The organism is Planococcus sp. A6 (genome assembly GCF_028823615.1).
GTDB lineage: Bacteria > Bacillota > Bacilli > Bacillales_A > Planococcaceae > Planococcus.
Map to the genome: position 1 here is coordinate 1 of NZ_JAPEHT010000004.1, position 51751 is coordinate 51751.

Consider the following 51751-nt stretch of genomic DNA (forward strand, 5'->3'; position numbering starts at 1 on the left):
TTACGGCATGGATGTGCCCGGGCGGCAAGAACTAGCCATCCAAGCAGGACAGAACTGCGCAGGATTCCGCGATGCCTTCGAATTTATCACAAGAGCCGAAACGCGCGGAAAATACTTCGTAGATCCAGACTATCCCGTTGCCAGGTTCGATCCTTACACGAAAAGTTCCTATGCATTCATCTTTTCGCGGAGCTCGGGTGAAGAAGTGGAAGTCAGCTTGAAAAAAGATTTCTTTCCTGCTGCTTTTTATGAACTGGCGAAGAAAAACCGGGACTGCCTGATGACGCAGGAAGAAGTACAAGCTTTCGAAACGCTCAAGAAAGACTTATGCTTGCGCGCGTTAGAGCTTCCTTTAGATGAAGTCGTGGAAGTGCGCTGAAGAATTGAGTTCGCTATAAAACGAGGATGGCAAATGAAAATCTCAATAAGCCCACACAAAAAGAGGAAATGCTGAGACATTCAGCGTTTCCTCTTTTTCGTTTCAGGATAGAAACTGTCCGTTTACACGTATGCCTTTCATCCTGCCTGTAGCTGTTTTTCGTAAATCCAATATTTTCCTTTGTGTAAAAGGGTAGAGCTTGTCCAAAAATTGCTAGGTAGTATTTTTCAAATATACCAAATAGTCTGTAATTTTATTGCTTGTCCAAATTTACTTCGGTATACTAAATTTTATCAAAGTCGAGGAGGAAAAAATTTGAAGAAAAAATATATTGTACCTGTCATTTTATCATCGGCTCTCGTCGCAAGTTCGTTCACAGCCAGCACCACATTGGCAAATGGCCAACAAGGAAATGGTGCGCCAGATAAAACGTGGAATGAAAATGCCAATGTCCCTGTATTCGTCAAAGAGAAAATTGCCGAGAAGCGGGCTTCAAGCAATGCGTCAAATGCGCTTGATTACCTAGCGGAAAACGAGAACAAGACCGGACTGAAAAATCCCAAGAAAAACTTAAAGCAAAAAGCGATTGAAAAGGATGCGCTCGGCATGACACATGTCCGCTTTAACCAGGCAGTTAACGGCGTCCCAGTGGAAGGTGCGGAAGTGGTTGTTCATTACAACGAACAGGACGAATTGGTATCCGTTAACGGCGGCCATTTCCCTGAAACGTCCGCCAGCAGTGTTGACACGACGCCGACTGTGAGCGTCGTCAATGCCGTTCAAACAGCGAAAGGTGCAGTTGACGCTCCAGAAGAGCTCGAGTATGCGCCTGAATCGGAAGTTGTCGTCTATCCATTTGACGGTGAAAACCATCTAGCTTATAAGGTAAACGTCAACTTCCTCGGGGACGAGCCCGGCAACTGGTTTGTCTTTGTCGATGCGAAAAGCGGTGGGGTAATTGACCAGTATAATGCGATCATGCATGCTGAAGACATCCATCAGTCTGTCGGAACCGGCGTACTCGGCGAGCAGCGCAAAATTCACACAACGAAGAGTAAAGAAGCCAAAGAAGGCACGACTTTCAGCTTGTCGGATGAGTCGCATGACGGCTTGGAAGGCATCTATACTTTCGATGCAAACGACGGGGAAATTGTCACGAACCATAGCGCCTCGTGGAAAGATGAATACTTGCGCCCAGCTGTAGACGCGCATTATAACTCAGAGCAAGTCTATGAATATTTTCATGATGAACACGACCGCAACTCGCTAGACGACAACGGCATGGCGATTATTTCCTATGTGCATTACGGGGAAAGTTATAACAACGCATTCTGGAATGGCCGCCATATGACTTACGGCGATGGCGATGGCTCGTTCATGGTGCCATTGTCAGCCGGCTTGGACGTCGCAGCGCATGAAATGACGCACGGCGTGATCTCCAATTCGGCGAATCTCCAGTACCGTTTTGAATCCGGCGCGTTGAATGAATCCTTTGCGGATATTTTCGGTGCTTTGGTTGATGAGGACGATTGGGAAGTCGGGGAAGACATCATGGGCCCTGATGCTAAAGCGGACGGCAGGGCCTCGTTGCGCAGCTTAAGCGACCCAAGCAAATATCCAGTTAATGCGGCTTACGTTGCGTACGGCGACGGTGAAGGAAACTACCCTTCCCATATGGATGAGTTCTATGACTTGCCGAGAAGTTTAGATAACGGCGGCGTCCATATCAATTCATCCATTACCAACCACGCAGCTTACTTGATCGGCGAAGAGATCGGCAAGGAAAAACTTGGCCAGATATTCTACCGCGCATTGACGGTCTACTTGACGCCAACTTCCAACTTCAGTGAAGCCCGCAAACTCATTGTCCAGTCAGCGGCTGACATCTACGGAGAAGGTAGCGCAGAAGAAAAAGCGACGGCTAAAGGATTTGACGATGTAGGTATCTACGAATAAGCATTTTAAAAATCGCTAGCCGTTTGTCTACCTGGACAGGCGGCTAGTGCTTTTTAGTTTAGAGTGGAAGATGGACTCGAGCGATTGATTGTGTACGAAATACCGGATTTAGTTAAGGATGAGTGCGATCGGTAACGGGACTCTGTTGGATTGAAGAAAAATAAATTCAGGCTTGGAACTTTGGGCGGAACCCGTATTTAAAAAATAGCGTCTTCATATTGTCAGTCTAATACGTTTGAAGGAGCAATTATGGAGATCATCGAAATATTAAAAGCATTGGTGCTAGGGATAGTGGAAGGCCTAACCGAATTTGCGCCCATCTCATCAACAGGGCATATGATCATCTTTGATGATTTATGGCTCAACACAGAAGGCTTTTTAGGCGGGCCGTCAGCCAACACCTTCAAAATCGTCATTCAGCTCGGGTCTATACTCGCGGTCGTCTTCATTATATAAAATCGAGCAAGACACACCCACGACATTCAATATCCTGCACGTTTTGATCGGTATTGTGCCAGCAGGGGTTTTCGGCTTGCTGTTTGAAGACTTTATAGATGAGCATTTATTCAGCATTGAAACCGTGCTGATCGGATTGGTCATCGGGGCATTCTTCATGATCATCGCCGATAAATTCGGCCCCAAAAACCCGTCGATCAATTCATTAGATGAAATCAGTTACCTTAAAGCCTTAACTGTGGGCACCGTTCAATGCTTCTCCTTATGGCCAGGCTTTTCTCGCTCAGGCTCGACCATTTCAGGCGGCGTATTGCTGGGGCTAGACCATAGAACCGCAGCTGATTTCACTTTCATCATGGCCGTCCCGATCATGCTCGGAGCATCAATCGTCTCGCTCGTCAAAAATTGGGAAGCCATTTCATTTGATCATCTCAGCTTCTATGCCGCAGGGTTTGTTACGGCATTTATCTTTGCGTTGATTTCCATCAAGTTTTTCTTGAAATTGATTTCACACATCAAGCTGGTGCCCTTTGCCATTTATCGTCTCTTGCTAGCCAGCGTTTTGGCATTTATTGTATTTCTTTGACCATTAATGCAAGGGCAGTCGAATAAAACGATGTCGATGAATATAGATAGAACCAGTAAAGAAAAAGAATTTCTTGTGAGATTCTTTTTCTTTTTTTGCTGGAGTATACCGCTACATATTTAAGTGAAAATTAAGGCCTCAGGCAAACCTGCTTTTTCACACGACAACTCATAGGACTACTGCAGGTATTTTTTATTTCGATTTAAAGTCGAAGTTGTAATTAAATAGAAAAACCGAACCTATGAATGAATTTAAATTGAAAATCTTAGGATATACTAATTATTAGTAGACACTTGTAAGTTGAAAGGATGGGGAAAATGGGAAATTTCATCTGCCGCACATGTGGAGTTCAAACTGAAAGCCTTGAGTCAGCACCGGATAGTTGTTCAGTCTGTACAGAAGAACGGCAATACGTCAGCGTTAAAGGGCAAAGTTGGACGACATTGGAAGAGATGATTCACTCCACTGCTTATCAGAATGAGATTACGCTAGAAGAACAAGGGCTCTCAAGTATAACGACTGTGCCAAGTTTTGGAATTGGGCAAACTGCGTATTTGGTTCAAGGGGAAAACTTCAATATCTTGTGGGACTGTATAAGCTATCTTGATACCGCGACAATCGAAACGGTTAAGGAGTTAGGGGGAATCGATGCCATCGCCTTGTCCCATCCGCATTATTATTCGACTCAAGTGGAATGGGCTGAAACTTTTGATGCGGTAATCTATATTCACGAAGATGACAAGCAATGGGTGACGAGACCAAGCGACCTCATTATCTTTTGGTCAGGCGAAACGCTCGAAGTTGCAGAAGGGTTCACGCTGCACCGGATCGGTGGCCATTTCAAAGGTGCAGCTATCCTGGAATGGAAAGATGGAAGTGCCGGCAAAGGCGTGTTATTGACAGGCGATATCGTCCGCGTCGTCGCAGACCGCCAGTGGGTCAGTTTTATGTATAGCTACCCGAACTTCATTCCGTTGCCTGTGCGCACTGTCGAAAGAATGGCGGTCCAGTTAAATGAAATCCGCTTCGACCGAGTGTATGATGCCTTTCACCGGATCGTAGTGAACGAGGCGCGGGAAGCCGTACAAAACTCGGCTAGAAGATATATTGATGCGTTGAATGGTGTGCTTTTTGACACATAATAATGGAAAAGCAATTTTATATTCCATTATCGAGAACAAATCTGTAGAATGAAAGCGAACTGGAAAATTGTAGCTAGGGTTCCGCTATCTAGGTAGGTCAGTGACCGAGGGCTGCATCTTTTACTCTACGTAAAAGGCACCTATTGACATAAAAGGTCCGAGGGGAAAGGTTCAACGTATTTGTTATGCGTTGAATTCTTTCTTCTCGGACCTTTTTATTATGAGAAGGAGGTTTATGGAATGAAAAAGATTGATGATTTAAAAGCGGGGGTCGCGGTGGTGATCCTAAATGAACAAAATCAGGTTTTGTTGCAAAAAAGAGCAGATGTACGATTATGGGGCATTCCTTCGGGCCATGTGGAAATAGGCGAAACCGTTGCTGAGGCAGCTATACGCGAAGTAAAAGAGGAAACTAATTTAGAGGTGAAAATCACCAAGCTTATCGGCGTATACTCTGACCCTGATTCTCAGGTGTTTGCTTATCCTAGTGGCAGAACCGTGCATTTTATCACGGCTTGCTTTCTTGCTGAAATCACAGGTGGGACCTTGCAATGCAATTCCGCTGAGTCGATAGATGTTAAGTTCTTTGATGTACACCGTCTGCCAGATGATTTATTAAAGATGCACCCTGAATGGTTAAACGATGCACTAGCTAAATGCGAGACAGCGTTTATCCGTTAGCTCATTTATTATCGTGACAGCAAAAAAGGTACATTTAAATGAGCAAGCCTTGCCTTAAAGAGGATATAAAGACTAGGAGGTAGAAGTATTTAAAAATTAATGCGGAGCAATGGAAATAGTGTAGCGTATAGATAACCAAACCTAATGAACTTCATAGTGATATTAAAGAGAGGTGGATGGTTATGCAATACAACCTGAGGGAGATCAGGAGTAATATCGATAACGAATTGTCGATTAAGTCGAGCAACGCAGTGATTTTGATGTGTGCCATTTTTATCGCGTCCATCGGTTTAAACTTGAACTCCATTCCAGTTGTGATTGGTGCAATGCTCATTTCACCGTTGATGAATCCAATACTTGGCCTCGGCCTTTCTTTGGGAATATCTGATATGAAGTTGTTTTACAAGGCTTTGCGTCTTTTAGGAGTTCAATTGGGAATCAGTATATTGACCTCCTTTCTCTATTTTTCATTTTCCCCGATCACGCAAGCCAGTGATGAAATTATCGCAAGAACTTTCCCGACTATTTGGGATGTGTTGATCGCGTTTGCTGGAGGAACAGCGGGTTGGATAGGTCTGCGCAAGAAAGTCGCGAACAATATTGTGCCAGGGGTCGCTATTGCAACAGCACTGATGCCGCCAGTTTGTACGATAGGTTATTCTTTATCAGCTCAAAATTTGTCATATTTTCTAGGGGCAGGTTACCTCTTCCTAATAAATTGCAGTTTCATTTTGATTGCGACCTTTATCGGCGTGAAAGTGTTGCTTCGCAGCGATAAAAGCTTGCAGCTGACTAAGAAGAAACGCATCAATACCTATATCGCCATTTTGACAATACTGGTTACAGTACCGAGCATTTTCAGTGCTTATGTGTTAATCAGACAAAACATGACCACCCTCAATATTGAGCGTTTCATTGATGAAGAGTTCAAGGAAACAGTCGTTATTAATCATGTCTACAATGACGATCGTCAGCTTTTAGTTGTGACAACTTTGGGTAACCGGTTCAACGAGGCTGAAAGGGAAGAATTGAATGATAACTTATCGAATTACGGATTTGACGATTTAGAACTGACTCTTATCCAAGTACCCGATTTGAATGAATTGGATAAACAACGTTTGGAAGAGCTATTCCAGAATCAAACATTGTGGCAACAATGACCCGAGACGCTTATTGATTTCTCATTTACTAGCTAAATGTCAATAATATTGGTGAATTAGTCACTATTTTTAATGTTTATCGATATCATTGTGACTAGTTAAGAAAAAAATTCTAATAAATATTTACTTTCCAAATACTAGTGGTATTCTATTAATAGCTAAAATAGTAAACGAATTCCTCTAACAAGTTCAATTTTAGTTGCAGTCTATTTAGGGAGCGAAGGCCGGGTGTCTCGAGAAAGCGTGAATTTGATTTTATCCGTTGTTGTCATCATTTTAGTTGTAGGGCTTGGCATGTACCTTCAGAAAGTGGGTGCTCCTATGTATGGCATTCCGGGTCTTCTAGAGTCTGTCATCAAGAACTGAAGCATTAAGCTGCAAACTCATTTCATTAGATTTTCTTAACTGATGAAATGAGTTTTTTTATTGCAGCTTACCCATACCATTATTCCGAACCGATTGATGTGGTTTCTGGGATTTAATACAATACACATCATCATGTTATCGAAGTAGCGGAACTGTTGTGGAAGCCATATTGGAGGAGAGGAAAGCGTAAATGACGAAACCATTCGTACCTGTTATATCGATAATGATGAGCATCTTCCTATGCAGTGGCTGTTCTAGCGCTCCGGACGGATTAGAAGAAGTAGAGGGGACTGGTCTGACCTATAGCGAAAATTTCAATGCTTATGACGGGTTGAATGAGAGAGAACATGTGGAGTTTTATAAACCTGCAGAAGCACAACCATTGTCTCCATCGATTTTAGGTGAACATCACCTGCTCAAAAAGGGGATCGATTCTGATTTACTGCCTTTCGAAGTAGATGGAGAAAATGCGTATGTGGTCACTTCCGAAGACCGAACCGGGAAAGTGATTCATCAAGTTCAGTTGAGCTATCTTGGGAAATCTGAAGAGGGCATTATAGATGAGTTTTTCATCGTCTCGGTAACTGAAATGGAAAAAAATCCGGTCGAGAATTATGAAGTTGCAGAAGCAACTGATTCGGTCGGAAATCGATTTGATAAACAAGAGCTGAGCGGGGATGATTTCATTTTCCAGCAAGTGCTGACCACAAATAGTGCTTTATTGTATCGGTATTATGAATATGATGAAGCGGAAGAAAAATTAAATGTGGTCGGTACCGCCGCTAACGAATTTTATTCCTATCACGATGGATTCGTTTACCACGTGGGTTATTTAATTGATCGACAAAAGAATACTGAGAAGGTACAAAACAATATGCTCAACTTGACGCGTAATATTATTCTAGGAAAAGATACATCCAAAGAAGGAAGATGACGACGACTAGAAGAGAGGAAAAACCATGATTAAAAATAAAGCGGCATTCGTGGGTTCGTTTATTATATTCGCTATTTGCATGTACTTATTTTTTCCGTTTTCAAATACAGCGATAAAAGAGGCTCAATTTGTCTTTATGTCGTTTCCCATTCAAGATCAAGAAGGATATAATTTGTTGGGAATCATTGGGTCTATCATGTTTATTGGCGCTATCATTTTGTTGTTCAATAGCCTGGAAAAATATCGATTTCGGATAGTGTTCGCAGTCGTCATTGTCTATATGTTTTTACCGAATCTATTGATTGCGGCATACCAGGAAACTCTAGCAAATGGCATTTCAGCTATCTCTTATGACGGAAATGGCCAGTGCGACTTTGTCACGATGGATGATTCCATGGACGCCGAATGCAATCTAGTATTACATAATCGCAGTGATGAGGCTGTGACAGTGGAATTGGAATTTATCGATTCGTTGTTTATGGAAGAAGAAGACATGCGGATGGAGTCGCTTATGAACTTGGCGGGTCCTTATACAGTTACACTAGCAGCCAATAGCAAAAAGCACATTCATTTAAAAGAGTTAATCGACTTATCAGGTGTTCCCGCTCATATCGACTCTGGAACCTCATTTGGTATAAATCTAAAAATTAAAGCCAGGAATAAAACGAGGATTTTATAGAACTTACATAAAGAAACGATAGGATCTATCGAGAGGAGTTATGTATGGAACATAACGAAAAGGTTTCAATAAAACAATTACAGAAGAAATTGATCCCCGTTGTAAACCAAGCAAACGAGGCTTTTCCCATTATCGGCAACATTCTCCCGAGCTTTTCGGATGGAAAATGGTCATACAAAGAACGATTATACGACAACCCATCGGAAACGCGTTTTCCTGATGACCAGCTCAATTGGGAAGAATATATCGTCAGTGAGAAGAAAGTGGTGTTCCTGGCAATGCAGGGGGAGAAATGCGTCGGGCAAATTCGCTTGGTGAAAGACTGGAACCGCTTTGCATATATCGAGAATATCGCTGTCCGTAAAAGTTTCCGAAAAAAGGGTGTCAGTCAGCTCCTGTTAGAAGCTGCACAAAAATGGGCAAAGGGACAATCATTGATTGGGCTATCTCTTGAAGCACAGAACGATAACGTAATCGCATGTCGGTTCTATGCAAATCAAGGATTTGTATTGGGTGGTGCTGATACCTTAAAGCAAAAAGCGAATCCCAATATCGATATTACTTTGTACTGGTACAAGGTATTTTAACTTTAGGAAGCATTATGGAGAAAAGTGTCCTGGCTAACATTTTGAGCTCATAAAATCCAGTGTTTAAGTGAAATGCTTCAACGAAGTTAACAGTACGGCTTATTCATAAAAAGGGGAGAAGCTGCGCTAATATAAATGCGCGTCTTCTCCCTCTTCATTTCCGTAAAAGTCTGTTTTCACGAGTGCCCGGGTTTAGCCGTATACCCAATATATAAAAAGACGAATCCAGTAATACATGTAGCGGCTCCAAATAGCAATCCAGCAGCAGCCGAACCCATTCCAGCGCCTGTTAAAGAACCTACAATACGAGCAAAGAGAAAGAAGACGACCAAAGGAAGGACAAAAGCGGTAAGAAACCCGGCATTGATCCACTTCTCCCTGTTCTTTCCGGCGAATTTACGGACGGCCAAACTTAATAAAGCAATATAGGCAGCGAGTATGAGATACATTCGATTCCTCCTAATCAGCAGTGTTGAAAATCAATTCACAGTTTTAATGAGTAACACATGGATTATATCACTTCCATAAATTGGGTGAAAGAAGAAGTGGAATATTAAACTAGTCTTTTTGCTATAATCAACCCTTTTAAAAAAACGTTTGGTAAAATATAGATATAAAAGCTGTTTACGTAGGAGTGAAAAAATGACTTTTCTTAAAAATGCTCTATTGATCGTTCTATCACTGCTGTTGTCCCAAGTTTTGATGTATTACATCATCGATGAAGTAATTGTCATGTTCGCTGTGTCCCCAGTGCCATATATACTCGGTAGATTCCTGTTGGCTTTCTTCATTTTTATGAGTTTTAAGTTTTTATTGAAAGAATATGAAGTCGAACCGATCTATATAGATTTGGCGTTGGTCCTTTACTTAATCTTATTGTTCTCTGCGACTCTTTATAGAGGAGATGGAAAAACAAGCGATTATAACCTGATGCCGTTTGACTTTTTAAACTATATTTCTGAGGTCAATCTCTCAACCTTTATCGCGGCTTTGCTGATTAATATGATGCTCTTTGTGCCTGGAGGGGCTTATTTATACATAAAGAGAATCAAATTTGCTTATTCGTGGCAGATTCTTCTCTCTAGCAGTCTGGTGATAGAACTGCTGCAGTTTTTCACTAAGCGCGGATCGTTTGATATTGATGATTTACTATTAAATACGGCAGGTGGTTGTTTAGGCTTTTTGTTGGCAAAAGTTGTCCATATACGAATCACACAAGAAAAACAAACAACAGCTACAAAGCTGTCTCATTGAAACAAATACAAGTCCGAAGTCAAATCAAAGAAGGGTCAATTATCCACGGATAATTGACCCTTCTTTATTGTTTCTGCAGTCACTGTCTCACAAGAAGTGAGGAGAACCAAGCTCTGCATGCTCAGCTTGTCTTTCTGATCGCATTTTAAAAGCTTGCTCGAGGAATTTGGGCTGGTTCGCATAAAGCTGAATGACATCTTTAATTTCTTCGGCCATATAAACTTGGTTTCGATTTTCGGCCAAGTCCGGGTAGCCGGATCCGCGCTGCAGGTAATCGGAGCTGGCAACTTTATACCACCGCTCATCCTGTATTGATTCACCATCAATCAGGATGTCTTGAACACGTTTGCCATCATGGATGATCGTAGCTCCTGAAATGTGCAGCCGGCCGACAAATTTCCCACGGAATCCAGGTCCACGACCATCCGCCAGGCACGCTTGTGCATCCAAGGATTGCGTGAAGGCTTTTTTTAGCTGCTTGCCTTGTACTTCAAAAGAAGTCGGATTCAGTGGAGATGGGCAAACTTCAATTAGTTTTTGACGGGAAATATTGTGAAACAGGCCTGCGTTGGTGATGCCGCTATTGATCAAACCGATATCGCATTGCATCATGTCACGCAAACCATCCGCGATCAAATTGGTTAATGGGTTTTCTTCAATCACGTCATGCCAAAGTGGCTCCGGTAAATCGTAAAGGGACTTTCCTAAAGAAGCGAGCGCTTTCGCTTTATTATCTTTTAAAATGTCCATTACTACAGAATCTGGCGCAGCGTCTTTTGTTGAGTTCGTGGCCGAATGAAGAAGCTCAACCTTGCCGTTCGCCACTTCAAGCTCGATCACACCGATATGTTCAGCGTAATTTCCTGCGCTGTTCATGATCGTCTCGTTGACCAGGTTGGCTTCTGAATACAGCTGGTGATCGTGTGCCGAAATCACGACATCAATTTCAGGAATCGTTCGAGCCAGTTCTTCATCGGCAGCTGTGCCAACATGGCTCAACAAGATGCAAATATCATACGAACCGGTGCGGCTTAAGATTTCTTGTTGTGTCATGGTGACATAATTCGAAACACTGATTCCAAGCCCGTCATTGAAAACATCCATGTCGGGGGAAGCGCCTGTAACTAATATACGCAAGCTGTTTTTATGTAAAATCGTACTTTTAACAACGCCTTGAATTTCACTTCCATCTTTTTTTCTGAGATTGTTGCTAATGAAAGGGAGCGGGCTGGTTGTAGCCATATGCTCCAAGGTCTCTATGCCATTGAACATCTCGTTATTCCCAATCGTCAAAGCGTCATAGCCGGTCGACTGAAGCAATTCAAGCGCAGCCACGCCGCGCGTTCCTTGCAATTCAATGCTTTTGAAATCGGCGAAATCGCCACCATCAAGGAGGAGCGTATTTTCGTCTTTCAATTCCTTGATCATGCTTGCCGCTCGCGCAAAGTTTTCATAACTACTGTGAACATCGTTGGTATGGATGATTTTCAGTTTCATAAGAACCTCCTGTTAGTTATTTCCTTTTAAAGTAAGACCAATAGTCTACCACTAAGGTTTCAAAAAATCCTTATCAATTTTCTGACTACTTGAAACGTTATGATATCTACCCACTGTTGTAATGGTAATTATTACTCTTGAAACAAAAGGACAGAAGAGATCACTGACTCTTCTGTCCTTTTCTCTGCAATATAATTCAGCCCTTCATCAAATACTCGGCCGCACCCACAAGTTGGAATAGTCGACATAGCCGAAATGGCTGATCTTAATATTCATTAAATCTGCGGAAAAGGGAACATGGCGCTTCTCGTAATAAAGCGGAATCATGATCGAAGACTCCAATAATAGCTTCTCGACCTGTAAGTTTAAAGAAGTCCATTGTGCGAAAGGAGTCTGCGCATACTGGTCAAGGCAATCGAGTACTTCTTTGTGTTTCGATATCGCCCCAGCTAAAGGCGAGTAGCTGTTCTTCAGAAAGTAAAAGAATGAGAAGTTTTGGTTCATTTCAAGTACTTCTCCATGGATAAATAAGTCTCCTTGCTGATCTGTCCCATGATCCGATAGCTTTTCTGCAAAAGACATCCAATGTACTTTTACGGGAACTCCTTCTTGTTCAAGAGCCTCTTTTAACCATAGTGCAGATTGTTCAGAGTGCTTGACCGCTTTCAAGACCAAGGCTTGATTAAAGTGGGGGCGTTCCATTTCTGGTACGGTAAAACATTGGTCGTATCCAACTAAGCAACTCTTGCCATTCGGTAATGCACGCTTATGATAATCACTTATCGTACGCCGGTGTTTCGCGATGACATAATGAATATAACCCCGCACTTCTTGCCGCTGGATATCAGTAGAACGGAACGCATTCATCACGACGACGCCAAATCCAGTATCACTTTCCACTTGAAACGTGGCTGCTTCTTTCGTATGGCTTGATGAACGATAAGTGATTTCAAAATCTCTCGGAACCTGGACAAAATCAACGACATCGAGCAAGGGCCTTTTTTGAAAATATTCATCGAAGGCTTTTAAAGACGTTTTGTCTTCTGAATTTTCCGCTTCATAAAATGCGCCGGTTCCCCAAATTCTGCCGTTGCTTTCTTTATAAATACTCGAATTCATCATGCCGAGCAATTGAAGACAGTAGCTGCAGCCCTCAGGAAAGAACAGGTCCACAACTAACGGAGCGGCTGATTTCACTTCAGCCACCGGTTCCCACAAGGAATTAAAATACACATGGTTTCGTAATCGATTGAGACAAGTTACCACATCATCGGCAGTTAAAGTAGAACCGTCATGGAACTTGACGCCTTTATGCAAATAAAGCCGAAGATGAAATTCGCCGACATCCCAAGCGTGGGCAAGTTCGGGTTTGATTACGCCGTTTTCATCCACCGCCACCAGACGGTTAAATACATTGGCCACCATATTGGCGCTTTGCATATCGATCGCTTTCAGCGGATGCAAGGTCAGCAATTTATGGCGCCTTGGAACGATCAACTTATCGATTTCATCGGCGCTTTGAAAATAACCAAATCTCAGGCGGAATTGATTGAGCAGCCTCAATTTACTGTCATTGGACCAATCGTACAGTAAGTATTTGCTGCTTTCCTCAACAGCTTCTTGATTGATGATAGTCATCACCTGGTCTTCGTAAATCGCTTCGACATCTTTTAACCACACCAGATTGGATAAATTCCCTCTGCCGCGTCCCGCTGTATACTCGAGCCATCCTTGATCAGCCCATTTTTTGATGTAGCGAGTGGTCTGTTTCGTGCTGAGGTCGAGGGCTTTCGCTATTTCTTCGTGCTTTACATTTCCTGAAGATCCGCTGTTCCATAAGGTTAATAACTGCTTCTCCATCGCTTTCTCCTTTAAAAGTGGACGTGTTCTCTTGAAATTGTCCATTTTTTCAATATTTTGTCTGGTTTAATATACAGAATATGGAGGGGGAATTCAATATGAAATGGCAAGAATATCCACGGAACATCAAAGTGCGTCTCATTACTTCTTTTTTCAATCGGGCGGTATCCTCTGCAGTTATGCCGTTCATGGCGCTGTTTTTTGCAGAAGAAATAGGGAAAGTGGCGGCGGGGATGTTCTTGATATTTACGGTCGTCATGCTATATTTCCGATCGCTTGCCAAGAAAGAAAGTACTGATGGTAACCTCTTCGTTTAGTGCTGTGTTTTTTGGCGTGATGGCAACCAGTTTAGTGCCGGAATCGAATTGGATTTGGTTGTTCGCTTCAGCTTATATCGCTTATATCATCACCAGCAGCCTGGGAAGGCCGGCCATCCATGCGATTATTATCGACTCGACCACTCCGGAAAATCGCAAAGCAGTCTATGCAATCGATTATTGGTTAGTCAATTTATCGCTAGCTGTTGGAGCGGCTTTGGGCGGGTTATTGTACATGAACCATCAAATCGAATTATTTCTATTATTATCTATAACATCGGCATGCCTTCCCGTAGCGTATGCAATTTGGCTCGAAGACCTGCAAGTCAGTCGCTTAGAAAAGCAGCATAAAAATGTATTTCTCGATGTGCTCCAAAATTATCAAGTGGCATTTCAAGACAAGCCCTTCGTAAAAGTGGTCATCGGGTCGATGTTCATTTTTGCTGCCGAGTTTTCGTTAAACAGCTATATCGGAGTTCGGTTGGCAGAGAGTTTTCAACCCATTTCGGTTGAAGGATTTGAAATTGGCGGCGTTCGGATGCTGAGCATACTCAATATCCAAAACATGCTGTTGGTCGTCTGCTTTACCTTTTTGATTAATAAAATCACGGATCGTTTCAACAAGAAAAAGGTCCTTCTCTATGGGCTATTCATTTACAGTGTCGGCTATATCGTCATGACTTCAGCTAATTCCTGGTATTTGCTGCTTCTTTTCAGTGTGATCGCGACACTTGGGGAATTGATGTATTCGCCAATCCGCAATGCGGAACAGGCGAATATGATGCCAACAGATAAAAGAGGCTCTTACTCAGCGTTTTCCGGTATTGCTTTTAGTGGTGCCGACTTAATTGCCCGCTCGACGATCATTTTGGGAGCTTACTTGATCCCAACGATGATGTCCGTTTATATGGGCCTTATCCTGATGCTTGGCACATTGCTTGTGTATACTGGGCTATTTGGCAAAAAGGTTGAAAGTAAAACATTAGCAGCGAGTAATGCAAGTTTATGAGTATAAGGTATAGTGGATTAGATTTTGTCGAATATCGGGAATACAGATGAAATGGTAAAATAAGGGGAGAAGCCGAAAGGAAGTATAAGAAAAGGGATAATCTTTGTTTATATTAATTTCGGATGTAAGGGAAGTGGCTAAATGCTGAAAACCGAAGAGGATCTTGTATGTCTAATACAAGAAGACGAATGGATGTTGGATTTATTGCGTGCTGCAAAATTCTTGGGCCTGCCAGACTGGTGGATCTGTGCAGGATTTGTCCGTTCAAAGGCGTGGGATGTTTTACATGGACTTGATGAGAGAAGTGCTCTTGCCGATATTGATGTCATTTATTACGATGCCACCCTAACTGATGAAGGAAAAGAGAAAGAACTGGAAGCGAAACTCACCGAGCTTATTCCAAACGTTCCGTGGTCGGTAAAGAATCAAGCAAGAATACACATTAGAAATAATGTTTCAGCATTCACATCTTCTGTTGATGCAATGGCTAAATTTCCAGAGACAGCAACTGCAATAGGGGTTAAACTGGACGACCAAGACCGCTTGGTAGTAGCGGCTCCTCATGGAATTCAAGATTTGATTAATTTGGATGTTAAGCCCACACCATACTTTTTGGGAAACGAGCAACGGTTAAAAATATATGAAGAGCGGGTTTCCAAGAAGAATTGGCCATCAATTTGGAATCAGTTAAAAATTCATTATGGTAAATCTTAAATTTTGAAATTGGTTTGCGCAAAGTTAAATTATGAGCAAAACTGAGGAGGGAAACAGGATGGAGCTGTGGGATTTAGTAGACGCATCAAGAAAACCATTAAACAAATTGCATACACGCGGAGAGGAGCTTCAATCGGATGAATTTCATGTGGTTGTGGAGGTTTATACGATTAATGCAGACGGCCGCATGTTAATGACTCAAAGAGACGCTGCCAAAACGTTCCCATTGCTTTGGGAAAGCACAGGAGGTTCAGTACATGCAGGGGAAAGCAGCGTAGAAGGTGCTGTCAGAGAACTCGCTGAAGAAACGGGAATTGCCGTGGCAGCAGCGGATCTTCAATACTTGGGTGAGAGGTCAAAGGGCAAATCATTTCTAGACAGCTATTTGTATATAAGCCATCGAACTATTGAAATCAATGAACTAACTCTGCAGCCTGGGGAAGTCTGTGATGCCAAATGGGTCCGAGTTGAAGAACTGAAGGAAATGAATCGAACAGGTCAAGTAGTGGCACCGGTTTGGGAGAGGTATCAACTGTATTCGGAAGAATTGAAATCCTTATTTAGATAAAAGATGTGAGCAGATAATTTTAGAAGTAGTGGTAATAATGGACGATATATATTACTGGGGAGTGTAAATAATGAAAATAGAAATGCAGCCAATGTCAGAAGAAGAATTCGATCAGTTTATGGCGTTCTTGATCCCTGATTATGCACAAGACTTATCGGAAAATTATATGATTCCAGAGGATGCAGCAATGGAAGAATCAAAAGCTTTGATGGCACAATTGTTTTCGAACAAACAAAATAGAGAGGGACAATCAGTTTGTCATGTTGTCTCAATGGAAGAAGATAAAGTAGTTGGCTCCCTTTGGTACAATATCCAACCCACTACGAACAAAGCTTACATCTATCATATTTTAGTTGGAGAAGAGTATAGGAAAAAGGGGATTGCTACAGCGGTATTGCAGAAACTAGAGGAAGACATGCGAAATCGCGGTATTACTTCCATGGGGCTAAATGTGTTCGGGACCAATCCCCATGCTTATGAACTTTATGAAAAGCTGGGTTACCAAGTGCAATCAACATCCATGGGGAAAAGAATATGAATCGAAAAACATTAGTCTCTAACTTTATGGCATAAGGGTTTCCACGTAGATGAAATTACACATACGAAAAGACAAGAAATTCGAAAATGAATTTCTTGTCTTTTTAATTTGGATAAGCCTCATCTTGAGAACTGGTTATTTCATTTCGAAAACTAAACTATAAAACTATTGCTAGGCAGCGATGTCATATCTTCTATCGTACTTCCTTCGTTTTTTTCTAAATACCATTTCACCAAATAGTAGCCAATGGCACAACCGGCCCAAAAAGGTATATTTTCTTCTTTGCTGCCAAACATATAAACATCTGTTTTTTCGCCCACTTCATTGCGATAGGAGTGAGAAGTGGTCTCCCACAGAACTCGGACTTGTCTTTCCGTGAGTGCATCTTTATAAGGGCCAAGATAGTCATCACCCAACCTGATTTTCACAAAATGCTCTGCTAGGCCTTCCAATATTAACCGGTCTAACAAAGTTTGATTGTGCTCAGTAATTGTTGAGGCATAAGTTCGCCAGTGATGATGGTACTCATGCGTAATGACTGACTTTAGCGTGGAACGAACTTGAGCATCGGGCAACACCGCGAAAAAAAGTCTGCCGTTCCAATCGGTATAGGCTGAAACGCCTCCGAGTTTTTCTCTAACAAAATGATCTTTGTCGTCTAGAATGAACAATTCAAACTCTAACGCTTTTGATACTGGAAACTCTAATTGCAGAAGGGTTAGTTCGTCTTTGATGAACTTTTCGTAAGCAAGATAGTGCATTTCTTGGAGTTGTTTCTCGAGAGTTTCGATCTTATTTTCAAGATCGAATATACCGAAAAACGTCATCGTTTCAAATTCCTCATTCGATACCTTGAATATATCGAGAAACAAGTCTTTTCTATGGGCCTGTGGATTTGAAGCTGCTGCTCCAAGAAAAGTTTCCATCTGTTTAAGCCTTGGGATTACGTTAATTGCCGTCTTTTCAATACTGATGATAGCTCACTCCTTTCAACGCATCCTTTAAAAAATGCTGGGAATTTCTTTATATTTACAAAATAGTAATTAAATATATCAATAAGAAGCGCGGTATTAGTATAATGTAAAAAGTGTGAAAATTCAAAGCGGCTAGTGGCTAGCTGTCAGGAGGAGTGTCTAGATGAAAACAATTAAAAGAGTATTGATCAAACTTAGTGGTGGGGCATTGGCAAGCGAAAGTGGAGATAACTTTGACCCTCAAAAGCTGGACCATATCGCTGATGAAATTCTTTCCATTACCGATATGGATATCGAAGTGGCACTTGTAATTGGCGGTGGTAATATCTTCCGTGGCAACTTGGCGGAGCACTGGAATATTGACCGTGTGGAAGCGGATAACATCGGAACACTTGGCACCATCATGAACAGCTTGATGTTGAGAGGCGTTTTAAAAAGCAAAACCGCTAAAGACGTCAGGGTGATGACTTCGATACCGGTACCGTCTGTAGCTGAACCGTATATCCAGCTGAGAGCCAAAAGGCATTTGGAAAAAGGCTCCATTGTCATCTTCGGCGGAGGCAACGGTCAGCCGTTCGTGACGACTGACTACCCAAGCGTCCAGCGGGCAATCGAAACGAACTGCGATGCCATTTTCGTCGCCAAGCAAGGCGTCAACGGTGTATTCGATCAGGATCCGAATCAGCACAGTGAAGCGAAAATGTATCGGACATTACATTTCGACGATATCTTAAAGGAAAACATCAAAGTCATGGACCAGTCTGCTCTTCTTCTGGCAAAAGACTTCAATATCTCCGTCAACATATTCAACTTCGATAAAAAAGGTGAAATGAAGAGAATCGTCGAAGGCAAACAGACTGGAACTTTGGTTTCACAACAAGCTTCAGAGTTTTATGTGAAAAGCTAAAAATCGTAGGATGTGAACATAAGTGGATGTAGCGGAAATATGTAAAAAAATGAAGATACATCAAATTACGGGGCCTTTCGAAAACGAAGCGAGGACAGTCGTTTTAAAAGGCTTAGAGGAGCGATTCGGATTTATCGATCCTTCCTACAACCCTGATTTAAAAGATATATTGAGCAGTTACAGCCGGGAGAAGACGATGTTTTTTGTTTGTGTCTTTAATAATGCAGTAATTTCTACTGGAGCAGTTTCTTATGAAGCCCCTGGTGTCGGCAGAATTGAACGCATGTCTGTCCTTAAGGAATACAGAAGGGGCGGTATAGCCAAAACAATGCTCCAACACTTAGAATCATGGGGACAGCAACAGGGCTACGAAAAAGTGGTTCTGGAAACAAATAAAAGCTGGACGAGTGCGATTGAATTTTATAAGAAGCAACAATACGAATTCTACTTGGCTGAAGGGGACCGAATCCACTTTTTTAAGCGCTTGGTTTAAGACAGCTAATAATGTTTAGGTAGATGAATTATAAATCTGCTAGTTTCATTAGGGAATTACAGACCAGTACAAAAAGAAAGGGCTGCTTGGATGAAACATATTTATGCTTTTGAAGAAACGAGTGACTGCGATAAGTTTCAAACGATTATTCAAGACTTTACTAAGAAACTGCAGAACTACGAGCAATTCTTGGAAGACAAGTATAAATTGATAGAAAAGCCAAAAGGAATAGTGTGGACGTCTTTTGATGCGGCTACCACTATTTTCTCGGATCTTCCGATTCCTGCTTTTACGAATAAAGACACTATCTACATTACACCCGATATGAACGCTTGGAGAAAATTATTTATACAACAATTGGATGGAAGAAATCTTCCTGCTATCCGAGCATTCTATGAGCGGCTATCCGAGAAACATCTGCTGACAATATTGGGACATGAATTAACGCACCACTCAGATTTGTTCTTAGATGAATTTGAAGATGCACGGGAAGACAATACCTGGTTCGAAGAAGGCGTGTGTGAGTATCTTCCAAGAAAATTCTTTCTAACTGATAGTGAGTTTGAGGAAATTGCAGCAATCGAAACCGAACTGGTCAACACATTCACGTCTGAATATGGAGGCCGTTCTCTAAGCGCTTTTGGAAGCAATTCCTACCAGGCAAGCTTATCCAGTATTATGTTTGATTACTGGCGAAGCTTTCTTGCTGTTAAATACCTGGTAGAAGAACGCTATGATCACAACATAGAAACCGTTTTTGAAAAATACCATGAGTGGGACAGCGAAGGGCGCCGGATTACACTGATGGAGCATTTTAAATTGGATCAGGTATCTTTATAGATTTAAGTGGAATGGAATTCGAAATGTCGAGAGTAACTCATGTAGGGTTAGTTTGTATTTAAATGAGATAAGAAAAATATTTAGTAACTTTCAGTTTCGAAGTTGATTGTTGAAAAAGGGGGATACTCCGTAATGAACTTTGATCAAAAAATAATGATCATTCAAGGATATCTCGACCAGGGTGACCTGGAAGCAATAAACAACATTTCCTCCTTTTTAGAGGATGAAAATCCACACGTAATCTATATTGCAATCGACGCCTTAGGAAGATTGCCAGTAAGTGAAACGATTGAGTTTCTCCTAATTTCACTTACAGTACGTCCGAGTGAAGAAGTTCGTTATGCTGCTCTCGAAGCATTATGGGGATACACAGGAGACAAAGTTTTTGATGCTGCGGTTGCGAGATTGAATGATAATAGTGAACTGGTAAGGATCTCAGCAATTGAAGTATTGAGTGAGATGCGAGACACCAAAGCAAAAAAGCATTTAATAGAGGCTCTATCTGATACGGATGATATTGTACGAAGAGAAGCAGCAGAAGGATTAGGTAAACTGGGAGATTCGTCTTTAATCCCTATATTACAAGAATTTCTTCAAAAAGAAGTCAGTAGTGCGGCGAAAGTCGGGTTCTACTTTGGACTTTATCTATTGGGAGCGAGATTTCAATTGAAGTCTTTATTAAATCTTCTTGAAGACCCTTGCTACCAAGTCAGGATTGCTGTTGCTAACAGCCTAGGAGATTTATTTGACGAAGAAAATGAGAAACAAATTAAAAAATCGTTGAACACAGCGTTAACAAAAGAAACTACATTAGCTGCTCGTTCCGCTTTGAAAAGTGTAATCGAAGAGCTGTGTTCCAATGAAGATTAAGAGATAACGAAAAATACCCAGTATAAGGCGGGGAAGAAATGAAGGCTCTTTTAGTTATTGATGTACAAACTGGTTTAGTAGAAAAAGGAGATTTCCAAAAAGAATTGTCACTGATCGAAAGAACTATCAAAGAGTTTCAAATCAATGGTGATCCAGTTATTTTTATGAAGCATTTGGACGAGGAAGAACAAAGCCCTCTTTTTAGAAATTCCAAAGGCTCCGACCTACATGTTTCTTTACAGAAGTACGCAAAACACATCATCGAAAAACAAACACCAAGTTCTTTTTTTAACACCAATTTGTCATCAAAATTAGAAGATTTTGGTGTCAGTCACATATTTATCTCGGGGTTCAATACGGAATATTGCTGCATGTTTACGGCTATCGCCGCTTTTGATAGAGGCTATAAGGTCACATTTTTGGAAGATGCCACTGCTACGGTGAATAGTGATGAGACTTACGAAATGAGAGGCCTGGACATTAACGACTTCGTCGGCTCTGTATTGTATTCATCGAACGCTATTGAAGTATTGAACAATGAAGAGTACGTGGAGAAGTATAAAGTGAATAATTTAAATTAAGATAGACTCATTTTGCTAGTAACTAATTTGTCTTAACCAGGGAGTGGTGTAATGTCGGAAATTACATTCCTAGCATCCTCAAGAAAATTTTTCATTCCCCTAGAAATAGAAGAATACAATCAGCATACTGAATTTGAAAATGAAGAAGATTATATATGGTTATCCGTGAGTAAAGCAGATGAGGCCTGGCTTCAGGAAGTTCAATGTCTTTTCTCTTTGCCCTATATTTATGTAGCAGAGGGTGTGGGGAATCGCCTATTTTTAACCTACCTTGAAAAGTATATGGAGACCGGTGATGTAATAGAGGTCTATAGAGTCCCAAATCAGCATACTCTATCAATTTACAGAAAAAACTTTGAGGAAGATCCAGAATATATTGAAGTGAATGTTGGGAGTTATACGTATCGAGATCGATTTGGATTCTTTCAGTTCAATCCAAAGAAATGGATAGAGGAATTGAGCCACCGAAACTATATGGGCCCTAATGCTATTACTACGTTTGTTAAGTATTAATTTCTAAATTCAAAGACTCTATATTTGTAATCGATATAGATTTGAAAATGTAAAGACGGTTATTTAAAATGGTAAATCGGAATTCAAAAAGAAGGGAGTGGATTGATTATAACTCCTTCATGGGAAAGTTTCTTAGACATTATTGGATTAGAACACACTGAGCGGTCTTGTGCTCATATAGAAACAATCGCTGAATTTCCTAATGGTTATCCCGAGAAGTCGCGATTGTTCGAGCTACTCGAACAAATCGAGCAGCTTTATGGAAACAAAGAATTCACTGTCATTTGGCTAAACAACGGTGGTCGCCTTTATACAAAGATCGCGAGCAAGAAAGATGTATCTAAAATCTCGTGTTTGTGGGAAAGAATTGCAGGGAATTACATGCTGTTCTTGCCACATAATGTAGTAATCGATAAGCAAAGAGTCTTGGACGAAGAAGAATTCATAGGAAAATGTCTAGAGCAACACGGGCAACTTGTATTAAAAACTGAAGATGCGTATGTGGTGCTTTTTCTGCAACTTCATTGAAGTGATGCCGGAAACGAACTGGAGGTATCAAAATGAGATTAAGCGGAAAAGAAATGGAAATGAAACTCATGGAAACCGATTATATCGATACGCAATTAGTAGACTTAATATATGACAATAAACAGCATGTAGTCACAATGAAGTTTAAAGCGATGGGTCTGAATGAAGAAGTACAAACTGTTATATTTAATGATTGTTTTTTAGCAAGCTTCAATACCTGGTTGGAAGGCATGGAAGGGAATATTCCACAATCCCCAAATGATTCAGCATTCTTTTTTCACGATATTTCAATCCAGGATATCGAAATTAATGGTGTATTGCTTTATAAATGCAAAATGATTATTCCGATGATGGACTGCCATATCAACTGTAAGTCAATTGAAATTCAATAAAGTTCATTCAGATGAAGTTAAAGGATGCTGGAGATAGCCTGTTTAAAGTGGTAGATTGCGCGCGAAGAAAAGATCGTGAGTCATTAAGCGCGTCTGCTACATGGAATCCGCACTTACACATTCTAAAAGAGATTAAAAATGGCTGGCATACACTCCGGGAAAAACCGGAAGTATGCCAGCCATTTAATTGAATCAATAACCTTGATCAGAAGAAATTTTTTTTTGAGCGAGCCAATCTTGGATCAGTTGATTAAAATGCTGCTGTCCATCCAGCATCTGCTGTAATGACAGTGCCATTAACAAAGCTCGAATCATCCGATGCCAAGAACAAAGCAACTTGCGCGATTTCATCTGGTTGGCCGATGCGAGGCATAATGGCTTGAACCGGCTGAGTACGGCTTGCACCGAATTGATTGAAGTCAGTTATGGAAGAAGCAATATTTGTGGCAACGCCTCCTGGTGCAATTGCGTTGCAGCGGATTCCTTCTTTGGCATACATATAACCGGTGTTTTTCGTAAGCCCAACGACGGCATGTTTGGACGCGCCATAAGCCGCTCCAGCGTGTGCGCCGTTTAATCCGCCAGTCGATGCGGTGTTGATAATCACGCCTTTGCCTTGTTCAAGAAAAATCGGGATTGCTTTGCGGGTGGCGCGCATGACTGCTTTTGTGTTGATATCGAAAATCAGGTCCCACTTTTCATCTGTGATGTCGCCGATCGGTTCAAAACTATCCATGATGCCGGCATTGTTGACGAGGATATCCAAGGTGCCATATTCGTTCACCGCAGTATCGATCATGGTGTCGATGTCCTGTTGTTTTGCGACGTTAACTTGCAACGCCTTAGCTGTGCCGCCGTTTGCCACGATTCCCTGTGCCACAGCTTCTGCGCCTTCGATGTTCAAGTCCGCCACAATGACTTTGGCTCCTTCAGCTGCGTACAATTCTGCGATGGCTTGACCCATTCCTCCGGCTGCTCCTGTTACGATCGCTACTTTTCCTTCTAATTTCATTTTTGTCGCCTCCAATTTTATTGAACATGTGTATAATAAAATTATATGTTGTCAAAGTAATCGTTTGCAATGGACAAATAACAGAGAACTGTTCAGTAATCAACAGAAAAGAACATTATGTCCGATAAGAGGTGAAAAAACGTGAAGGAAATTGATTTGCGTATCGTCAAAACTAAAGGGGCGTTGCAAGAGGCCTTGCTCAGCATGTTAAAAGACAAGCCGCTGCATATGATCAGTGTCACAGCCATTTGCCGGGAAGCGAAGATCAACCGGGGAACTTTTTATATGCATTATGGAAAAGTCGAAGATTTATTTGAAGAATATTTCAAGGAAATCATGAAAGATTTGACGGACTCCTATATGGAACCTTATAAGCATGTACAGATATTACTGTCCAATGAGCTGGATCCTTCCACCATCCGGATTTTCCATCATGTTGAGAAATACAAAAAGTTTTACCGCATCATTTTCTCAAAATACGTGCCAATGGCGTACTATTATTTATTATTTGATCAAGTAAATCAATTGTTAAATCAGGACATTGATGAAAAACACCATGCGGAAAATAAGAATATGTTCAGCGCCTACCAAGCAAATGCCATTTTGGGTATGATCATCGAGTGGCATCGGGAGGATTTTCAAAAAACCGCTACAGAAATGAATAATTTGTTTGTGGAAATACTGAATTTCCATTTTCGAAAATAAAATCGTGTATCAAGTATAGTCCCCCTAAGGAGGGAGCATCCAAAATGAACATTCGAAAAGCGGATCACAGCGACTTGAACGCCATCGTATCCTTATCACCGCAAGCTATTTACGATGGAACTTTAGGTGAACTGATGCCTTCAAGTGAAAAAGTTGAAAGCTTGGTTCAACCTTTATTGGATAAAGGCGGTTTTTATTTTATCGCAGAAGAGAAAGATGAAATCCTTGGTTGGGTTCTGGCAGGCACCACAAAAGATCAGTTTACTGAAAAGCCGATTGGGTTTATCTACGAACTGTATCTCCGACAACAATATCGTGGCAAAGGATATTCAAAACGTTTGATGAATGCGGCCATCGACCATTTTCAAGAGGACGGATATACAGAAGTCCGGTTAAGCGCAAAAGCTGAAAATCCTGCTGTGCATATATACGAGAATATGGGATTTACAACAAGGACTGTCAGCATGAGCTTGAATCTCAAATAATGTCAATGGTGCATTGTCTAGCCATTAAAGCTAAAAAGGAGGATTTCAATGTCATTTGATCCACCGCTTATTTGGGTTGTGCTTTCGGTTATTTGGATTGTGTTGGCCTTATATGGAATAGACCGCATGCAGAAATCCAAGGGAAATCGCGAGTCTGAAATGGAAAATAGAATTCAACGATTGGAAGAAGAAAATAAAAGGCTTAAAGATAAAGAAAAGGATGAAGCGTGAATCCTTGGACTGCTGGATAAAAAGGACGAAGGAGATGCTCTGAGCGAATGTTCTGGCCTAATTTCGAATTAAGTTCAACTGATTCTAATTTTTGTATGATAGAGTGCAACCGGAAAACCCTACAGCAGCAGATCTCAAAGTTTATGAGCCAAACCTCGGCGGTGGTAGTCATCATGATAGATGGTGAAAGTTGTCAGAGTCACGATGAAATGCTAAATGAGTTTGCCGAAAAATTCAACTTTCCAAGTTACTTTAGTTTTAATTTAGATGCTCTGGATGAATGTTTAAATGATTTGGAATGGATAGGTGCAGAAAGATACCTTTTAATAATTAACCACTTCAACAAATTTTTGAAAGATGAGCCAATGGCTTTCCAGCAGTTTACCCTGATTTTGAAAGATACAATACAAGAATGGAATATTGGAAGATGTTACGGCGCACAATACGATCCACCTACGCAGTTCGATGTTATTTTCCATTGCGAGAACTCTTTGCAATCTAGCGCGAACAGATTAAAATATTCAGGAATTAGCGAACTAACTATAATAAAAAGTTTATTTAAAACCAGAGGGAGTTCACCATGAAAATTGAAAACCACTTAAAAGACATACCGACATTCGAAACCGAGCGTCTTCTACTAAGAAAAGTAACAGAACACGACCTAGATGATGTTTTCGAATTCTCTTCCGACCCCGAAGTGGCGCATCGTATGACCTGGGAGAAGAACGATTCCAAAGGAGAAACCTTATCCAACTTCCTGCAGCCGACTGTGGACGGATATAAAGATGGCCAAAGCGGTGTATGGGCGATTGTCTACAAACAAAGCGAGAAAGTCATCGGAACCTGTTCGCTGGTCGGGTGGTCAAATGAACATCAAAAAGCAGAAATAGGTTACGTGTTAAATCGCAAATTTTGGGGAGCTGGAATCGCTACAGAAGCGTTAAGAGAAATCCTGAGTTACGGTTTTGGCGTGCTTCAGTTGAACCGGATCGAAGGCGGCTGCGATTTAGACAATATCGGGTCTGAAAAAGTCATGCTAAAAGCCGGCATGTCTTTCGAAGGCGTTTTGAGAAAAAATGAACGCATCAAAGGAGAATTTCGAGACACCAAAATCTTTTCTATTTTAAAAAGTGAATTCGATTCTTTGACCAGAGGAGGTAGACAATAATGAACTTAGGAACAATCTCGGTTGCAGCGTTTTTGATTTCTTTGGCTGTTTATACAGTTTGGTTCTTTAATGAAGACGTATTCTCTAATACGGCAATGATTGTAGCTATTGCTCTACCGCTTATCGGAATCGTGGCAGCACTCTTTGCCAAGAACAAATCGCTCAGAGTAGTGGGCTTAATTGGAAATTCTTTGGTTCTTGTTGTAGCCGTCATTATTCCATTTCTCTCCACATTGTTTTGGAGTACTCCTTGAACTGACAAGGTTGCCGTCCATAAGAAAAGACTGCTTTATTAGCAGTCTCTTTCAGCAAAGCTTACGTATAGCAAAGCTTACGTGTGCCTCAAGCGGTATTCTCTTCGCAAGATAAATAGAACGTGAAATCCAATTAATGCAGGGACAAGGCTAATGTTTAATGATTCAACATCAGTAAGTATGAATACTTGGAACATCGCAAAGAATACAAGGCTTGTAAATAAGACGTATAAGGCGAGCTTGCAGCAATAAGCGATAATCCAATTGCGAGACGGTACCAAGCTCATTAGGAAGTCCACCAAGTACGACATCGGAATGCCCAGCACGAAAAATGCCGGGAAAATAAATACGTAAGTGACCCAAAACGCTTTAAATAAGGTGAATTCAGACAATAGGTTCTGTTCATTCGCAATGACAAGCTGCCACAACAACATCAACATCACGTAAAGCGGGGCAGAAATAACCGCACTGAAAAATCGTTCGAGAAAACTTTTTATCATATCATGGCTCCTAGTATCTAAGAATCTCCTACCTACATAATGCAATTATAACAATCTGGAGTGAAGGATCGTAATAATAGTTAGGAGGTGAACCTTGATGAGGAAGTTTCTAGTATTGTTTGCTGCATGTCTTCCAGTGATGATGGCAATAGGATGTTCTGAAGAGGAAATAGTTCGTGTTCGTGTAGGCGCTCCTTTTAACGATGAAGGCACGACGGGAGCGGAGTTTAATACAGGCTTCACAGACTCAGAAACAATATCTGAGTTGCGGAAGATTGTTGAAATGGAAGAGAAAATAGAACCGCCAAAGGAGTTAGCTCCAGTCGCGGATCTTGTTTTTACCTTGGATAAACCGGAAGAAAATGTTTCTGAACTTTGGCGGTACGTATGGTATATGGATGATGGCAGTGCTGTTTTGTCCAATAGAGGAAACGCAGTGGAAGAAGAGCAAGAGTTCTATGCTTTAAATGAAGAACAAACGAAAGAGTTAAAAAGCATACTAGAATAAATGGAATATAGGGGACGTAAAAGAAGCTGATGATGAGAATAACGGGTTCCGTTTCCTATCGCAAAACTTTAAAATGCGATACAAAATGTAATTGAATATGTGTAACAATATGCACCTTATTTTGTGAGATATCCTGGGAATTCAGGAACACAATTTGAGGTGTTTTTTATAAAATGAATCTATTTAAAAAGTTATGCGTATAATTTGTATAAGAATTAAAATAAGGAGGGATATTTTGAGAAACTATTTATTATTAACGCTTATCGCATCAATATTTGTTCTATCAGGATGTTCAACTAATACAAATTCAGAAACTGGACCATTCCCTGCAACTGAAATTATTACTGAAGAGCCAGTGGTAATTGGGTATATTATTGAAGTTTTAGAAGAAGATCAAGCCATTATTATAAAGAGCGGTGTTACAAAAGAAGAAGCTATGAAATCAAATAAGAACGATACAGAGTACGATGTGCATACGTTCTTTTCAAATGCCACAACGTTTGATGGAGAGTTAGAGAAAGGTTATAAAGTAGCTGTTTGGCAGCTCGAAAATCAAGAAGCCAAAGATAATTTGATTTCAGAAAAAATTGTAGTCTTAGAGAAATAAAACTGATTTTCTAAACGGGAGAACCCGGAAGTGGTGATCCAAAAAATCTCGCAGTGGATTAGCAGCAAAAAATAGACCAGATAAATCAATAGTATCTCTACCATAATGAGTGAGGGATTCAAAGATGAAAACATGGGAGACGCTCTCTACAGAATATTTATATAAAAATCCGTTCGGAAATTTGAGGAAAGAGCAGTGTAGGCTGCCAAACGGAATCGTCATTGATAACTTTTACATAAATGAGTATCCGGATTGGGTGAATGCCGTAGTCCTGACCGACAGAAATCAACTCGTGTTTGTAAAGCAATACAGGCATGGGACAAGAGGTTTTTATTTAGAAATTCCTGCTGGAAAGCTTGAAGAAAACGAAACCAGTGAGCAAGGAATTCTAAGGGAAGTTCATGAGGAGACTGGATTTACTTCAAATGAAAATCCGATATTGCTAGGGGAACATATGGTGAATCCGGCTGTTCAAAACAATAAAATTTCTACATACCTAATCACTAGTGCATTCAAAACGAGCGATCAGAAATTAGATGATACTGAAGAGATCGATGTTAAACTGATCGATTTCGAAGAGTTTGGCGATTTGATAATGAATCGAGCTATTGAAACACAATTGTTTACAGCCAGCGCTTACTATATGGCAAAGTCGTTTCTAAAAAAATAGGGGTGCAACTGAAATTTGAAAGGGGAACGTACCAATGAACAAGCAAAAAAAGAAGAACACAAATAAGACTGATTTTTTCGACGTAATCTTATTTTGGATCCCGGAACTGCTATTTCTACCCTTCAGACTCCTATTTATGGCGTTAAGGGGAATCGTTAGGTTAATTGGGGGATTTTTTAATGTCGTCTAATTGGCCGGCTTACATGGGTCTGATAAGCTCTTTACGTATTTAGTAAAGTCGTGAAGTGATGACGTGAACCGGTTGTGGAAAGTATTGCATAAGTGGATTTTCGAGGAATACGACCAGTTTTCCAATGAATTGGGCTACACGAATTGGAAGATTACTTCAGAAAACACTTTTGGCATTTTTCAAATGGAGGGAGATGCGTTTTATCATGCTACACAGCTCTCCAACAGCGAATGGGCAGTTTGGAACGATAATGGAGGAGACCCGCCCTATGAATTCCAAGTATTTTCGACTTGGGCTGAAGCGATCAGCCATCTCCGAACATTGTTTGAGGAAAGCCAATTGCCTGAAAGCCATTGGCGGCCTGAAGGATTTGATGTGGGAGAAGATGTTTTTTCAAAAGAGCCAGATCGAGAAAAAATGCTGTAAAAGCACACATAGAGAAATGGGGAATTTAATTTGATGTTACTTGAAGTCATTGTAGTTTTACTCATTATTTCATGTTCGCTATTTATACATGAAATGGGACATGCTGTAGCAACGGTCACAGTGAGCAAAAATTCCAAAGCTGAAGTATTTATGGGTTCATGCAGTAAAGCAAACAAACTACGTCTATCTTTTGGAAGAATTACCTGTTATCTGACCGTCGCCATATATGGCTATTGCGAGTATTTGATCCCAAAAGAGTACCCAGCGTTTACATACAAGCAAAAACTCTTCTTCTACCTTGGCGGGCCAATCGCATCACTGCTTAGTTTTGTGGCACTGTTCATTGCCTCTCATTTTGTTTCCGGAGTGGCGGGGAATATCATCATTAATAGCGCAGGCGCAAACTTTTTTCTCTTTATCACGTCATTGATTCCGTGGACTTATCCCCGCTTTTTAGGTGGCCTTCCGAGTGATGGCTTACAGACTTTGAACTTGATGAAAGCGAATAGAAAACAGCGAAAGTTTATTACGTAATAAACTGTTGCTTACCTGATCTTTAGAACAAATCATTAAAGTGGTAAGAGTGGTCGTTCAAAATACATAAGTAGTGTGTGAACGGGGGAAACTCAAATATGAGTTTTTCCTTTTTTGATTAGAAATAAATTTATAGTGGAGCTTACTTAAGAATTTGCTAGTTATCTCTAAACGATATCCGTATATTTATAATATATCGAACTAGTGCTGTTACAGGAGGGTATTATGCAAACGATCCATTCAAAAATTGAAATAATGACCTTAGAAGATCGGTTTGAAAACGAATTTGCCCTTATGTATGAAACAAATGTAATTCCTGAATTATTAATTGAAACGACAGGAACTTCATATACCAATATCATTAATACTTTGATTGCCCAAAAATATTCCTTAATTGTTTGTTTACCTCGACTACCGGTCTATAAGGAACTAAAGAAAGCGGAGGTGCTTAGAGAAAACCAGGCTTTTAAATTGTTGCGAATTCCTGCCGAAGACTATTCTTCTGCACTTGATGAGTTTCTAAAAGACTTTGAGTATGCTTTTACGTTTTTATGGATAAAGCATGCTTATGAAATCTCTTATGTATTGCCTAACACGAGCCAGGAAAGAATCAAACTTTTAAACTTAGTAGATAACGGAGTATATAGTTTCTGGATAGAAAATGAGGAATGCATCAGAGCTGTATGGATCGGAGAACCGAAATGAAGAAACATTACTACAATGGAAGAAACTTTTGGCAATGCGATACCAACAATACCAGACCTCTTTATCCATGCAATGATGAAGTCATCGAAAAAGCTGAGTTAGTCTTGGGGATCCGTTTTCCTAATTCTTTTAAAAACTTGATGAAAAAGCGAAATGGGGGAGAACTTCGTTACCCATACTTTACTGTTCCCGCATCTAGAGCAAATAGCAGATCAGGTGAGGTATATCATTTGCCAAGTATTGAACCTATACATTTTGAAGTGGAAGACACCGGTATTTTATCATCCAAAGAACTGATTACCTCTACAAATGATGAGCGAGGTAGTACAGCTCTTTCTGACAAGCTCATCGTGCTTTGGACTGATTTTCATCATTGGCTTGTATTTGATTATAAAAATCAAAAAGAAAATCCATCGGTATTATTGATTGTTGAGAATTACGATTCACCCGAAATAGTTTGGGAGATCATTGAGCTCGCCGAGTCTTTTGATCAATTCCTGGAGCAATTGTTCCTGGAAACGAATTAAAGCGGTGACTCCCGAATGCTCGCTATATGTTTAGGATTTAGATAGGGCAGTCTCGTGGTGAGAAAGGAAGATTAGAGAAAATGGGAATTACTTGGAGGCCGCTTTGGTATGGGTTAGATCAAGCTATTGTGGCAGGAGATATTGATTATTATTACCTGTCCGACGACGTTGCAGAATTTGCGAATGGTGAAGTAAGCGCTGAGGATCAGGAAGTGTACGCTAAAATAGTGAAGATTATCCATCAGGAGATTGGCAAAGTGCGAGGCATCCTTACAGATGAATTGAGTTATAGAGTGTTTCTTGAAGATGGAGATATTATCCGGATCGATGCAGAAGAAAATATCGGATTGGTAGAATATCCAGCCGATTGCGGAATAAGTGAATGGACTTTCGAAGTGGAAATCGAGATCCTGAAGTTTACTGGATACTCATCTGAGGAGCGGATGACACTTATGACGGATAAGGAGTTCCAGGTTTGGCAGGCAGCAAGGGAAGCAAAACACAATTGCATGTTGGACAACTAGAGAGTCACAGTATTCTAAGGAACTGCAGGCAGTGAAACGGAGCGATGGATGATGGAATACTTTTATTTGTTTTTAAAAATTTCACTCGTAGGTTCGACAATTTTATTCAGCGATTTTATTTTTGGCCAAATTGGCTGGTGGTTCGCAGTTGTCATGATTCTTGCATTATGGGCATCAGGTTATTTCGATAAAAAATCGATTCAAATAAAAAAACAAAAACTGACTGAAAGGTTTTCGATTCTAAAAACCTTGGACAGCGGACAATCAGTCAATGTCGAACTAAAAAATGGCGAGTTGTTTTCGGATTACAATTTCAGTTCTTTCAATGAGGACGAAATAACTGTCGCTAAAAAACTAGAGCGAGAACAAATTACGCAAGGAGAAGATAACGTTCGGGAGATCAAGTTCACAAAAATTCAGTCAATCACGAGCCCTGATGTTCAAGTTGCAAGAAGAAGACGGCGATTTTAAAAGATAGTTTGGATGAAGCTATAAACAATGAACAATCTCTTTGCAACGTTCGTAAAAGTGCCTTCGATTATACGAACGTTCGTCAACTATTTTTATACGTTTGCGAACGCCGGTTTACATGATTTTCAGCACTTTCAAAGTCGTTCGAAAAGGTGTACTTTTACGAACGGTTTTATAGTACTGAGATTTAAGAAATAGCCTAAGTCTTTCAATATAATAATTATATTCAATTTATTGCTTTTAAGGACAAGAGGTTATAAGGAGGTGGCACTTCTAACTTTCATAAGAGACTTATTGACGAGTAAGATACCCGGATTTTATCAGATTTGCCTTATCTGAATCCATAAATTCTTTGTCCTTTTGAATAAACTCTTCCGATTTTTCCATCTCGCTGCACATAACACCAATGTTATCTTCAAAAATAGATTCGTGACTATGAACGAATTCCTTTTCAAACGTTTCTTGGCCTTCCAGGAAATTAAGTAGTTCATGATTATCTATGTATGAAAATGCTCTAGGAACTGTAAAGTTAATGTCCATATTTTTGATGGCAGCAACAGAAATAGGATTTTTAAACAATTGAAAGCTTTCTATTGGCACAATTGCCCGTTCCTTATTCTCTATACAGATAGCCATTCTTTCATTGATCGTAGAATTCTCATAAAACATTGATTTAATATCAATCGGATTTTGAGGTTTGTCCAATTCTAGAATACCGATAAATTCGCTGACAGGTTTGGTCAAATAAAGATAAGCCCTTACAGATTCTTTGGAAAAAGATTTCCTGTATTCGTATTTTTTGATTCCGTATAAAATAGGTCTAAAATAATCTGGATGAAATGATAAAATGATGTTTTTTTTCATTAGAAACGCTCCCTCAACTTATTTAAAAGGTATATCGTCTATAGTAACACTGATATATATAATTAAAGAGCAAGCAAATGGAGTTTACATATCATGAGGTTATCGGAAGCTCCAAAAACAAAAAGGGATAGAAGATGCGACTCGATTAGCATCTTCTATCCCTTTTTATTTGAAAGTGTCCCTTTATGCAAGATTCCATTACAAAGAAACATTTTTATTCTAATCAAATAGTAGTTGGTTTTCTATTTCAAGGCCTTCTATCTTTCAATTAATCGAGTTGTGAATTTCATGTAGTATATCTTCGAATTCTTTATAGTAAATTTGTTTTTCTTCATCCGTAAGTTTTCCAAAATCACCGCTAATGATGCCAGCTACTTCTTGAAGTTCCGAAAATTCTGTGGACACTCCTAAATTTTTCATTTCATTACCGTCAATCGAGTTGAGTGCAATAAAAGTAGTTTCTTTTTCAATATTCTCTTCATCAAGTGTGCTGCCATTCCATCGATTCCAAGCAGTTGCTATATATTCTTTTGCATTTCCTTCAGTAGTCGCTTCTACTGTCGCTTTCTCTGTAGAAATATTTTCTTCCGGCACTAGATTAACCCAAGCGATCAACAGTACCAACATAGAGAAAATAGCAATAGGAATACCAATCATGATCTTCTTCATCAGACCCCTCCTACGTATACCCACTATTGTAACACAGGATATTCCATTTTTTATCCAAATACTCTGTTTTCACAAATGCTATTTCAAGATTATAGAGATACGCGATACAAAGTTCCGATTTTGAAACCATAGAGCAGTGAGACTCGTCTTAGGGACAGCTCATTTCACCTTGGATTAAAATACTATGTAAAGATAGAAGGGGGGCAGCACATTGACCGACGAAAACAATATGCCTTTAAAAATTCAAAAAGAAGCCTGGTTAGAAAATCTAATGGATCAATATGGCGATCGTCTAACAAAGCTAGCCTATAGTTATTTGAAGGATTGGGGAAGGTCACAGGAAGTTGTCCAAGATGTATTTTTGACCTGTTACCAGCACTACGATACATATGAAGAAATTAACTCCTATAAAGCGTGGATTTATAGAATCACCATTAACCGCTGTAAAGATGTCCTGAAAAGTTCTTGGGCCAAACGGGTTGTCCTGAATAATCAGTTGTTTCAGTATATGCACACGAAGGAACCTACACCGCACATGGCATCGCTTCAAAGAGAAGGAGATGAGGAACTGGCGGATTCCGTATTGTCTCTTCCAATCAAATATCGTGAAACCATTCATCTTCATTACTACGAGAATTTGTCGATACCTGAGATGGAAGCTCTGTTAAACATCAAACAGAACACCTTGAAAACACGTTTGCGAAGAGGCCGAAAACTACTGGGAGAGACTATCAAAAGAGGTGATGTATATGAAGGATAGATTAAGTGAGTATCGTGATGCTATGAACAAAAGCGTTTTTAAAAATCAGCAATTCACTGAAAGACATAAACAAGCGATCTTAGCGAAAATCAATGAACAGCCACAGCCCCGAAAAACAGGAAGTTGGTTCCCTCGTGCAGCAAGCGTCGCTTTTGTTATACTCTTCGTTATTGTCGGTGCTTACTTCCTGAGAGAACAATTAGAATTAACACCTGAAAGTGTAGCTGAACCTTTGCTTGAACAGACCCCTGCTAAAAACAATCAAGAAAATCTTCCAGTTGATGAAAGAGATGAAGCAGAGAAAGTACAAGGAGAACCTGGAACATCCTCGTTAGAAGAACAATATAATGAGCATGGTGATCAAATTTATTCGAAAGAGGAACTGGCAAATCCTAAAAGTATTGCCTATCAGATTGAATATAGTGAATATGAGAGCTTACCAGAGTATGTTTCTGCTTTATATAACAATTGGTTTAACGAAAATTCTACCGTAAGGAAAGGAACTGACAGCGAGACGGCAGAGCAGGTGATGGCCTCTTCAAGTGTTTCTTATATTAATTATTTTGAAGGCGCTATCCAATCCAAGGGAATGAGCGAAGAGTTCGATAAGCTACAGCAAATCGCTTTTGATTTAACAAGCAGTCCTGACACTCTTTCCGATGAAGAGAAAATAAAAGAGAAGACTGATGAATTTGAAGAGCATTTAGGAGAAATTCACGCTACTTTTAAAGAAGATTATTAAATGATAGTCAGCTAAGAAAGACAAATAAAAGATGAAATAAATCATGTAGAGATATGTCGTGAAAATATAGTTGAATCCCTATGATCGACAATTCGAAAATTTACTTTTAAAAACTATAATGAGGTGCATTTCTTGATTTTAAACTACCAGTTAACAGTCGACGATTTATTCGCGCTCCAGAAAAATTATTTTCGCACCAGTAAGTACCATATTAATAGAGGCAAACTAGCTTTTATTGTCTTGTTGTTGTTTTCCTATCTCACTTTTAACTCCTTGTTGCTGAAGATCTTGCCGGGAAATGTCTCTCCTGATTTAATTGGTCCGGTCTCGATAGGAGGGGGAATCCTTTTGGTTTTGATTCTGCTGCCATTCGTCCGAGACTTGTACTTTAAACTACAGGTTTGGCGATTTAAAATAGCTTTTAAGCGATTAAAAAACAATGGGTGGCCGAAGGAGTGCATCACCAAACTGACTCCTGAAGGCATCGAGCTGCATATTCACAACAGCCAACTCGAAGGCAAGACTCAATTGAACTGGAGTGCATTTCAGAAGGTAGGAGAAGACGAGCAACGATTTTTCCTCTATCACACGGATATGGACGCTGTTGTTCTTCCAAAGCAAATAGACTCTTCGAATGAAGAAAGCCGTAAAGCACTGAGAGTTTTGCTCACACGACAACTTGGTCATTTACTTAACTCAAACTCGAAGAAAAAAGCTAATGTTTAATAGATGGGGCCGAACAGCATCTGGGAGAAGCTTATAAAGAGACGATCATTGCCACAACTTACAGAGAGTGAATTTTAAATGGGCCAACCACAAGGGTTGGTCTTTTTGATACTTTAGTTTCTATTGTTCAGAGAAGTGTATTTTTACGGGCGGTTTGAAATTTCTTATCTATTTGTGCTTTGAGCTATAATTGGCCATTGAATAAGAAATTATATAAATTTATGTAACGAAAAAAGAGAAAATTGTTTCTGAATCGATAATCTCTCTTAATCAGCGGAGCCTTTTTGCTTTTGGAAACTTCTAGATAAAGAAAACGTTATATGAATATCGGCAAAGGAGAATTTAAATGAAGAAGAGAAAGTTAAGTCTCATCCTAATGGTTTTTAGTTCATTCTACTTTGCGATGCGTCTTTTGATGAAAATCGCCATGATAGACAGAAATTATGCTTTTGTTTTCAATGGAAGTGATCTGGAACTGGTCTTGCCCCCATACGACCTTCTATTCGTTCTCATATTCTTTATCGGTATGTATACGTATTTCAAAGGCGTTCTGGCAATGCGGTATGTAGCAATAGTTCTCGCTATATTTTTTATTCCGTTTACGTTGTTTTTTTCGGTTCAATATCGTATCGCTGTTAACGATCAATATAGCAGCTTTGTTGGAACCGGCGCAGAACATCTTCTGGTTATTGAGCATATTGCTGGGCTTCATCCAAAGCAGGGAGATCCGCAGGACATATACTTGTTTGAAAAGGAAAATGCATTCATTTATAAAAAAACAGGCCAGTCAGAAATACAGAGAAAGGGAACTTCCTTTTCCAAGCAACCTAAATTAAGCTTTGAAAATGACAAGGCGATAATTGAAATAGGAGAAGAGTCTATACCCCTTAATTAAGGCAGAAGGAGAAAACCTTCTCTTTTTTCATGTACGCTCTATTTTAAAAGTGTTACATCAGTTTCTATTAACATTTGGATGCAGAAGGGAAATACCCGCGGTGTCCATTATTTCCATATACGGAATGCCTGCGGGGAGATACAAATTTGTATTTAAAGTTATATGGATTATATCTATGTCTATATTAATAATTTTGGGAATCGTTGAGAGCGTAAAATATCTTGAGAGCGTAAAATATCTTGTGTAAATAACAAAACACAAACTTATTAATTAACATAGCATACCAAAGAGTTTACATATGACGAATTATCGGAAGCTACAAATATAGAAGGGAGAGTAGAAAGCGGTAAGCCGAATCTTCTCTCCTTTTGCTATTTTTGCCTAAAAAGTACATTTACAGCCGCTCTTAATATGGAGAAATATGTAACAACGATTGTAGATGTGATTTCTTTATCCTAGATTTCTTTTTTTCCTTTAATTATGAAAAAAATCATATTATTTTTCATTTCCAAGTTATTATGATGACATTATTTTCAAAGGAGTTTCATATGTTACTTAGAATATGGGAGTCTTAACCAAGTTTTAATACTGGGTTTTAGGGGAATGGGATATATGGTGCATTAAATAGAAAAAAAGGGGAGGAACACTAATGACGAAAAATTCGTGGTCAAGATTAATGTCCCTCACAGTTCTAAGTTCTGTGTTAGCTTTGGCAGCATGTGGCAATGAAGATGCTTCAGACGAAGAGTCAACGAATGACTCTGATGCTACAACAGAAGAAAGTACAGATGAGGGCACTACAACAGAAGAAGGTGCAGACGAGGGCGCAAATGAAAGTGCAGAAACTGAACCCAAAGTCACTGAGTTTGAACCAGCATTTCCAGAACAAACTAGAGCACCTGCAGTAGAGACTGAAACAGAACTTAATGAAGAAGTTGTGGTTGAAGGTCTTGGCGTGACTTGGGGTATGGTAGAGTTCGAACCAAACCGCTTACTTGTGACGCAGAGAGATGCAGCAGAACTTCTTATTGTAAACCTTGAAGATGGTTCTGTTTCAGATCCAATCGAAGGTACACCAGAAGTGAATAACTCAGGTCAAGGCGGTTTGCTTGATGTAGCCGTTGCACCTGATTTTGACGAATCAAGAGCAGTATTCATGACGTTTTCTCAAGATCTTGAAGGCGGTACCGTCACTGCTGTCGGTAAAGGTGTGTTATCAGAAGATGAATCCTCACTCGAAGATTTTGAAGTCATCTTCCAAGCAACACCGGCATATGATGGCGACTTACACTATGGCGGTCGTATTATCTTCGATGAGGAGGGCAACCTATTCCTAACAACTGGTGAGCGTTCAGACGATCCAATTCGTGAACGTGCACAAGACTTGGACGCTTACTTAGGTAAAGTCATTCACATTACACAAGACGGGGAACCAGTAGATTCAAATCCATTTGTCGAAGATGAAGACGCACTGGATGGTATTTACAGCTATGGTCACCGTAATATTCAAGGCATAGACTACAACCCTGAAACAGGAGACTTATGGATTGTTGAATTCGGTCCACAAGCTGGGGATGAACTGAATATCATTGAACCAGCGAACAACTATGGATGGCCAATTGTTTCTTATGGTATCGAGTACACTGGTGAATTAATCAATGATGGTATTTCAGAGCACGAAGCGCAAGGCTTTGTGGAACCAAGATATTATTGGGATCCAACAAGTGCACCAAGTGGTATGTCATTCTATGATAATGACGCAATCCCTGAATGGGAGAACAATTTGTTTATCGGTGGTTTAGCCCCGAACTATATTGTACGTGTCGTTATTGAAGATGACATCATCGTTGGAGAAGAACGACTATTGACTGATGAAGTTCAACGTTTCCGTGACATTCTTGTAACTGAAGATGGCGCGCTTATTGCGAGCACTGATGGCGGTCTGATTTACCAGATTACTGCAGCAGAATAATTTATTATTCTCTAAAAGCATCTACTCTCATATCAGCGTCATTAATTTGAGCGAATGAAAATATTAAAGAAGCAGGCATTCATGTATTCCCATGAATGCCTGTTTTTTTGCTGTTTGAACAGGTTGAAGGTGTAAAGGCTATAGGAGAAGGGGCTTGAAACCATCAGCATCTCTCATTGTCTTTTATGGTATAATTACCCAAATTGATAGAAGTTTATAGATTGCTGAAATACGAATACATTTTCATTAATTATTTTATGTATGCTTCTTAGGCTTTTTTATGAAGGGATGTTTTCTTATGAAATTAACCATCATACTTCTGCGTTTAGTATACCTTCCTATAGCTGGACTTTTTATACTTCCCATATCTTATTGGTTCGCAGCAGGCTTCATCTCTGAATATGGACCGGAAGCACCTGAAATTATCTTTCCACTCTGGCTAATACCGGCTGCAGTGTTCGTGCTAGGTGCAGTCATACAATGTTGGAGGAAGTATTTTTGGTTAGGAATAGGTATTACGGTGTTCTCGTTTATTTTGTTCTTTACAGACATCATTCCTTATAGAGCAATCAATTTGTTTTGAATTAACGGCAAGGAAATCTCTGTGGAGAGAGCTTTAGAAGCTGCTGTGAGATTTGGTTTCCCTGCCATCATTTCATGTATTCCCCGCGAGTTGGACTGTTTTGAGGCTGAACGAGTTTTTGGAGCACCGCTCAGATACATATGGAAAAGATCAAACACGAACTAGCTGTACTGGTGATGGGTTTTGTACAGGAATGGCAGTTTTTTAGATCTTGCTTTGCTGGAAAATCAGACATATGGACGAAAGCCTTGATTTAAAATTTGCCGTATCATTTTTAGTGGAATCAAAACTGAAAGTAACAAAGAGTGGATACTAGTTTTATGGCCGCTGTTCCCAAGGGGTTATCTTTCCGATCACTTGATAGCTTTTGTTGCCTCGCACGGCATTCATGACACCCGTTGAGATTTCCTCATGGGTCAACCAGCGGGACACGCCCTTTTCGACTTTGAACCCGAGCTGCACTTGGTGATAGCTCATATGGCAGGGAATATCGTGGTTAGCAACGGGATTTAATCTTGAACTGCTTCCAGTGACATGGACTAGTTTGCAAGGAATGGAAGCGGGAAGGAACTCGGCTAAGCAAGGGATTACATCACTCCCAGATGCATGGATCCAGGCAACGATCAACTGAATCGGCCCCTGTTGCTGCTGAAGACGAACAAGTTCAGCGGCTAATTTTTTTTGTATTTATGTAGTCGATGATGACAGGCGTTAATTGATTGGGGTTTTGATCGAGTAGCTGCTGCATTTTCTGCTCACTGCGCCCAATTACAGAAACTTTATAGCCATTTCTCGATAACCATAGCGTGGCTTTGGCGAGCATTCCGGTGCCGCCGATGACAAGTGCATGTTGCAAACGAATCACTCCTTATTTGAATGAATACGTGAAAAGATAGAAAGGGTGGAATGGATGGCCATCATTATGGAAGCTTCCAATTGTTTGTTGTTATCAACTGACCAAAAAAAGTCGGAAAGCCTGTGGCGCGACGATTCGTGTTTCAAGTTTATGTTCTCGTTGAAAGGGTCGATGCATTACCAAAGCAGCCGCAACGATTTAACCATAACTGACCAGGAATTTATTGTGTTCAATCCACATGATGGGCACCGGCAGCTTGCAGTAGACGATCACAAGTTTTTGGTTGAACTGGATGCCATGTTTCTCAGGGAAGCGGTGACGGCCATTACCGGAAACGACAGAGAACTGTATTTTGCGCAAACTCCTCAGAAAAATCCCCTCATTGAACAATGGGTTCATTTTGTGCAGCAATACATGATGCTGGAAAAGGAAAGCGGAAATGGTTCTTCTGAAATTTTCTTGGAGCACAGCTTTGCCCAATTGAGTTTATTGCTCACGAAGACCGCAATCGGAACGCATTCACCCGATATGACCACTGATCCTTTTCGAACAGTCCAGCCCGCGCTTTTTCAAGTGATGGCAGCGTTAAAAAAATGATTTTCAACATGCGTGGACATTGGATGAGATGGCAGCGATTTTGGACATCAGCAAGTTCCAATTGGCGCATCTATTTAAAGAAAAAATCGGCGTTTCGCCGTATTCGTGGCTGCAGCTGTACCGTCTCGTGAGGGCTCAGGAGCTATTGCTGCAAACAAACCGGACCATCACAGATATCGCTTATGATTGCGGATTTTCCTCTATCGGTTCGTTTAATCAATTATTCAAGCGCCTTTATGGCTTTTCGCCGCGCATTTTCCGAAAAGAGGGCTCGAATTAAGTAAAATAGTGCCACAATAACCATCAGGCTGCCACACATTGTAAACAGTTTCTGAATGCCGATGACTAAAGCAAGTGCTCCAAATATCGCCAGTGACAAAATATTTGAGCCGTACAATAGCACCGCATTAAAGCTGAAAGCACGGCCGAGCATATTTGCGGGCACAAGGGTTTGAATCAAATACACCCTCGCTAGGCTGGACAGCGGCAAACCGGCCGCTGCAATGAACACTCCTGCAAAATAAAACGGCAGGTAGCTCGCGAATCCAAGTACCACGAGGCCGAGTCCCCAAACGACAGAGCCCCATAAATAAAGCGAAAGGTCAAGGTTTTCCAGAAAAACGGAATGGCGATATTGGTCAAAATTACCCCGAGCCCGTACCAGCCTAACAAAAAGCTGTAGATTTCTTGGCCGCTCCCTGGAAAACGAACAAGGAGCAACAACAGCAAGCCGACTTGCCAAACCCAGGTGTTGAAAAAGACCATCCAAAACGTCGCGATGAACAAATGTTTCACTGTCCCTTCGCGTTTAACCCACATCAAGAAAACCCCAATCGAATGGAAGAGCCCATCTCTTTTTGTCTCATTCAAATTCTCTTTACCTATTAGCTCCACCCAATGAACTTTCAGGATAAGAATGGCGCTCACGAGATATGTCAATGCATCCACAGTGTAAAAATGGATGGCATGTCCGGCATTCAATAAGCCAATCGCAAAAAGCGGCGTGGTAACTTGAACGCCTCTTGTCACCGTATCGAAGAGACTATTGACTGTCGTTTGTTGCTCCACAGGCGTGATGAGCGGCAACATGGCTCGGTAAGCAGGGTTGTAAAAACAACCCAGACTTTGAACCATAAAAGCAGCCACCAGCAAATGCCAGAAAGCCAATATGTTCAATTGATGCAATACGACCAATGACAGGATGAGAGGAATCCGTAAAAGATCAATCGCTACGAGCATCCGTTTTTTATCCACACGGTCCGCAAATGCTCCGCCAATCAAGCCGAAGAGCAAGTACGGCATTGCTTGTGAAATCGCGATTATCGTCGTCAAAGCGGCGGACTTTGTCAAATCATAGGAAATAAAAAGAAAGGCCAGGCCAGCTAATACATTGCCTAGCTGAGAAATGCCGGCTCCAGCCAAGTAATACAAAATGTTTTTGTTTTTCAGTACATGTCGATACATAACAATCACCTCCCGTTCAGGTTACGCTGAATTTTAAGGAGGCTCTATACGCATCTTGCCGCTTGATTTCGCAAGAATTCGATAGTTTAAAGATAAGAGCGCTGCAGATTCGCTGTGCTCTTGTTTGGTTAAAAAGCCATAATGAAGTCGTTGTTGCGAATTTTTAAAGCTATAGTTTAATAAGGATTACCAAGTTTTACAAAAAATAAAAAATAATCGAAACGTTTTTAAGCGCTGGAATCTCTAATATACAAAGGGAGGATGAGGCAGATGCAGCACGATGAAGAAATAATTTCTGCGGCGATTCAAGGAGACCGAATCGCCCTTCAGAATTTATTGAAATCCGAAAAAGAAAAATTATACAGAATGGCCTATACATATGTGAAAAATGAAGACGATGCTCTCGAGGTTTTTCAACAAACTGTACTCCAGGCTATCGAATCAGTGCATCAAGTGAAAGAACCGCATTATTTTTCGACTTGGCTGGTCCGCATTTGCATAAATAAAGCACTGGCGTTTTTAAAGAACAATAAAAAGTTAATCTACATGGATGAAGTGGAGGAGCGGAATTTGGATAATGGTGTCACCGCCGATGTGGCCGAACAAATGGATGTGTCGAACGCATTGGATTCGTTACCTGAAAAATTTAAGACAGCACTGATGTTGAGATATTATCAAGACTTTACAGTCAAGCAGATCGCCACCGTAATGGAATGTCCAGAAGGCACAGTGAAAACAACTCTTCACCGTGGATTGGCGATGTTGAAAAAGGATTTGAAAGGTGTGTATGCAGATGAACGACAAAGAGATTTTAATTAAAAATGCTATGCAAAATATCAAAGTGCCAGAAGACTGCTTGGAGTCACTCATTGATGATGCCTTTTATGAAACGTCCAAGCCTAAAAAGAACAAACGGAAAAAGTGGCTGATACCAGCCATCGCTGCGGCGGTTCTATTTATCGGTTTGTTTACAGCAACTCTTTCTGCGTCTCCAGTTCTTGCAAATTATATGGCACAGGTACCCGTCATTGGAAATGTCTTTTCCATTTTTGCCGAAGAAGAAGAAGGACTCATACAATACGAGCGCTTCAGTGATTACGTGAAATTAACCCAATCCAGCAATGGTGTAACTATTTCTATAGACAAAGCTGTATATGACGGAACAAATGTCACTTTCACTTATACGGTAACTTCAACTAAAGAATTAGATGACTCTGCTCACCTAACTGGTTTTCCGCAATTGCTCGAAGGAGAAGGTCCTACAGGCTCCATGGATTGGAAATTGGCAGAAGGTTCATTGATTGGCATCAATACCATTCCGCATCTTGATGAAGAAGCAGCTCAGGTCAACGTGATTTGGGAACCAGAGAGCCTATATACGGATGACGGAGAGATTGAAGGCGATTGGAAGTTTGAATTCGCGGTCGATCAGTTAAAAACAGATCCAATTATCTTAGACGAAATCAACTCGGAAGGCGGCGTTTCTGTTCACTTTACTGAAGTAACATTTACGGATATTGCCGTGAATGTCGCCTACCAACAGTTGGTGGACCCAGCTTTACTGGAAGTATGGGAAGCTGTGGAAGTCGAGCTGATTGCTGCGGATGATTTGGGGAATGTCTATCTAGTTCCTTATAATGGTGGGACCACTTACGGCGATGCCCGGACTCGGGAAGATTTTTTCTGGACAGCCACAATGAGAGGGCTTGATCCTCTTGCCACGTCATTAACCTTTTATCCCTTTGGCCATATCAGCAGAATGGAAGAAGGCAAAGAGCCGGAATCGATTCGAATAGAATTTGATGCACTTGAAATCAATATGCTGGAAGGGACCTATCAAATTATTGAAGATCCCGAGTTCCCGGTTTATGAAGAAGAGGAAGAAGAGACGTGAAAATAAACAAGCCCGGCGCAGTTTATAACTGTACCGGGCTTGTTTTGATATCTACCATTCGAACACAAATTTCAGTGTAATCGTAATCGCAGAATATAGGATGACGGAAATAAGAAAAGTCGGGAAATGCGTGTCCTTTTCGCTCGGCAATTCGTGCTTGAATACCGTGTAGATCATTGCGCCGGAAACGAGCGAGAAGACGATCGATTTGAACAGCGGCGTCAGTTCAGTCGTCAAGGCGACGATCCAGCCGGCAACAATTCCGACAGCCAGTATATAACGGCCGTATTTATTGTACTCTACTGGAAACTTTCGCCACATATCATGGGCGACCGCCATGAAATGCGGACCGATCGCGACGCAGTAGAACAAAGCTTGAATGGCTGATACTTCAAATGACAGGACAGAGTAGGAAACGAGCGCGTTATAGAAAGCATAGAACACGATGACCGACCAGAAAGTAGAGGTATGGGAAATGTAATTTTGCTGGATGACGATTTGAATGCCGACGAACAAGACGACACCGAGAAGGCCGATGAAATAGATTTCCGACTCCATCGTTAGCTGCCGGTACGGTTCTTCGATCGCCGCTTGCTGCTTATGAAGTGTAGGGAGCAGGTAGATAAAAATATAGGAAACAGCAAGCCCGCCCGAAAACGAGAACCACTTCACTTGCTTCAGTTGATCTCGAGGCACCAGGACGCTCGCGAAGAAATGGATCAAGATGAATACAATGCCGATCAAAAACGGAATCAACAACATGACCCAAGCCTCCTGTCAGATGAAATGATCTGATGAAATGGCGAGATTTTGTTAAGTAAAAAATGTCGTAAATAGTGTTCGATGATTTTCTATATTGTACTGCTTCGACTCTAAATAATGAATAACCTTTTAATATTCAGAAGTCTTACGTAGTTGAAACAATTTTTAATAAGACAATAGGGATTTCCAGGAAAGACGAGAATCTAATCCAATGACTTAAATTCCGGAGGCTGAAGGTGAAACACAATATGCATTGTGAACTTACAAGCATGGCGGATACGCCTGAAACATAGAAGACTATTCGTTTTGGATACCGATGATCGAGTTTTTCTTTGCGTATGCAGATTCATTTGAAATCCATTGTTGGAAAGAAGAAAGCGTAAAATTCGAAGATATTATAAATGAGTTGCCGAAAATAGAACGCGGTGACGAAGGCTAGTTGCTTATTGCAAGTGGGCAATTAAATGAAAAAGCGAAAGAATTCATTCTTACGCGTTCTCTTGATACCAAAGGCAGGTTGAAGTGGTTCTCCTTATTTTTAGAAAAGTGAGGCGAACCGTTATTTTCGTCTGAACATTATGGAGTGGAATTGATCGGTTACAAGTTAAACGCAGAACAAATAGCGTTTCTAGAAAAAGTTCTTCCTGGAGATGTTCGTAGGTTTGAGTGGTGAATTTGAAGACGCCTATATCTAAAGTTCTCGTAATTATGTATCAAACTTCTTTGCTAAAAATTATTTTATTATTAAATCCATTTAATCGATAAGATTTTTATATACAGATAATAGACACGGAGATATACTAAATTTTAGTAGATTAGGGGGTAATTAGATTGAATCGGAGAGGTACTGGAACAATTTTCATCTTGATTGCTGCGATGTTGTATTCTGCAAAATATATAAGCGCAGCCATATTTGGAAGCGCCACTACCATGTGGGACGAAGAGTTATTCGATATATTTTTGTCTTACACGGGAACTTCATTACATGCATTGAGTATTATTGCATTTATAAGCGGCATAGTATATATCGGATGGGCTGAAATAGGTGAAATGAAAAAAGGAAACTCAAATTAGCATGGAAGGTATAATATTTACAGCCATTACTGAATAGAGTTCAAAAGTAAGAAAGTACCTTCACTCTATGATGTCTTTTATCTTGGTTTAACCGAAGGATTGATCAAAACTATTAAAGGAGAACCACTTATGATTATTCGCTCGTTGAAGTCATTCGCTCTATCGATCGTCTTCTTTTTCATTGCACTTATCTCTTTAATCGTTGCTTTCACCGGAGACTCTTTTGCTATTGTAACATCAAGACCTTATGGAGCTGAATCTTGGGAAACATCGAGCAATTTGATTGATGCCTATACATATATCCCTATGTTCATCGGCGTTTATTTCCTTTTGCTTTCTTCGATCACTTTTACTATTTCATACTTAAATCTCCAAAAAAAATGAACTACGCTGTAATTATTGGGGAAAGAATTATTTGAAACTTCCTGATTATTACTAAAAAAATTCGTCAATGTTCCAAATTGAACGCAATTGGAGTTATCAAATTGTCTTTTAGATTGATTGTATAAAATAGGGAGGCAGCCAATAATATGGCTGCCTCCCTGTTTCTATTTTGTAAAACACACAATAGATTGATAACCTTTTATGGTTATTTCTGGTATTCTATTGATATTAGCTCATTGGTTTTAATCCTATTTAAAAAAGAGAGATACCTAAAAATAAGTTCGGGATTTGTTCATTCCTAAGGATTTGAAATTCACGCTTTTTGTAAGAAATAGGCTAGGAGGGAGACAATGGTTTTTCAAATTTATCGAGTGGTTCATATATTGCTTACTGGAGCTGTCACTATTCTGATTTCCACTTTTATTGCATCCGGCGGGCTTGGGGAAAATTATACCGATAATCCTTTTCCAAATTGGGGGATAGGGGGCGTTCTATCTTTCATCAAAAAGACAGTCATTTACGGATTAATCATTAGTTTTTTGCCAATCCTATTTTATATGGTGCTTTTCTATATTTAAAAGGGATGCTCATTAAAATCTTGATATATTTTGACTCCCTTTATTAATCTGCTGATGCCAATTCGCTAAGCCGAATAAATTCCTCAGCGTCTTTCACACATAGTGCCATGCCTTTTTCCCAGAATTCTTTTTGGGTGATGTCTTCACCCAGATGCTTCAACTTAATATTTTGATTGGAGATAGAATCATGAAGCTAATCAATGAACGGATATACTTGAGGCCAGTTGAGGCAGAAGATGCACAGCTGTTCTTGGATCACACCGAAGACGAGGAAATTCGATACATGACCGGAACAAAAGCCAGGTTTTCGCTTGAGCAAATCCAAGACCATATCGAACAGATCCAACAGGACGACACGCGCTACGATTTTACGATCTGTTTGAACGCAACGAATCAATTGATTGGTGAATTGTCAGTATTGGATATTGACCAGGGCAACCAGAGTGCGGGGTTCAGGATCACCATGAATGCGATGGCACTGACGGGCAAAGGCTATGGCACAGAAGCGATTGAACTGGTGCTGAAATTTGTATTTGATGAGCTGAAGCTCAACCGCCTGCAATTGGAAGTGTTTAGCCATAACGCGCGTGGCATACGCGCTTATGAAAAGAACGGCTTCAAAAGAGAAGGAGTCTTGCGGGAAGCGCTCCATTACAACGGGGCGTTTTCAGACGAAATCATCATGGCAATTATCCGAAGCGATTATATGACTGCAAAAACATGAAAGGCTACAGAAGCCTTTCTTTTTTAATGGATAAAAATCCCGTGAAACTTTCTGGTTGCATTTTTTCTGTAACGGGTTTATATTATGTGAGGCATCAATTGATGAGGGGTCAATTAATATTCCTCAAAACAATTAGGATAGAAAAAGGAGCAATTTATCATGAACACACTGCAAAACAAAAAAACCAATGATTTCAATGAAATCGTCAATGGACGCCGTTCCATTAAACAATACGACCCGGATGTGAAAATCAGCCGCGAGGAAATGACCGAAATCCTGGAACAGGCTTCCACGGCGCCATCTTCCATCAACATGCAGCCTTGGCGTTTTGTTGTTATCGACAGCGCAGAAGGAAAAGAAAAGCTTGCGCCGCTGGCATCTTTCAACTTGGAAAAAGTAATGAGTGCATCAGCTGTCATCGCCGTGTTCGGCGACCTCAACAACATTGAGTACGCAGAAGAGATTTATGGAAAAGCCGTAGAACTCGGTTATATGCCGGAAGAAGTGAAAGAATTCCAAGTCGGCTATTTCAAACCTTTGTATGAAGGCATGTCCAATGAGCAGATGAAAGACATCGTGCTATTGGACTCAGGGCTTGTATCCATGCAATTGATGCTCGTTGCCCGTGCATTCGGCTACGACACCAACCCGATCGGTGGCTACGACAAGGAGAAAATCGCTGAAACGTTCGGCCTGGACAAAGAGCGTTATGTGCCAGTCATGCTTCTCACGATTGGCAAAGCCGCCAACGAAGGCTTCCAGTCCTACCGCTTGCCGGTCGAGACGACCACGACCTGGAGCTAAGCCAGCCGACCTTGAGTATTCGGGATTTATGTATTATATTTGACTGGTCAATGAATAGTGGGCACAGCTATCAATTGGCTTCATCGATCATTTAGGAGGTCTTTCAATGCCGTGTTCATTTTCAAAGCAGGAACAAGTGCTGCACCAGTTTAAGGGCCTGACCAATCAAATCAGCCCGAAGTTCGAGCGTTGCACAGGCATCAGTGCGTCGCGCTATGAGTTATTGTCACAGCTTTATAAGGTAGAAGAGATCAACCAGTCGACACTCCAAAAGTTGGTCAATATCGATAGCGCCGCGGTCACACGCCATTTAAAGCAGCTTGAAGCGAGCGGCATGGTCACAAAGCGCAGAAATCCAGAAGACAATCGTGTAATCTTTGTCAGCCTGACCGACGAAGGACGCGAGCGCATCGTCGAATACCGGAAAGAAAATACAGGCTTCGTCAAGCAAATGCTTCACGATTTCACGTCTGAGGAAGTGGATGCGCTTAGCGATATGCTCCGGCGCATGCAAGACAATATCGTTGATTATTAAAAATATACATTAAAGGATGGCGAAATGAAATGATGATTATCCATGCACATTTGCAAGTAAAACCTGAGCAAGAACAAGCGTTTTTAGATGAAGGCAAAACTCTTATTGAAGCATCGCGTCAAGAACCAGGCAATGTCCAATACGACTTGATGAAATCGGTCGAGAAGGACGGCCATTACACGATGGTCGAAGTATGGAAAGATGCGCAAGCAATCGAAGCTCATAATGCGAGCGAGCATTTCACGGCATTTTCCAAAAAAGCAGCCGGATTCATGAGCGCGCCGATGGAACTGAAAGTCTATAGCGGTGAAGTTGTCCCCATGTAAGAAAAACTTGATGGTTTAAACTAGATATCAAACAATGCTTGAACATCTCGATGAACTGTGACAAGATAGACCTTGAAAGACAAATGCTAATTTCATAAAACACATGTGGGGGAATCGGTGTTGCCGATTGAGAGAATATCCGTGAGATATTGACCCTTGGAACCTGAACTGGCTAATACCAGCGGAGGGAACATATTCAAATCGGTCTATTATGCGATGATATGCGCCCAAGGTTTCTATAACCTTGGGCGCTTTTTTGTATCCGCAGTTGGATATGTCCCCTGACTCAGCTTCTGAAATCATCTTTTATGAATTCATTCAGAGGGGGGAAACAAGATGAAAAAATGGACGATTGCCATTGCACCGGTATTGCTGCTGGCGGCATGCACAGAAGAAGCGGCAAATCCGGGAAGCGACGTGGCGAATGAACAGCAGGAATTACAAGAAGTGACGATGGTCTTGGATTGGACGCCAAATACCAATCACACCGGATTGTATGTGGCGCAGCAAAAGGGCTATTTTGAAGAGCAAGGGCTCGATGTCGAGATCATCTTGCCGGGTGAAGCGGGCGCCAATCAATTGGTCGCTTCCAACCAGGCGGAATTCGGCATCGGCGCACAGGAAAGCTTGACGGAAGCGAGAGTGCAGGACATTCCGATTGTTTCAATCGCGGCGCTCATTCAGCACAACACCTCCGGATTTGCATCACCTAAAGCCAAAGGAATCGAGTCGCCGAGCGATTACGAAGGGAAAACTTACGGCGGCTGGGGAGCGCCAGTCGAAAAAGCGGTGCTTGGGTCCATCATGGAACAGGAAGGGGCTGATGTGGAAAACGTCGACATCGTCAATATCGGCAATAGCGACTTTTTCACGGCGGTCGAACGTGACATAGATTTTGCGTGGATCTATTACGGCTGGACGGGCATTGAAGCCGAACTGCGCGGCGATGAATTGAACATGCAGTATTTGACGGACTACTCGGACAAACTGGATTATTACACACCGATCCTAATGACCAATGAAAACTTGATTGCAGAAGATCCGGAAACCGTTCGTGCATTCACCAAAGCAGTGTCGCAAGGCTATGGATTCGCCATCGATGAGCCTGAACAAGCAGCTGAGATCTTGATAGAGTCGGTCCCGGATTTGGATCCAGAACTGGTGAAAGCGAGCCAGAAATGGCTGTCGCCGAAATATCAGGACGATGCAGCGAAATTCGGCGAACAACAAGAGCAAGTATGGGCGGATTATGCAGCCTGGATGTTCGACAACGGGTTGCTGGATGAGGAATTGGACGTGGAGCAGGCGTACACCAATGAATTTTTACCGGAGGAGGAAAACTGATGGGTAACGCATTACTAAGTATTCAAATCATCCCGAAAACGAAAAACGGGGAAGACGTCATTCCGTATGTGGACAAAGCGATCGCCGTCATTGAAAAGTCGGGCGTCCCGTACCAAGTCAATCCTTTGGAGACGACGATGGAAGGGGATCTGGCGCAGTTGTTTTCGATCGTTGAGGAAATGAACGAGGCGATGATCGACAACGGCAGTTCGAACGTCATCTCGCAAATCAAAGTGCTGTATCAGCCGAGCGGCGCATCGATGGATAAATTGACGGAGAAATACCGGCCGTGATGATTATGCGAAAAGGATGGAGACCGGTTCTGGTCCTCATCCTTTTATTGATCATCTGGCAAGTGCTGGTGCCGCTGTTTGAAGTGCCGGACTGGCTATTGCCAACCCCTTATCAGATCGGGCTGGAAGCGATCAACAGTTGGCCAAACTACAACGGGCATTTGTTTGCGACGATCCGTTTATCCATCCTCGGCTTTTTCATCGGATCCTCGGTCGGTCTTGGCGTCGCGATGATTCTTCATCTTGTACCGAAACTGCGGGAGACTTTTTATCCTTTGCTGATTTTATCGCAAAATATCCCAATTATCGTGTTGGCTCCATTGTTGGTCATTTGGTTCGGTTTTGGCTTATTGCCAAAACTGATCATCATCATTCTCGTGTGCTTTTTTCCGATCACCATCGCGGCACTTGACGGGTTCAGACAGACGAGCGGCGAATTGCTGCATTATATGAAAATGGCAGGAGCCGACAGACGCCAGATTTTTATGAAGCTCGAATGGCCGCATGCGATGCCATCGATTTTTTCAGGCTTGAAAATTGCGGCGACCTATAGCGTCATGGGTGCCGTCATTTCCGAATGGCTCGGGGCGCAGGAAGGCATCGGCGT

Annotated in this window: 64 protein-coding genes, 2 pseudogenes and 1 riboswitch; of the genes and pseudogenes, 55 read left to right on the forward strand and 11 right to left on the reverse strand. The window is 41.0% G+C overall.

Annotation, left to right across the window (positions count from 1 at the left end):
• The 9 genes and pseudogenes from ON064_RS01140 to ON064_RS01180 all read left to right on the forward strand — a co-directional run.
• On the forward strand, positions 1 to 379 hold a 379-nt coding region (locus ON064_RS01140; protein WP_274623261.1), incomplete at its 5' end, for a hypothetical protein.
• 315 nt (positions 380 to 694) lie between these two features.
• Positions 695 to 2335 (forward strand): M4 family metallopeptidase, encoded by a 1641-nt coding sequence (locus ON064_RS01145; protein WP_274623262.1) that lies wholly within the window; start codon positions 695 to 697, stop codon positions 2333 to 2335.
• Positions 2336 to 2584: 249 nt separating this feature from the next.
• Positions 2585 to 3377: pseudogene (locus tag ON064_RS01150) on the forward strand (undecaprenyl-diphosphate phosphatase).
• Positions 3378 to 3694: 317 nt separating this feature from the next.
• Complete coding sequence (locus ON064_RS01155) at positions 3695 to 4519, forward strand: MBL fold metallo-hydrolase (protein WP_274623263.1); 825 nt, start codon at positions 3695 to 3697, stop codon at positions 4517 to 4519.
• Between the two features lie 240 nt (positions 4520 to 4759).
• Entirely contained in the window at positions 4760 to 5200 is a 441-nt protein-coding gene (locus tag ON064_RS01160) for an NUDIX domain-containing protein (protein ID WP_271852556.1), read from the forward strand.
• A 182-nt stretch (positions 5201 to 5382) separates the two neighbouring features.
• Entirely contained in the window at positions 5383 to 6360 is a 978-nt protein-coding gene (locus ON064_RS01165) for a DUF389 domain-containing protein (RefSeq protein WP_274623264.1), read from the forward strand.
• A 556-nt stretch (positions 6361 to 6916) separates the two neighbouring features.
• On the forward strand, positions 6917 to 7660 hold the full coding sequence (locus ON064_RS01170; protein ID WP_274623265.1) for a hypothetical protein: 744 nt from the start codon (positions 6917 to 6919) through the stop codon (positions 7658 to 7660).
• 25 nt (positions 7661 to 7685) lie between these two features.
• Positions 7686 to 8339 carry a hypothetical protein gene (locus tag ON064_RS01175; protein WP_274623266.1) on the forward strand — a complete coding sequence of 218 codons (654 nt, stop codon included), beginning with the start codon at positions 7686 to 7688 and terminating at the stop codon, positions 8337 to 8339.
• Positions 8340 to 8383: 44 nt separating this feature from the next.
• Positions 8384 to 8926 carry a GNAT family N-acetyltransferase gene (locus ON064_RS01180; RefSeq protein ID WP_274623267.1) on the forward strand — a complete coding sequence of 181 codons (543 nt, stop codon included), beginning with the start codon at positions 8384 to 8386 and terminating at the stop codon, positions 8924 to 8926.
• A 176-nt stretch (positions 8927 to 9102) separates the two neighbouring features.
• Here ON064_RS01180 and ON064_RS01185 read toward each other — a convergent pair whose 3' ends face one another.
• Positions 9103 to 9375, reverse strand: a complete 273-nt coding sequence (locus ON064_RS01185) for a hypothetical protein (protein WP_274623268.1) — start codon at positions 9373 to 9375, stop codon at positions 9103 to 9105.
• A 193-nt stretch (positions 9376 to 9568) separates the two neighbouring features.
• On the opposite strand from ON064_RS01185, the gene ON064_RS01190 reads away from it, so the two are divergent.
• The gene (locus tag ON064_RS01190; RefSeq protein ID WP_274623269.1) at positions 9569 to 10180 is read left to right on the forward strand and encodes a VanZ family protein; all 612 of its coding nucleotides are present in this window, start codon (positions 9569 to 9571) and stop codon (positions 10178 to 10180) included.
• Positions 10181 to 10267: 87 nt separating this feature from the next.
• On the opposite strand, the gene ON064_RS01195 is transcribed toward ON064_RS01190, so the two are convergent.
• The gene (locus ON064_RS01195; RefSeq protein WP_274623270.1) at positions 10268 to 11677 is read right to left on the reverse strand and encodes a bifunctional metallophosphatase/5'-nucleotidase; all 1410 of its coding nucleotides are present in this window, start codon (positions 11675 to 11677) and stop codon (positions 10268 to 10270) included.
• Between the two features lie 207 nt (positions 11678 to 11884).
• Positions 11885 to 13537 carry an ABC transporter substrate-binding protein gene (locus ON064_RS01200; protein ID WP_274623271.1) on the reverse strand — a complete coding sequence of 551 codons (1653 nt, stop codon included), beginning with the start codon at positions 13535 to 13537 and terminating at the stop codon, positions 11885 to 11887.
• A 98-nt stretch (positions 13538 to 13635) separates the two neighbouring features.
• Between ON064_RS01200 and ON064_RS01205 the strand changes: the two are divergent.
• The 4 genes and pseudogenes from ON064_RS01205 to ON064_RS01220 all read left to right on the forward strand — a co-directional run bounded on the left by ON064_RS01205 (position 13636) and on the right by ON064_RS01220 (position 16683).
• Positions 13636 to 14863 (forward strand): annotated as a pseudogene (locus tag ON064_RS01205) (MDR family MFS transporter).
• A gap of 141 nt (positions 14864 to 15004) precedes the next feature.
• Positions 15005 to 15577 (forward strand): nucleotidyltransferase family protein, encoded by a 573-nt coding sequence (locus ON064_RS01210; protein WP_274623272.1) that lies wholly within the window; start codon positions 15005 to 15007, stop codon positions 15575 to 15577.
• Positions 15578 to 15635: 58 nt separating this feature from the next.
• On the forward strand, positions 15636 to 16145 hold the full coding sequence (locus tag ON064_RS01215; RefSeq protein WP_274623273.1) for an NUDIX hydrolase: 510 nt from the start codon (positions 15636 to 15638) through the stop codon (positions 16143 to 16145).
• Positions 16146 to 16215: 70 nt separating this feature from the next.
• The gene (locus ON064_RS01220) at positions 16216 to 16683 is read left to right on the forward strand and encodes a GNAT family N-acetyltransferase (RefSeq protein ID WP_274623274.1); all 468 of its coding nucleotides are present in this window, start codon (positions 16216 to 16218) and stop codon (positions 16681 to 16683) included.
• A 152-nt stretch (positions 16684 to 16835) separates the two neighbouring features.
• On the opposite strand, the gene ON064_RS01225 is transcribed toward ON064_RS01220, so the two are convergent.
• Positions 16836 to 17609, reverse strand: a complete 774-nt coding sequence (locus tag ON064_RS01225; protein ID WP_274623275.1) for a DUF2268 domain-containing putative Zn-dependent protease — start codon at positions 17607 to 17609, stop codon at positions 16836 to 16838.
• Positions 17610 to 17820: 211 nt separating this feature from the next.
• Here ON064_RS01225 and pyrH point away from each other — a divergent pair, with 211 nt between their 5' ends.
• The 8 genes from pyrH to ON064_RS01265 all read left to right on the forward strand — a co-directional run bounded on the left by pyrH (position 17821) and on the right by ON064_RS01265 (position 22781).
• The gene (pyrH, locus tag ON064_RS01230; protein ID WP_274623276.1) at positions 17821 to 18564 is read left to right on the forward strand and encodes a UMP kinase; all 744 of its coding nucleotides are present in this window, start codon (positions 17821 to 17823) and stop codon (positions 18562 to 18564) included.
• Between the two features lie 22 nt (positions 18565 to 18586).
• Complete coding sequence (locus tag ON064_RS01235) at positions 18587 to 19057, forward strand: GNAT family N-acetyltransferase (RefSeq protein ID WP_274623277.1); 471 nt, start codon at positions 18587 to 18589, stop codon at positions 19055 to 19057.
• A 90-nt stretch (positions 19058 to 19147) separates the two neighbouring features.
• Positions 19148 to 19897 carry a M48 family metalloprotease gene (locus ON064_RS01240; protein ID WP_274623278.1) on the forward strand — a complete coding sequence of 250 codons (750 nt, stop codon included), beginning with the start codon at positions 19148 to 19150 and terminating at the stop codon, positions 19895 to 19897.
• Between the two features lie 132 nt (positions 19898 to 20029).
• Positions 20030 to 20767, forward strand: a complete 738-nt coding sequence (locus ON064_RS01245) for a HEAT repeat domain-containing protein (RefSeq protein WP_274623279.1) — start codon at positions 20030 to 20032, stop codon at positions 20765 to 20767.
• 38 nt (positions 20768 to 20805) lie between these two features.
• Positions 20806 to 21348 carry an isochorismatase family protein gene (locus ON064_RS01250; RefSeq protein WP_274623280.1) on the forward strand — a complete coding sequence of 181 codons (543 nt, stop codon included), beginning with the start codon at positions 20806 to 20808 and terminating at the stop codon, positions 21346 to 21348.
• A gap of 51 nt (positions 21349 to 21399) precedes the next feature.
• On the forward strand, positions 21400 to 21861 hold the full coding sequence (locus tag ON064_RS01255) for a hypothetical protein (RefSeq protein ID WP_274623281.1): 462 nt from the start codon (positions 21400 to 21402) through the stop codon (positions 21859 to 21861).
• 102 nt (positions 21862 to 21963) lie between these two features.
• Positions 21964 to 22389: a hypothetical protein gene (locus tag ON064_RS01260; protein WP_274623282.1), complete on the forward strand. Its 426-nt coding sequence runs from the start codon at positions 21964 to 21966 to the stop codon at positions 22387 to 22389.
• A 32-nt stretch (positions 22390 to 22421) separates the two neighbouring features.
• A complete protein-coding gene (locus tag ON064_RS01265) occupies positions 22422 to 22781 on the forward strand; it encodes a hypothetical protein (protein ID WP_274623283.1) in 360 nt (119 codons plus the stop codon).
• Between the two features lie 250 nt (positions 22782 to 23031).
• On the opposite strand, the gene ON064_RS01270 is transcribed toward ON064_RS01265, so the two are convergent.
• A complete protein-coding gene (locus ON064_RS01270) occupies positions 23032 to 23793 on the reverse strand; it encodes an SDR family oxidoreductase (protein ID WP_274623284.1) in 762 nt (253 codons plus the stop codon).
• A 141-nt stretch (positions 23794 to 23934) separates the two neighbouring features.
• Between ON064_RS01270 and ON064_RS01275 the strand changes: the two genes are divergently transcribed.
• From ON064_RS01275 to ON064_RS01300, 6 genes are all read left to right on the forward strand, one after another.
• Positions 23935 to 24498 (forward strand): TetR/AcrR family transcriptional regulator, encoded by a 564-nt coding sequence (locus ON064_RS01275; protein ID WP_274623285.1) that lies wholly within the window; start codon positions 23935 to 23937, stop codon positions 24496 to 24498.
• Positions 24499 to 24542: 44 nt separating this feature from the next.
• Entirely contained in the window at positions 24543 to 24983 is a 441-nt protein-coding gene (locus tag ON064_RS01280) for a GNAT family N-acetyltransferase (protein ID WP_274623286.1), read from the forward strand.
• Positions 24984 to 25031: 48 nt separating this feature from the next.
• Positions 25032 to 25214 carry a hypothetical protein gene (locus ON064_RS01285; RefSeq protein WP_274623287.1) on the forward strand — a complete coding sequence of 61 codons (183 nt, stop codon included), beginning with the start codon at positions 25032 to 25034 and terminating at the stop codon, positions 25212 to 25214.
• Positions 25215 to 25387: 173 nt separating this feature from the next.
• Positions 25388 to 25798, forward strand: a complete 411-nt coding sequence (locus ON064_RS01290; protein WP_274623288.1) for a barstar family protein — start codon at positions 25388 to 25390, stop codon at positions 25796 to 25798.
• On the forward strand, positions 25795 to 26382 hold the full coding sequence (locus ON064_RS01295; RefSeq protein WP_274623289.1) for a GNAT family N-acetyltransferase: 588 nt from the start codon (positions 25795 to 25797) through the stop codon (positions 26380 to 26382). The genes ON064_RS01290 and ON064_RS01295 overlap by 4 nt, the downstream gene beginning before the upstream one ends.
• On the forward strand, positions 26382 to 26636 hold the full coding sequence (locus ON064_RS01300) for a hypothetical protein (protein ID WP_274623290.1): 255 nt from the start codon (positions 26382 to 26384) through the stop codon (positions 26634 to 26636). The genes ON064_RS01295 and ON064_RS01300 overlap by 1 nt, the downstream gene beginning before the upstream one ends.
• Before the next feature lie 77 nt (positions 26637 to 26713).
• On the opposite strand, the gene ON064_RS01305 is transcribed toward ON064_RS01300, so the two are convergent.
• Positions 26714 to 27136 (reverse strand): hypothetical protein, encoded by a 423-nt coding sequence (locus ON064_RS01305; RefSeq protein WP_274623291.1) that lies wholly within the window; start codon positions 27134 to 27136, stop codon positions 26714 to 26716.
• 97 nt (positions 27137 to 27233) lie between these two features.
• Between ON064_RS01305 and ON064_RS01310 the strand changes: the two genes are divergently transcribed.
• The 9 genes from ON064_RS01310 to ON064_RS01350 all read left to right on the forward strand — a co-directional run bounded on the left by ON064_RS01310 (position 27234) and on the right by ON064_RS01350 (position 32298).
• Complete coding sequence (locus ON064_RS01310; protein WP_274623292.1) at positions 27234 to 27644, forward strand: hypothetical protein; 411 nt, start codon at positions 27234 to 27236, stop codon at positions 27642 to 27644.
• Between the two features lie 235 nt (positions 27645 to 27879).
• Positions 27880 to 28251, forward strand: a complete 372-nt coding sequence (locus ON064_RS01315) for a putative periplasmic lipoprotein (RefSeq protein ID WP_274623293.1) — start codon at positions 27880 to 27882, stop codon at positions 28249 to 28251.
• A gap of 124 nt (positions 28252 to 28375) precedes the next feature.
• Complete coding sequence (locus ON064_RS01320) at positions 28376 to 28921, forward strand: NUDIX hydrolase (protein WP_274623294.1); 546 nt, start codon at positions 28376 to 28378, stop codon at positions 28919 to 28921.
• A 253-nt stretch (positions 28922 to 29174) separates the two neighbouring features.
• Positions 29175 to 29537 (forward strand): hypothetical protein, encoded by a 363-nt coding sequence (locus ON064_RS01325; protein ID WP_274623295.1) that lies wholly within the window; start codon positions 29175 to 29177, stop codon positions 29535 to 29537.
• Positions 29538 to 29570: 33 nt separating this feature from the next.
• Positions 29571 to 30071: a zinc metalloprotease gene (locus ON064_RS01330; protein ID WP_274623296.1), complete on the forward strand. Its 501-nt coding sequence runs from the start codon at positions 29571 to 29573 to the stop codon at positions 30069 to 30071.
• A 225-nt stretch (positions 30072 to 30296) separates the two neighbouring features.
• A complete protein-coding gene (locus ON064_RS01335; RefSeq protein WP_274623297.1) occupies positions 30297 to 30776 on the forward strand; it encodes a hypothetical protein in 480 nt (159 codons plus the stop codon).
• Entirely contained in the window at positions 30773 to 31303 is a 531-nt protein-coding gene (locus ON064_RS01340) for an SMI1/KNR4 family protein (RefSeq protein WP_274623298.1), read from the forward strand. Before ON064_RS01335 ends, ON064_RS01340 begins: the two co-directional genes overlap by 4 nt.
• An 80-nt stretch (positions 31304 to 31383) precedes the next feature.
• Positions 31384 to 31827, forward strand: a complete 444-nt coding sequence (locus ON064_RS01345; protein WP_274623299.1) for a hypothetical protein — start codon at positions 31384 to 31386, stop codon at positions 31825 to 31827.
• Between the two features lie 51 nt (positions 31828 to 31878).
• Positions 31879 to 32298, forward strand: a complete 420-nt coding sequence (locus tag ON064_RS01350; protein WP_274623300.1) for a hypothetical protein — start codon at positions 31879 to 31881, stop codon at positions 32296 to 32298.
• 291 nt (positions 32299 to 32589) lie between these two features.
• Here ON064_RS01350 and ON064_RS01355 read toward each other — a convergent pair whose 3' ends face one another.
• Both ON064_RS01355 and ON064_RS01360 read right to left on the reverse strand, forming a co-directional pair.
• Positions 32590 to 33162 carry a hypothetical protein gene (locus ON064_RS01355; RefSeq protein WP_274623301.1) on the reverse strand — a complete coding sequence of 191 codons (573 nt, stop codon included), beginning with the start codon at positions 33160 to 33162 and terminating at the stop codon, positions 32590 to 32592.
• Positions 33163 to 33426: 264 nt separating this feature from the next.
• A complete protein-coding gene (locus ON064_RS01360; RefSeq protein ID WP_274623302.1) occupies positions 33427 to 33831 on the reverse strand; it encodes a hypothetical protein in 405 nt (134 codons plus the stop codon).
• Positions 33832 to 34042: 211 nt separating this feature from the next.
• On the opposite strand from ON064_RS01360, the gene ON064_RS01365 reads away from it, so the two are divergent.
• The 5 genes from ON064_RS01365 to ON064_RS01385 all read left to right on the forward strand — a co-directional run bounded on the left by ON064_RS01365 (position 34043) and on the right by ON064_RS01385 (position 38926).
• Entirely contained in the window at positions 34043 to 34591 is a 549-nt protein-coding gene (locus ON064_RS01365; protein ID WP_274623303.1) for a sigma-70 family RNA polymerase sigma factor, read from the forward strand.
• A complete protein-coding gene (locus tag ON064_RS01370) occupies positions 34581 to 35333 on the forward strand; it encodes a helix-turn-helix domain-containing protein (protein ID WP_274623304.1) in 753 nt (250 codons plus the stop codon). Before ON064_RS01365 ends, ON064_RS01370 begins: the two co-directional genes overlap by 11 nt.
• A 132-nt stretch (positions 35334 to 35465) precedes the next feature.
• Positions 35466 to 36059, forward strand: coding sequence for a YcxB family protein (locus ON064_RS01375; RefSeq protein WP_274623305.1), 594 nt, complete (start codon positions 35466 to 35468; stop codon positions 36057 to 36059).
• 346 nt (positions 36060 to 36405) lie between these two features.
• Entirely contained in the window at positions 36406 to 36954 is a 549-nt protein-coding gene (locus ON064_RS01380) for a hypothetical protein (protein WP_274623306.1), read from the forward strand.
• Between the two features lie 649 nt (positions 36955 to 37603).
• A complete protein-coding gene (locus tag ON064_RS01385; RefSeq protein ID WP_274623307.1) occupies positions 37604 to 38926 on the forward strand; it encodes a PQQ-dependent sugar dehydrogenase in 1323 nt (440 codons plus the stop codon).
• A 1247-nt stretch (positions 38927 to 40173) separates the two neighbouring features.
• Here ON064_RS01385 and ON064_RS01390 read toward each other — a convergent pair.
• Positions 40174 to 40365, reverse strand: a complete 192-nt coding sequence (locus ON064_RS01390) for a Rossmann-fold NAD(P)-binding domain-containing protein (protein ID WP_274623308.1) — start codon at positions 40363 to 40365, stop codon at positions 40174 to 40176.
• Between the two features lie 54 nt (positions 40366 to 40419).
• Between ON064_RS01390 and ON064_RS01395 the strand changes: the two genes are divergently transcribed.
• Together ON064_RS01395 and ON064_RS01400 are read left to right on the forward strand one after the other, a co-directional pair.
• Positions 40420 to 40962, forward strand: a complete 543-nt coding sequence (locus tag ON064_RS01395) for a hypothetical protein (RefSeq protein ID WP_274623309.1) — start codon at positions 40420 to 40422, stop codon at positions 40960 to 40962.
• Between the two features lie 28 nt (positions 40963 to 40990).
• Positions 40991 to 41242, forward strand: coding sequence for a helix-turn-helix transcriptional regulator (locus ON064_RS01400; protein WP_274623310.1), 252 nt, complete (start codon positions 40991 to 40993; stop codon positions 41240 to 41242).
• Between the two features lie 191 nt (positions 41243 to 41433).
• Here ON064_RS01400 and ON064_RS01405 read toward each other — a convergent pair whose 3' ends face one another.
• A complete protein-coding gene (locus ON064_RS01405) occupies positions 41434 to 42426 on the reverse strand; it encodes an MFS transporter (RefSeq protein ID WP_274623311.1) in 993 nt (330 codons plus the stop codon).
• Between the two features lie 270 nt (positions 42427 to 42696).
• Between ON064_RS01405 and ON064_RS01410 the strand changes: the two genes are divergently transcribed.
• Positions 42697 to 43245 (forward strand): sigma-70 family RNA polymerase sigma factor, encoded by a 549-nt coding sequence (locus tag ON064_RS01410; protein ID WP_274623312.1) that lies wholly within the window; start codon positions 42697 to 42699, stop codon positions 43243 to 43245.
• A complete protein-coding gene (locus ON064_RS01415; protein WP_274623313.1) occupies positions 43220 to 44320 on the forward strand; it encodes a DUF4179 domain-containing protein in 1101 nt (366 codons plus the stop codon). The genes ON064_RS01410 and ON064_RS01415 overlap by 26 nt, the downstream gene beginning before the upstream one ends.
• Before the next feature lie 51 nt (positions 44321 to 44371).
• Here the strand turns inward: ON064_RS01415 and ON064_RS01420 are convergent, their stop codons facing one another.
• Positions 44372 to 45082: a hypothetical protein gene (locus ON064_RS01420; RefSeq protein WP_274623314.1), complete on the reverse strand. Its 711-nt coding sequence runs from the start codon at positions 45080 to 45082 to the stop codon at positions 44372 to 44374.
• Positions 45083 to 45913: 831 nt separating this feature from the next.
• Here ON064_RS01420 and ON064_RS01425 point away from each other — a divergent pair.
• From ON064_RS01425 to ON064_RS01465, 9 genes are all read left to right on the forward strand, one after another.
• A complete protein-coding gene (locus tag ON064_RS01425; protein WP_274623315.1) occupies positions 45914 to 46156 on the forward strand; it encodes a hypothetical protein in 243 nt (80 codons plus the stop codon).
• 734 nt (positions 46157 to 46890) lie between these two features.
• Positions 46891 to 47118 (forward strand): hypothetical protein, encoded by a 228-nt coding sequence (locus ON064_RS01430; RefSeq protein WP_274623316.1) that lies wholly within the window; start codon positions 46891 to 46893, stop codon positions 47116 to 47118.
• Positions 47119 to 47305: 187 nt separating this feature from the next.
• Entirely contained in the window at positions 47306 to 47842 is a 537-nt protein-coding gene (locus ON064_RS01435; protein WP_274623317.1) for a GNAT family N-acetyltransferase, read from the forward strand.
• A gap of 159 nt (positions 47843 to 48001) precedes the next feature.
• Positions 48002 to 48646: a nitroreductase family protein gene (locus tag ON064_RS01440; RefSeq protein WP_274623318.1), complete on the forward strand. Its 645-nt coding sequence runs from the start codon at positions 48002 to 48004 to the stop codon at positions 48644 to 48646.
• A 106-nt stretch (positions 48647 to 48752) separates the two neighbouring features.
• Positions 48753 to 49181 carry a MarR family winged helix-turn-helix transcriptional regulator gene (locus ON064_RS01445; RefSeq protein WP_274623319.1) on the forward strand — a complete coding sequence of 143 codons (429 nt, stop codon included), beginning with the start codon at positions 48753 to 48755 and terminating at the stop codon, positions 49179 to 49181.
• A gap of 29 nt (positions 49182 to 49210) precedes the next feature.
• Positions 49211 to 49507 carry a putative quinol monooxygenase gene (locus ON064_RS01450; protein ID WP_274623320.1) on the forward strand — a complete coding sequence of 99 codons (297 nt, stop codon included), beginning with the start codon at positions 49211 to 49213 and terminating at the stop codon, positions 49505 to 49507.
• A gap of 97 nt (positions 49508 to 49604) precedes the next feature.
• Positions 49605 to 49714: riboswitch (TPP riboswitch) on the forward strand.
• 129 nt (positions 49715 to 49843) lie between these two features.
• The gene (locus tag ON064_RS01455) at positions 49844 to 50851 is read left to right on the forward strand and encodes an ABC transporter substrate-binding protein (RefSeq protein WP_274623321.1); all 1008 of its coding nucleotides are present in this window, start codon (positions 49844 to 49846) and stop codon (positions 50849 to 50851) included.
• Entirely contained in the window at positions 50851 to 51144 is a 294-nt protein-coding gene (locus ON064_RS01460) for a thiamine-binding protein (protein ID WP_274623322.1), read from the forward strand. The genes ON064_RS01455 and ON064_RS01460 overlap by 1 nt, the downstream gene beginning before the upstream one ends.
• Positions 51144 to 51751: ABC transporter permease (locus ON064_RS01465; RefSeq protein ID WP_407951583.1), on the forward strand; the 608-nt coding region annotated here is incomplete at its 3' end. The genes ON064_RS01460 and ON064_RS01465, both read left to right, overlap by 1 nt.

Coding starts and splice junctions, on each gene's coding strand:
- ON064_RS01155 (WP_274623263.1), top strand. CDS start 3,695: ATGGGAAATTTCATCTGCCGCACATGTGGAGTTCAAACTGAAAGCCTT.
- ON064_RS01160 (WP_271852556.1), top strand. CDS start 4,760: ATGAAAAAGATTGATGATTTAAAAGCGGGGGTCGCGGTGGTGATCCTA.
- ON064_RS01165 (WP_274623264.1), top strand. CDS start 5,383: ATGCAATACAACCTGAGGGAGATCAGGAGTAATATCGATAACGAATTG.
- ON064_RS01170 (WP_274623265.1), top strand. CDS start 6,917: ATGACGAAACCATTCGTACCTGTTATATCGATAATGATGAGCATCTTC.
- ON064_RS01175 (WP_274623266.1), top strand. CDS start 7,686: ATGATTAAAAATAAAGCGGCATTCGTGGGTTCGTTTATTATATTCGCT.
- ON064_RS01180 (WP_274623267.1), top strand. CDS start 8,384: ATGGAACATAACGAAAAGGTTTCAATAAAACAATTACAGAAGAAATTG.
- ON064_RS01185 (WP_274623268.1), bottom strand. CDS start 9,375: ATGTATCTCATACTCGCTGCCTATATTGCTTTATTAAGTTTGGCCGTC.
- ON064_RS01190 (WP_274623269.1), top strand. CDS start 9,569: ATGACTTTTCTTAAAAATGCTCTATTGATCGTTCTATCACTGCTGTTG.
- ON064_RS01195 (WP_274623270.1), bottom strand. CDS start 11,677: ATGAAACTGAAAATCATCCATACCAACGATGTTCACAGTAGTTATGAA.
- ON064_RS01200 (WP_274623271.1), bottom strand. CDS start 13,537: ATGGAGAAGCAGTTATTAACCTTATGGAACAGCGGATCTTCAGGAAAT.
- ON064_RS01210 (WP_274623272.1), top strand. CDS start 15,005: ATGCTGAAAACCGAAGAGGATCTTGTATGTCTAATACAAGAAGACGAA.
- ON064_RS01215 (WP_274623273.1), top strand. CDS start 15,636: ATGGAGCTGTGGGATTTAGTAGACGCATCAAGAAAACCATTAAACAAA.
- ON064_RS01220 (WP_274623274.1), top strand. CDS start 16,216: ATGAAAATAGAAATGCAGCCAATGTCAGAAGAAGAATTCGATCAGTTT.
- ON064_RS01225 (WP_274623275.1), bottom strand. CDS start 17,609: ATGGAAACTTTTCTTGGAGCAGCAGCTTCAAATCCACAGGCCCATAGA.
- pyrH (WP_274623276.1), top strand. CDS start 17,821: ATGAAAACAATTAAAAGAGTATTGATCAAACTTAGTGGTGGGGCATTG.
- ON064_RS01240 (WP_274623278.1), top strand. CDS start 19,148: ATGAAACATATTTATGCTTTTGAAGAAACGAGTGACTGCGATAAGTTT.
- ON064_RS01245 (WP_274623279.1), top strand. CDS start 20,030: ATGAACTTTGATCAAAAAATAATGATCATTCAAGGATATCTCGACCAG.
- ON064_RS01250 (WP_274623280.1), top strand. CDS start 20,806: ATGAAGGCTCTTTTAGTTATTGATGTACAAACTGGTTTAGTAGAAAAA.
- ON064_RS01255 (WP_274623281.1), top strand. CDS start 21,400: ATGTCGGAAATTACATTCCTAGCATCCTCAAGAAAATTTTTCATTCCC.
- ON064_RS01265 (WP_274623283.1), top strand. CDS start 22,422: ATGAGATTAAGCGGAAAAGAAATGGAAATGAAACTCATGGAAACCGAT.
- ON064_RS01270 (WP_274623284.1), bottom strand. CDS start 23,793: ATGAAATTAGAAGGAAAAGTAGCGATCGTAACAGGAGCAGCCGGAGGA.
- ON064_RS01280 (WP_274623286.1), top strand. CDS start 24,543: ATGAACATTCGAAAAGCGGATCACAGCGACTTGAACGCCATCGTATCC.
- ON064_RS01285 (WP_274623287.1), top strand. CDS start 25,032: ATGTCATTTGATCCACCGCTTATTTGGGTTGTGCTTTCGGTTATTTGG.
- ON064_RS01290 (WP_274623288.1), top strand. CDS start 25,388: ATGATAGATGGTGAAAGTTGTCAGAGTCACGATGAAATGCTAAATGAG.
- ON064_RS01295 (WP_274623289.1), top strand. CDS start 25,795: ATGAAAATTGAAAACCACTTAAAAGACATACCGACATTCGAAACCGAG.
- ON064_RS01300 (WP_274623290.1), top strand. CDS start 26,382: ATGAACTTAGGAACAATCTCGGTTGCAGCGTTTTTGATTTCTTTGGCT.
- ON064_RS01305 (WP_274623291.1), bottom strand. CDS start 27,136: ATGATAAAAAGTTTTCTCGAACGATTTTTCAGTGCGGTTATTTCTGCC.
- ON064_RS01310 (WP_274623292.1), top strand. CDS start 27,234: ATGAGGAAGTTTCTAGTATTGTTTGCTGCATGTCTTCCAGTGATGATG.
- ON064_RS01320 (WP_274623294.1), top strand. CDS start 28,376: ATGAAAACATGGGAGACGCTCTCTACAGAATATTTATATAAAAATCCG.
- ON064_RS01330 (WP_274623296.1), top strand. CDS start 29,571: ATGTTACTTGAAGTCATTGTAGTTTTACTCATTATTTCATGTTCGCTA.
- ON064_RS01335 (WP_274623297.1), top strand. CDS start 30,297: ATGCAAACGATCCATTCAAAAATTGAAATAATGACCTTAGAAGATCGG.
- ON064_RS01340 (WP_274623298.1), top strand. CDS start 30,773: ATGAAGAAACATTACTACAATGGAAGAAACTTTTGGCAATGCGATACC.
- ON064_RS01345 (WP_274623299.1), top strand. CDS start 31,384: ATGGGAATTACTTGGAGGCCGCTTTGGTATGGGTTAGATCAAGCTATT.
- ON064_RS01350 (WP_274623300.1), top strand. CDS start 31,879: ATGGAATACTTTTATTTGTTTTTAAAAATTTCACTCGTAGGTTCGACA.
- ON064_RS01355 (WP_274623301.1), bottom strand. CDS start 33,162: ATGAAAAAAAACATCATTTTATCATTTCATCCAGATTATTTTAGACCT.
- ON064_RS01360 (WP_274623302.1), bottom strand. CDS start 33,831: ATGAAGAAGATCATGATTGGTATTCCTATTGCTATTTTCTCTATGTTG.
- ON064_RS01370 (WP_274623304.1), top strand. CDS start 34,581: ATGAAGGATAGATTAAGTGAGTATCGTGATGCTATGAACAAAAGCGTT.
- ON064_RS01380 (WP_274623306.1), top strand. CDS start 36,406: ATGAAGAAGAGAAAGTTAAGTCTCATCCTAATGGTTTTTAGTTCATTC.
- ON064_RS01385 (WP_274623307.1), top strand. CDS start 37,604: ATGACGAAAAATTCGTGGTCAAGATTAATGTCCCTCACAGTTCTAAGT.
- ON064_RS01395 (WP_274623309.1), top strand. CDS start 40,420: ATGGCCATCATTATGGAAGCTTCCAATTGTTTGTTGTTATCAACTGAC.
- ON064_RS01400 (WP_274623310.1), top strand. CDS start 40,991: ATGGCAGCGATTTTGGACATCAGCAAGTTCCAATTGGCGCATCTATTT.
- ON064_RS01405 (WP_274623311.1), bottom strand. CDS start 42,426: ATGTATCGACATGTACTGAAAAACAAAAACATTTTGTATTACTTGGCT.
- ON064_RS01410 (WP_274623312.1), top strand. CDS start 42,697: ATGCAGCACGATGAAGAAATAATTTCTGCGGCGATTCAAGGAGACCGA.
- ON064_RS01415 (WP_274623313.1), top strand. CDS start 43,220: ATGAACGACAAAGAGATTTTAATTAAAAATGCTATGCAAAATATCAAA.
- ON064_RS01420 (WP_274623314.1), bottom strand. CDS start 45,082: ATGTTGTTGATTCCGTTTTTGATCGGCATTGTATTCATCTTGATCCAT.
- ON064_RS01430 (WP_274623316.1), top strand. CDS start 46,891: ATGGTTTTTCAAATTTATCGAGTGGTTCATATATTGCTTACTGGAGCT.
- ON064_RS01435 (WP_274623317.1), top strand. CDS start 47,306: ATGAAGCTAATCAATGAACGGATATACTTGAGGCCAGTTGAGGCAGAA.
- ON064_RS01440 (WP_274623318.1), top strand. CDS start 48,002: ATGAACACACTGCAAAACAAAAAAACCAATGATTTCAATGAAATCGTC.
- ON064_RS01445 (WP_274623319.1), top strand. CDS start 48,753: ATGCCGTGTTCATTTTCAAAGCAGGAACAAGTGCTGCACCAGTTTAAG.
- ON064_RS01450 (WP_274623320.1), top strand. CDS start 49,211: ATGATGATTATCCATGCACATTTGCAAGTAAAACCTGAGCAAGAACAA.
- ON064_RS01455 (WP_274623321.1), top strand. CDS start 49,844: ATGAAAAAATGGACGATTGCCATTGCACCGGTATTGCTGCTGGCGGCA.
- ON064_RS01460 (WP_274623322.1), top strand. CDS start 50,851: ATGGGTAACGCATTACTAAGTATTCAAATCATCCCGAAAACGAAAAAC.